The 55947-nt window shown below is 71.4% G+C and carries 53 protein-coding genes (2 of these 53 only partly in view); 18 read left to right on the top strand and 35 right to left on the bottom strand.

What is annotated here, in order from left to right; genetic code table 11:
• The 3 genes from ACFC1I_RS07665 to ACFC1I_RS07655 form a co-directional block, all read right to left on the bottom strand.
• On the bottom strand, window positions 1-938 hold the 5' portion of the coding sequence (locus tag ACFC1I_RS07665) for a Gfo/Idh/MocA family protein (RefSeq protein ID WP_376007599.1). The gene continues 61 nt to the left of window position 1, outside the view; only the first 938 of its 999 coding nucleotides appear in the window; the start codon lies at window positions 936-938; its stop codon lies beyond the left edge, outside the window.
• 41 nt (window positions 939-979) lie between these two features.
• On the bottom strand, window positions 980-1822 hold the full coding sequence (locus tag ACFC1I_RS07660) for a DMT family transporter (RefSeq protein ID WP_376008029.1): 843 nt from the start codon (window positions 1820-1822) through the stop codon (window positions 980-982).
• 68 nt (window positions 1823-1890) lie between these two features.
• Window positions 1891-3159, bottom strand: a complete 1269-nt coding sequence (locus ACFC1I_RS07655) for a serine hydrolase domain-containing protein (RefSeq protein WP_376008027.1) — start codon at window positions 3157-3159, stop codon at window positions 1891-1893.
• A gap of 80 nt (window positions 3160-3239) precedes the next feature.
• Here ACFC1I_RS07655 and ACFC1I_RS07650 point away from each other — a divergent pair, with 80 nt between their 5' ends.
• Both ACFC1I_RS07650 and ACFC1I_RS07645 read left to right on the top strand, forming a co-directional pair.
• Complete coding sequence (locus tag ACFC1I_RS07650; protein WP_376007597.1) at window positions 3240-3566, top strand: DUF2470 domain-containing protein; 327 nt, start codon at window positions 3240-3242, stop codon at window positions 3564-3566.
• 44 nt (window positions 3567-3610) lie between these two features.
• Window positions 3611-4273 carry a heme oxygenase (biliverdin-producing) gene (locus ACFC1I_RS07645; RefSeq protein WP_376007595.1) on the top strand — a complete coding sequence of 221 codons (663 nt, stop codon included), beginning with the start codon at window positions 3611-3613 and terminating at the stop codon, window positions 4271-4273.
• Window positions 4274-4519: 246 nt separating this feature from the next.
• On the opposite strand, the gene ACFC1I_RS07640 is transcribed toward ACFC1I_RS07645, so the two are convergent.
• Both ACFC1I_RS07640 and ACFC1I_RS07635 read right to left on the bottom strand, forming a co-directional pair.
• The gene (locus tag ACFC1I_RS07640) at window positions 4520-5884 is read right to left on the bottom strand and encodes an ATP-dependent RecD-like DNA helicase (RefSeq protein ID WP_376007593.1); all 1365 of its coding nucleotides are present in this window, start codon (window positions 5882-5884) and stop codon (window positions 4520-4522) included.
• Window positions 5885-5893: 9 nt separating this feature from the next.
• Window positions 5894-6376 carry a MerR family transcriptional regulator gene (locus tag ACFC1I_RS07635; protein ID WP_376007591.1) on the bottom strand — a complete coding sequence of 161 codons (483 nt, stop codon included), beginning with the start codon at window positions 6374-6376 and terminating at the stop codon, window positions 5894-5896.
• A gap of 53 nt (window positions 6377-6429) precedes the next feature.
• Here ACFC1I_RS07635 and ACFC1I_RS07630 point away from each other — a divergent pair, with 53 nt between their 5' ends.
• From ACFC1I_RS07630 to ACFC1I_RS07620, 3 genes are all read left to right on the top strand, one after another.
• Window positions 6430-7263: an NAD(P)/FAD-dependent oxidoreductase gene (locus ACFC1I_RS07630; RefSeq protein WP_376007589.1), complete on the top strand. Its 834-nt coding sequence runs from the start codon at window positions 6430-6432 to the stop codon at window positions 7261-7263.
• Between the two features lie 108 nt (window positions 7264-7371).
• Complete coding sequence (locus ACFC1I_RS07625; RefSeq protein ID WP_376008025.1) at window positions 7372-8517, top strand: hypothetical protein; 1146 nt, start codon at window positions 7372-7374, stop codon at window positions 8515-8517.
• Window positions 8518-8570: 53 nt separating this feature from the next.
• A complete protein-coding gene (locus tag ACFC1I_RS07620; RefSeq protein ID WP_376007587.1) occupies window positions 8571-10349 on the top strand; it encodes a SulP family inorganic anion transporter in 1779 nt (592 codons plus the stop codon).
• 3 nt (window positions 10350-10352) lie between these two features.
• Here the strand turns inward: ACFC1I_RS07620 and ACFC1I_RS07615 are convergent, their stop codons facing one another.
• From ACFC1I_RS07615 to ACFC1I_RS07605, 3 genes are all read right to left on the bottom strand, one after another.
• Window positions 10353-12332: a cytochrome c oxidase assembly protein gene (locus ACFC1I_RS07615; protein WP_376007585.1), complete on the bottom strand. Its 1980-nt coding sequence runs from the start codon at window positions 12330-12332 to the stop codon at window positions 10353-10355.
• Between the two features lie 104 nt (window positions 12333-12436).
• Window positions 12437-12724 carry an HU family DNA-binding protein gene (locus ACFC1I_RS07610; RefSeq protein ID WP_045301792.1) on the bottom strand — a complete coding sequence of 96 codons (288 nt, stop codon included), beginning with the start codon at window positions 12722-12724 and terminating at the stop codon, window positions 12437-12439.
• Between the two features lie 211 nt (window positions 12725-12935).
• Window positions 12936-13529 (bottom strand): TetR/AcrR family transcriptional regulator, encoded by a 594-nt coding sequence (locus tag ACFC1I_RS07605; protein ID WP_376007583.1) that lies wholly within the window; start codon window positions 13527-13529, stop codon window positions 12936-12938.
• A gap of 167 nt (window positions 13530-13696) precedes the next feature.
• Between ACFC1I_RS07605 and ACFC1I_RS07600 the strand changes: the two genes are divergently transcribed.
• Entirely contained in the window at window positions 13697-14551 is an 855-nt protein-coding gene (locus ACFC1I_RS07600) for an alpha/beta hydrolase (protein WP_376007581.1), read from the top strand.
• A gap of 153 nt (window positions 14552-14704) precedes the next feature.
• On the opposite strand, the gene ACFC1I_RS07595 is transcribed toward ACFC1I_RS07600, so the two are convergent.
• From ACFC1I_RS07595 to rpmB, 6 genes are all read right to left on the bottom strand, one after another.
• A complete protein-coding gene (locus tag ACFC1I_RS07595; protein ID WP_376007579.1) occupies window positions 14705-15808 on the bottom strand; it encodes an alpha/beta hydrolase in 1104 nt (367 codons plus the stop codon).
• 85 nt (window positions 15809-15893) lie between these two features.
• On the bottom strand, window positions 15894-16895 hold the full coding sequence (locus ACFC1I_RS07590) for a LacI family DNA-binding transcriptional regulator (protein ID WP_376007577.1): 1002 nt from the start codon (window positions 16893-16895) through the stop codon (window positions 15894-15896).
• A gap of 35 nt (window positions 16896-16930) precedes the next feature.
• The gene (locus ACFC1I_RS07585) at window positions 16931-18457 is read right to left on the bottom strand and encodes an alpha-N-arabinofuranosidase (RefSeq protein ID WP_376007575.1); all 1527 of its coding nucleotides are present in this window, start codon (window positions 18455-18457) and stop codon (window positions 16931-16933) included.
• 129 nt (window positions 18458-18586) lie between these two features.
• Window positions 18587-18892: a 30S ribosomal protein S14 gene (gene rpsN / locus ACFC1I_RS07580; protein WP_018173549.1), complete on the bottom strand. Its 306-nt coding sequence runs from the start codon at window positions 18890-18892 to the stop codon at window positions 18587-18589.
• A 3-nt stretch (window positions 18893-18895) separates the two neighbouring features.
• Entirely contained in the window at window positions 18896-19066 is a 171-nt protein-coding gene (gene rpmG, locus ACFC1I_RS07575; protein WP_018173550.1) for a 50S ribosomal protein L33, read from the bottom strand.
• On the bottom strand, window positions 19066-19302 hold the full coding sequence (gene rpmB / locus ACFC1I_RS07570; RefSeq protein WP_013584774.1) for a 50S ribosomal protein L28: 237 nt from the start codon (window positions 19300-19302) through the stop codon (window positions 19066-19068). Before rpmB ends, rpmG begins: the two co-directional genes overlap by 1 nt.
• A 376-nt stretch (window positions 19303-19678) precedes the next feature.
• Here rpmB and ACFC1I_RS07565 point away from each other — a divergent pair, with 376 nt between their 5' ends.
• Window positions 19679-24997 carry an SCO7613 C-terminal domain-containing membrane protein gene (locus ACFC1I_RS07565; protein ID WP_376007573.1) on the top strand — a complete coding sequence of 1773 codons (5319 nt, stop codon included), beginning with the start codon at window positions 19679-19681 and terminating at the stop codon, window positions 24995-24997.
• Here the strand turns inward: ACFC1I_RS07565 and ACFC1I_RS07560 are convergent.
• A complete protein-coding gene (locus tag ACFC1I_RS07560) occupies window positions 24981-25658 on the bottom strand; it encodes a DNA-3-methyladenine glycosylase (RefSeq protein WP_376007571.1) in 678 nt (225 codons plus the stop codon). The genes ACFC1I_RS07565 and ACFC1I_RS07560 overlap by 17 nt on opposite strands.
• Window positions 25659-25730: 72 nt before the next feature.
• Between ACFC1I_RS07560 and ACFC1I_RS07555 the strand changes: the two genes are divergently transcribed.
• Window positions 25731-27377 (top strand): MFS transporter, encoded by a 1647-nt coding sequence (locus ACFC1I_RS07555; protein WP_376007569.1) that lies wholly within the window; start codon window positions 25731-25733, stop codon window positions 27375-27377.
• A 17-nt stretch (window positions 27378-27394) separates the two neighbouring features.
• On the opposite strand, the gene ACFC1I_RS07550 is transcribed toward ACFC1I_RS07555, so the two are convergent.
• The 11 genes from ACFC1I_RS07550 to ACFC1I_RS07500 all read right to left on the bottom strand — a co-directional run bounded on the left by ACFC1I_RS07550 (window position 27395) and on the right by ACFC1I_RS07500 (window position 38931).
• Entirely contained in the window at window positions 27395-28816 is a 1422-nt protein-coding gene (locus ACFC1I_RS07550) for a hypothetical protein (protein ID WP_376007567.1), read from the bottom strand.
• On the bottom strand, window positions 28806-29615 hold the full coding sequence (locus ACFC1I_RS07545) for a TIGR03943 family putative permease subunit (RefSeq protein WP_376007565.1): 810 nt from the start codon (window positions 29613-29615) through the stop codon (window positions 28806-28808). Before ACFC1I_RS07545 ends, ACFC1I_RS07550 begins: the two co-directional genes overlap by 11 nt.
• The gene (locus ACFC1I_RS07540; RefSeq protein ID WP_376008023.1) at window positions 29608-30615 is read right to left on the bottom strand and encodes a permease; all 1008 of its coding nucleotides are present in this window, start codon (window positions 30613-30615) and stop codon (window positions 29608-29610) included. Before ACFC1I_RS07540 ends, ACFC1I_RS07545 begins: the two co-directional genes overlap by 8 nt.
• A gap of 43 nt (window positions 30616-30658) precedes the next feature.
• The gene (locus ACFC1I_RS07535; RefSeq protein WP_376007563.1) at window positions 30659-31072 is read right to left on the bottom strand and encodes a Fur family transcriptional regulator; all 414 of its coding nucleotides are present in this window, start codon (window positions 31070-31072) and stop codon (window positions 30659-30661) included.
• A 45-nt stretch (window positions 31073-31117) separates the two neighbouring features.
• The gene (locus ACFC1I_RS07530; RefSeq protein ID WP_376007561.1) at window positions 31118-31996 is read right to left on the bottom strand and encodes a metal ABC transporter permease; all 879 of its coding nucleotides are present in this window, start codon (window positions 31994-31996) and stop codon (window positions 31118-31120) included.
• Window positions 31993-32826, bottom strand: a complete 834-nt coding sequence (locus ACFC1I_RS07525; protein ID WP_376007559.1) for a metal ABC transporter ATP-binding protein — start codon at window positions 32824-32826, stop codon at window positions 31993-31995. Before ACFC1I_RS07525 ends, ACFC1I_RS07530 begins: the two co-directional genes overlap by 4 nt.
• Window positions 32823-33902, bottom strand: coding sequence for a metal ABC transporter solute-binding protein, Zn/Mn family (locus ACFC1I_RS07520; RefSeq protein WP_376007557.1), 1080 nt, complete (start codon window positions 33900-33902; stop codon window positions 32823-32825). The genes ACFC1I_RS07525 and ACFC1I_RS07520 overlap by 4 nt, the downstream gene beginning before the upstream one ends.
• Before the next feature lie 212 nt (window positions 33903-34114).
• Entirely contained in the window at window positions 34115-35479 is a 1365-nt protein-coding gene (locus ACFC1I_RS07515; RefSeq protein WP_376007555.1) for a dihydrolipoamide acetyltransferase family protein, read from the bottom strand.
• Window positions 35480-35594: 115 nt separating this feature from the next.
• Complete coding sequence (locus ACFC1I_RS07510) at window positions 35595-36560, bottom strand: alpha-ketoacid dehydrogenase subunit beta (RefSeq protein ID WP_376008021.1); 966 nt, start codon at window positions 36558-36560, stop codon at window positions 35595-35597.
• A 59-nt stretch (window positions 36561-36619) separates the two neighbouring features.
• Window positions 36620-37750: a thiamine pyrophosphate-dependent enzyme gene (locus ACFC1I_RS07505; RefSeq protein ID WP_376007553.1), complete on the bottom strand. Its 1131-nt coding sequence runs from the start codon at window positions 37748-37750 to the stop codon at window positions 36620-36622.
• Window positions 37751-37842: 92 nt separating this feature from the next.
• On the bottom strand, window positions 37843-38931 hold the full coding sequence (locus tag ACFC1I_RS07500; protein WP_376007551.1) for a histidinol-phosphate transaminase: 1089 nt from the start codon (window positions 38929-38931) through the stop codon (window positions 37843-37845).
• A 79-nt stretch (window positions 38932-39010) separates the two neighbouring features.
• On the opposite strand from ACFC1I_RS07500, the gene ACFC1I_RS07495 reads away from it, so the two are divergent.
• From ACFC1I_RS07495 to ACFC1I_RS07485, 3 genes are read left to right on the top strand one after another with little or no spacing between them, the layout of a single operon-like run.
• Window positions 39011-39217, top strand: coding sequence for a CopG family ribbon-helix-helix protein (locus tag ACFC1I_RS07495; protein WP_376007549.1), 207 nt, complete (start codon window positions 39011-39013; stop codon window positions 39215-39217).
• A complete protein-coding gene (locus ACFC1I_RS07490; RefSeq protein WP_376007547.1) occupies window positions 39214-39579 on the top strand; it encodes a type II toxin-antitoxin system death-on-curing family toxin in 366 nt (121 codons plus the stop codon). Before ACFC1I_RS07495 ends, ACFC1I_RS07490 begins: the two co-directional genes overlap by 4 nt.
• Window positions 39580-39626: 47 nt before the next feature.
• Window positions 39627-40016, top strand: a complete 390-nt coding sequence (locus tag ACFC1I_RS07485) for a phage holin family protein (RefSeq protein WP_376007545.1) — start codon at window positions 39627-39629, stop codon at window positions 40014-40016.
• A gap of 1 nt (window position 40017) precedes the next feature.
• On the opposite strand, the gene ACFC1I_RS07480 is transcribed toward ACFC1I_RS07485, so the two are convergent.
• The 3 genes from ACFC1I_RS07480 to ACFC1I_RS07470 all read right to left on the bottom strand — a co-directional run bounded on the left by ACFC1I_RS07480 (window position 40018) and on the right by ACFC1I_RS07470 (window position 44635).
• Complete coding sequence (locus ACFC1I_RS07480) at window positions 40018-41526, bottom strand: hypothetical protein (RefSeq protein WP_376007543.1); 1509 nt, start codon at window positions 41524-41526, stop codon at window positions 40018-40020.
• Window positions 41523-41822 (bottom strand): hypothetical protein, encoded by a 300-nt coding sequence (locus ACFC1I_RS07475; protein WP_376007541.1) that lies wholly within the window; start codon window positions 41820-41822, stop codon window positions 41523-41525. The genes ACFC1I_RS07480 and ACFC1I_RS07475 overlap by 4 nt, the downstream gene beginning before the upstream one ends.
• 158 nt (window positions 41823-41980) lie before the next feature.
• Entirely contained in the window at window positions 41981-44635 is a 2655-nt protein-coding gene (locus ACFC1I_RS07470; protein WP_376007539.1) for an ExeM/NucH family extracellular endonuclease, read from the bottom strand.
• 164 nt (window positions 44636-44799) lie between these two features.
• On the opposite strand from ACFC1I_RS07470, the gene ACFC1I_RS07465 reads away from it, so the two are divergent.
• Both ACFC1I_RS07465 and purB read left to right on the top strand, forming a co-directional pair.
• A complete protein-coding gene (locus tag ACFC1I_RS07465; protein WP_376007537.1) occupies window positions 44800-45306 on the top strand; it encodes a low molecular weight protein-tyrosine-phosphatase in 507 nt (168 codons plus the stop codon).
• Window positions 45307-45351: 45 nt separating this feature from the next.
• Window positions 45352-46734 carry an adenylosuccinate lyase gene (purB, locus tag ACFC1I_RS07460; protein ID WP_376007535.1) on the top strand — a complete coding sequence of 461 codons (1383 nt, stop codon included), beginning with the start codon at window positions 45352-45354 and terminating at the stop codon, window positions 46732-46734.
• A gap of 90 nt (window positions 46735-46824) precedes the next feature.
• On the opposite strand, the gene ACFC1I_RS07455 is transcribed toward purB, so the two are convergent.
• From ACFC1I_RS07455 to ACFC1I_RS07445, 3 genes are all read right to left on the bottom strand, one after another.
• Window positions 46825-47172, bottom strand: a complete 348-nt coding sequence (locus ACFC1I_RS07455) for an amino acid transporter (protein ID WP_376007533.1) — start codon at window positions 47170-47172, stop codon at window positions 46825-46827.
• A complete protein-coding gene (locus ACFC1I_RS07450) occupies window positions 47169-47897 on the bottom strand; it encodes an acyl-CoA synthetase (protein ID WP_376007531.1) in 729 nt (242 codons plus the stop codon). Before ACFC1I_RS07450 ends, ACFC1I_RS07455 begins: the two co-directional genes overlap by 4 nt.
• A 94-nt stretch (window positions 47898-47991) precedes the next feature.
• Window positions 47992-49377, bottom strand: a complete 1386-nt coding sequence (locus ACFC1I_RS07445; RefSeq protein ID WP_376007529.1) for a pyridoxal phosphate-dependent decarboxylase family protein — start codon at window positions 49375-49377, stop codon at window positions 47992-47994.
• Between the two features lie 186 nt (window positions 49378-49563).
• Between ACFC1I_RS07445 and ACFC1I_RS07440 the strand changes: the two genes are divergently transcribed.
• Window positions 49564-50001 (top strand): hypothetical protein, encoded by a 438-nt coding sequence (locus ACFC1I_RS07440; protein ID WP_376007527.1) that lies wholly within the window; start codon window positions 49564-49566, stop codon window positions 49999-50001.
• 78 nt (window positions 50002-50079) lie between these two features.
• Here ACFC1I_RS07440 and ACFC1I_RS07435 read toward each other — a convergent pair whose 3' ends face one another.
• Window positions 50080-50388, bottom strand: coding sequence for a SelT/SelW/SelH family protein (locus tag ACFC1I_RS07435; RefSeq protein ID WP_376007525.1), 309 nt, complete (start codon window positions 50386-50388; stop codon window positions 50080-50082).
• Window positions 50385-51197 (bottom strand): alpha/beta fold hydrolase, encoded by an 813-nt coding sequence (locus ACFC1I_RS07430; protein WP_376007523.1) that lies wholly within the window; start codon window positions 51195-51197, stop codon window positions 50385-50387. Before ACFC1I_RS07430 ends, ACFC1I_RS07435 begins: the two co-directional genes overlap by 4 nt.
• 161 nt (window positions 51198-51358) lie before the next feature.
• Here ACFC1I_RS07430 and ACFC1I_RS07425 point away from each other — a divergent pair, with 161 nt between their 5' ends.
• A complete protein-coding gene (locus ACFC1I_RS07425) occupies window positions 51359-52222 on the top strand; it encodes a hypothetical protein (RefSeq protein WP_376007521.1) in 864 nt (287 codons plus the stop codon).
• 42 nt (window positions 52223-52264) lie between these two features.
• A complete protein-coding gene (locus ACFC1I_RS07420) occupies window positions 52265-52444 on the top strand; it encodes a CsbD family protein (protein ID WP_045301863.1) in 180 nt (59 codons plus the stop codon).
• A 57-nt stretch (window positions 52445-52501) separates the two neighbouring features.
• Here ACFC1I_RS07420 and ACFC1I_RS07415 read toward each other — a convergent pair whose 3' ends face one another.
• Window positions 52502-52957 carry a GyrI-like domain-containing protein gene (locus tag ACFC1I_RS07415; protein ID WP_376007519.1) on the bottom strand — a complete coding sequence of 152 codons (456 nt, stop codon included), beginning with the start codon at window positions 52955-52957 and terminating at the stop codon, window positions 52502-52504.
• 437 nt (window positions 52958-53394) lie between these two features.
• On the opposite strand from ACFC1I_RS07415, the gene ACFC1I_RS07410 reads away from it, so the two are divergent.
• Together ACFC1I_RS07410 and ACFC1I_RS07405 are read left to right on the top strand one after the other, a co-directional pair.
• Window positions 53395-54837, top strand: coding sequence for a DUF1254 domain-containing protein (locus tag ACFC1I_RS07410; RefSeq protein ID WP_376007517.1), 1443 nt, complete (start codon window positions 53395-53397; stop codon window positions 54835-54837).
• A gap of 5 nt (window positions 54838-54842) precedes the next feature.
• Window positions 54843-55947: the 5' portion of a DUF1254 domain-containing protein gene (locus tag ACFC1I_RS07405; protein ID WP_376007515.1), read on the top strand. It continues 221 nt past the right edge of the window; the window shows 1105 of its 1326 coding nt (coding positions 1-1105); it begins with the start codon at window positions 54843-54845; its stop codon lies beyond the right edge, outside the window.

Genomic DNA, 55947 nt, shown 5'->3' with positions numbered 1-55947 from the left:
GCCCAGGGCATCTGCGGCACCTCGACGCGGCCCTCGGCCAGCGCGAACGAGACGGCGTCGGCCTCGGCGCCCATCGGCTGCACGACCGGCACCTCGATCACCCGCTCGTCGGCGCCGCGGCGCACGATGAGCTGCGACGGACTCTCGGTGCGGCTGCCCCACACGTTCGGCAGCACGACCTCGGCATCGGCGAACGTCAGCACGCCCGTGTCGGAGAGGTTCTCGATGATCGACGTCGCGATCACGGCGGTGAGGTCGCCGAACGTGAGCTCGGCCGAGGCGGTGCCGTCGACCCCCGCGACCAGCTCGGCGTCGAAGCGACGGTACTCGGGATCGATCGGCCGGCCGGCCGCGGCCGCGAGATCGATCGCGAGCGACAGCGGGTAGCAGCCGACGTCGAGGATCGCCCCGCCGCCGACCTCCGGGTCGAACAGGCGCCCCTGGTGGATGACGGCGTCGAACCCGAACGCGCCCTCGAAGCGCTGCGGCGCGCCCAGCTCGCCGCCCGCGGCGAGCTCGCGCAGGGTGTCGGCGAACGGGCCGAACCGGGTCTTGAAGGCCTCGAGGAACGGCCGCTGCACACGTTCGGCGGTCTCGAGGATCCGCTCCACCTCCGCGAGCGTCGGGCTCGCCGGCTTCTCGCACAGCACCGCCTTGCCCGCCTCGAGCGCGCGGATCGCGAGGTCGGCGTGGGTGGTGTGGACCGTGCCGACGTAGACAGCGTCGACATCGTCGCGCGCCAGGATCTCGTCGTAGGTTCCGGATGCCGCGGCCCCGTGCTCCGACGCGAACGCCGCCGCCCGCTCGGCCGACGAGCTGCCCACGGCATGCAGCATCCCGTGCTCCGAAGCGCGGAGCCCGACCACGAAGTCCCGGCTGATCTGCCCCGGCCCGAGGACCGCCCATCTCGTCTTCGGAATGCTCTGCGCCTGTGTCACGCCCCCGATGCTACCCACCCGCCTCGGGCCGCGCGCGGGAGTCAGGCGATCGGCTCGGCGGCCTCGCGCGCGGCGCGGGCCGACGAGCGGATCGCGCCGATGCTCGCGGCGATCACCAGCGCGATGCCGACGATCTCGAGCCACGTCATATGTTGCCCGAGGAATATGAAGCCGGCGAGGGCCGCCGTGGCGGGTGCGAGGCTCATCAGGATCGCGAAGACCGCGGCCGGAAGGCGCCGCAGGGCGATCAGCTCGAACGCGTAGGGGATCGTCGACGACAGCACCGCCACCGCCGCGCCCAGCGCGACGATCTCGATCCGCAGCAGGGCGGCGCCGGCATCCACGATCCCGAACGGGAGGGCGATCAGCGCGCCGACCGTCATCGCGAGCGCGAGCCCGTCGAGCTTGGGGAACGCCCGGCCGACACGCGCCGAGGCGAGGATGTAGAACGCCCAGCTGCCCGCGGCGCCGAGAGCGAACAGCACGCCGATCGGATCGAGCCGGTCCCACCCGCCGCCGCCGAGCGCGACGATGCCGGCGAGGGCGAGCAGCGCCCACAGCCACGCCGAGGCCCGGCGTGCGGCCACGATCGACAGCACGAGAGGGCCGAGCACCTCGATCGTGACGGTGACGCCGAGCGGCAGGCGCTCGAGCGCGAGGTAGAACAGGCCGTTCATGAGCGCGAGCACGAGCCCGAACTGCGCGACCGCCGTCCAGTCCGCGCGCGAGTGCCCGCGGACGCGGGGCCGCGCGATCAGCAGCAGCACGACCGCCGAGAAGACGAGCCGCAGCATGACCATGCCGAGCGGCCCCACCTGCGGGAACAGCAGCACGGCGATCGAGGCGCCCACCTCCTGGCACGCGAGTCCCGCGATCACCAGCAGGATGGCGGGTGTCGTGCCCGCGCGTCCTGAGCCCGCGACCGCAATGCCCCCGGTGCCGGCCCCGGCGTTCACTCCGCTGCCGGAGGAGCGCAGACCGCGAGCGTGTCGATCGCGGCGTGGTACTGCTCGGCGGTCCACGGCAGACCCGCCTCGGGCGCCGTCTCACCCGCCGTCGCGGGCGTCTTCGACGCGATCGCCGCGAGCTCCCACGCCAGGTACTCGCCCACCGCCGCGTCTGCGGCGGAGTTGTTGAGCACGACGGCGACGGTCAGTCCCGTCACGGGATCGGCGAAGGCTGCAGTGATGTACCCGGGCACCTTGCCGAACTGGCCGATGAGGGAGCCGGCGATCAGCGCGCCACCGTCGGCCGCGTACCAGGACGGCGCATCGGGGGCGACCGCCATCGGCGCGCTGAACCGCTCGTCGTCCTCGACGAGCGAGCCCGACGCCAGGGACTGCACGTAGCGGCCCAGATCATGGATGTCGGTGACCACGCCGGCGTCGGTGAAACCGCTGCTCGACGACGCCGTGGTCAGGTCGATCGGCTGCGCGCAGTCGAGCGCGCCCTCGGCGTTGTTGACCGACTGCCCGCCCTGGAGCACGCCCGACGCGGGGAGCTCGCCGAGCGAGGTCGCATCGAGACCGAGCGGGTCAGCGACGTAGGTGTGGATGAGGTCGGCGGCCGACGCCTCCGTCGCGCGCTGCAGCGCGAGGCCGAGGAGCACGTAACCCGCGTCGGAGTCGCGGTACGCGGCGCCCGGCTCGCTGGTGCGCGGCTGACCGAGCCCGAAGCTCGCGAGGTACCGCGGATCCCACACGCGGTCGGGGTTCGAGATCCACGACCCGTACAGCTGGCCGGCGTACGAGCCGATTCCCGACGTGCCGTCGCACAGCTCGAGGAGCGTCACATCGGCCAGGTCGGGCACGCCCGACACGTACGTCGAGATGCTGTCGTCGAGCTTCACCTTGCCCGCCGCGGCGGCCTCGAACAGCACGTCGCACGTCATGGCGCGGGTCACCTTGCCGGCGCGGAACAGCAGGTCGTCGGTGACCTCGCCACCGCCGTCCGGTCGCTGCGTGCCGAGGCCCGCGACCCAGCTGCCGCTCCAGGGCGCCCAGACTCCGACGATCGCCCCGGACGACCCGGTGACGCCCATCGCGTGGGTGACGGCATCCGTCAGCTGCTGCACGGTCTCGTCGGCGAAGGCCGCGGTCGTCTGCGGGGGCACATCGGGCTGGATGTCGTTCTCGAACGAGCAGCCGGCAAGCAGCAGAGCCGTCGTCACGGCACCGGCGAGCACCGCGATGGCGCGTCGATGTGTGGAGCGGGTCCGCATTCTCACCCCCCGATGATCGTGCAATGAATTCAAACACACCAGAGTCGCTTCGGATGAACGGCCATCCGTAGGGTGAAGCCATGACCTTCCTCTTCGACGACGCCGCACTGACCGGCGTGCTCGGCCACATGAACGGCGACCACGGCGACGACAACCTCCTGATCTCGCGCGCGTTCGCCGCAGACGCAGGACTGACGGATGCTGCGATCAGCGCCGCGACGATGACCGGGTTCGACGGGGATCAGGGTGTCTGGAAGGCGACCCTCGAAGACGGCTCGACCGCCGAGATCGCGGTCGCGTGGCCCGGTGGCCCGATCACGGAGCGGCGCGAGGTGCGGCGCGAGATCGTCGCGCTCTATGACGAGGCGTGCGCCCGCCTCGGAGTCGAGCCCCGGCCGCACGCGTAGAAATTTGTGGTTAGGTTCGCCTTATCTTCAGTTAGCATGAAGGTATGAGCGACCCGATCCCGTTCTCCACCGCCCTGCGCGAGCGGTCCAGCAGTTCGCACTCGTCGAGCGAGCACTCCGGCTTCATGGCCGACCTCATGAAGGGGGAGGGCACGCGCGAGGACTACGTGGCCCTCGTCGTGCAGCACTGGTTCATCTACGAGGCGCTCGAGCGCACCGCCGGCCAGATGCGCAACGACCCGGTCGCGGCGGTGTTCATCTCCGACAAGCTCACGCGGCTCCCCGCGCTCGAGGCCGACCTCGAGTTCCTGGTCGGCCCCGACTGGCGCGACGAGATCGAGCCGCTGCCGACGACGCGTCGCTACGTCGACCGCATCAACGAGGTCGGCGCGACGTGGGCGGGCGGCTTCGTCGCCCACCACTACACGCGCTACCTCGGCGACCTGTCGGGCGGCCAGTTCATCGGGCGCCTGATGGCACGCCGCTTCGGCTTCGACACGAACGGCATCGGCTTCTACCTCTTCGAGGACATCGCCGACCCGAAGGCCTTCAAGGACGTCTACCGTGAGCAGCTCGACGCCGCCCCCTGGGATGCCGACGAGCAGGAGCGCGTGATCGACGAGGTGCTGCTCGCCTACCGCTTCAACACCGAGCTCTTCGAGGACCTCGCCGCCGCCAAGGCCGCCGACGCCGCCCACGTCGCCTGACGCCGGCCGCCCGCCCGCGGTCGCCCGCCCGTCCGGACCGCTCTCCCAATTCCGCGAGAGTACATCTGGTGGACGAGAGGTAGGGAAGCAACCACCCTCTCGGCGACCAGCTGTACTCTCGCCGGAGGGACGGGGGGACGGAGGGGCGGGGCGGATGCCGCGGCCCGGCGTCGCGGCAGGCCACGGGCGCCCGGGGGGCTCAGGCCACGGGGGCTCTGCGGACTCAGGGCACGGACGCCCGGGGACTCAGGCCACGGGCGTGCCGCGCACGGCGGACGCCATGAAGCGCCGCACGTCGGGGTCGACCTGGATGTCGCGGGGCCGGAGCGGCCGCGAGAGGTACAGTCCGTCGAGCGACGTGAGGCGCGACAGCGCGACGTACGTCTGACCGGGCGCGAACGCGCCGGACCCGAGGTCGATGATCGCGCGGTCGTAGGTCTTGCCCTGCGACTTGTGGATCGTCACGGCCCACGCCAGGCGCAGCGGGAACTGCGTGAACTCGGCCACGATGTCGCGGGTGAGGGTCTTCGAGCCCGGGTTGTACGAGTAGCGGTACTTCTCCCACACGGACGGCTCGACGTCGAACTCCTCGCCTTCGACGTCCACGCGCACGGTCTCGCCCGCGATGCGTGTGACCGTCCCGATCGTGCCGTTGACCCATCGCGGCGGCTCGCCGAAGGCGGCGGTGTCGTTGCGCAGGAACATCACCTGGGCCCCGACCTTCAGTTTGAGTTCCAGATCGGCGGGGTACGCGGCATCCCCCCGTCCGAAATCGCCGTTGACCTCCGCCGTCGCGGTCTGCTCGCGCCCGATGAGCTCGTTGAGGTGCCGCCGGTTGATGTTGTTGACGATGTCGTTGCGGGTCGCGAGCGTGATGATCGGGTGCTCGCCGTCGAGCGGATCCGGGGGAGTGCGCGCGCCGGTGGTGTTGAGCACCTCGGCGATGTCTGCTGTCACACGGCCGTAGCGCACCGCGTTGAGCATCGCCTTGAACGCCGGATCGGACTGCCGGTGGATGTCGACGAGCTCGCGGATGTTCAGGTCGGCGCCGTACGAGCCGACGTCGAGGATGCCGTCGCTCACGGCCTCGCCCACCCAGACCTTCGCGTCGAAGAACCAGAACGAGCGGTAATGGTCCTGCACGTATCGCAGTTCGTCGCCGCGCGGCGGCACGGGTGCGAGCTGGTACGGGTCGCCGAACATGACGATCTGCGTGCCGCCGAACGGCTCGCCGCGCCGCCCGCGGGCCTTGCGCAGCGAGCGGTCGATCGCGTCCATGAGATCGGCGTTGACCATCGAGATCTCGTCGATCACGAGGGTGTCGATCGCGTTCAGAAGCTTGCGGGTCGCGTCGGACTGGTCTTCGTCGTGTGCGCCGATGATGCCGAGCGGCAGCTTGAACAGCGAGTGGATCGTCTGGCCCTCGACGTTGAGCGCCGCGACGCCCGTCGGGGCGCACACCGCGATCTGCTTGCTCGTGTTCCACGCGAGGTGCTGGAGCAGCGTCGACTTGCCCGTGCCGGCGCGTCCGGTCACGAACACGTGCTCGCGGGTGTCTTCGATGAGCCGGAACAGCGCCTCCTGCTCAGCGGACAGAGGCGGAGTGTTCACCGATTCATGTTAACGAGCGGATGCCGCAACCCGGCCCTCTGCGGCGCGATCGGTGGAGACCCGCTCGCTGTCCACAGGTTCGTCGGACTCGCGCCAGCGGCCGGTGCCCGCGACGACCTCGTCCATGATCGCCCGGAACCGCGGGCACGTCGTGATGTCGTGGGAGCGGCAGCGCAGCGCGTGCTCGGTCATGCGGCGCGAGCGCTCCATGTCGGCCATGCGGCGCTCGAGGTCGGCGAGGTGCTCCTCGAGCACGCGGTGCCGCTCAGGCGCCTGCTCGTCCAGCAGCACGCCGATCTGCTCGAGGCTCATGCCGGCGTTCTTGCTCCGCACGATGACGCCGATGCGCACCAGGTCGTCGTCGCCGAACCGGCGCCGCCCCCCGGCGTCGCGTTCGGGACGCAGCAGCCCGACCTCCTCCCAGTGCCGCAGCACGTTCGTGGGCAGCGAGAACCTGGCGGCGGCGTCGCCGATGGGCAGACTTGACTTCATGTCGACATGAAGTCACAGGATCGGTTCCGAAGCAACCCGACGAGAGGATCTCCATGTACGACGTCATCGTGATCGGCGGCGGTCCCGCCGGCCTGCAGGCCGCGCTCACCATCGGCCGCATGCACCGCACCGTGCTGCTGCTCGACTCGGGCGAGTACCGCAACGCCACCGTGGAGCACGCCCACAACCTCCTCACCAACGACGGCCGCAGCCCCGCCGACCTGCGCCGCATCGCGCGCGACGAACTCGCCGCCTACGACACCGTCGAGGTCCGCACGACGCCGGTCACCGCCGTGTCGGGCGCCCTCGGCGACTTCGAGGTGACCACCGCCGACGGCGTCGAGCGCGCAGCGCGACTCATGCTCGCCACCGGCATGCGCGACGAGCTGCCGCCTGTCCCGGGGCTCGCCGAGCAGTGGGGCCGCCTCGTCGCGCAGTGCCCGTTCTGCCACGGCCACGAGTTCGCCGGCCGGCGCGTCGGCATCCTCATCGACGGCGAGCACGCCGGGATGATCGAACGGATGCTGCGCCCCGTCGTCGCGTCCGCGTTCCTCGCGCGTCCGTCCGATGTGGCGCGCGTGACCGCGGTCGACGACGGTCTCGAGCTCGCGCTCACCGACGGCTCGACGGAACGGGTCGCCGGCGTCTTCACCGCCGCCGCCGCGACGCAGCGCGCCCCGTTCGCGGCGCAGCTCGGCTGCGGCGTCCTGGCGTCCGGGGGCGTCGAGATCGACGCGATGGGCCGCACCACGGTTCCCGGCGTCTACGCGGGCGGCGACATGGCGCACGTGGCGGCGGTGCCCGGCCCGATGGTGTCGCTCGCCGCGGCGATCGCGTCCGGCCAGCTCGCGGGCGCGAGCGCCGTGCGCGACGCGATCATGCCGTGACACGCCCCGTCGCCGGGTGAACCCGAGTGGACTGCAAGTCCAAAGTTTGCGGTCCACAGGGGCCTCCCGGCCACGCTTTCCTAGACTGGGCGCGTGGATCAGGGGGTGATGGACACACCGTCCGGTCGCGCGAGTGCGCCTCCGGGCGCTCCGGCAACCCCTGACAGCGCGGCGACGAGCCCTGCGCAGGACGTGATCCAGCCTCCCGTCAAGCGACGGACGCGCCGCCGCCTCGCCCTCGAACTCACCCTTCTGGGCGTCGTCGGCGCGCTGCTCATCGGCGCCGCGTTCGCGGCCTGGGGAGTGATCCAGCGGGAGTTCTACAGCCCCAGAGCCTTCGTCGAACGGTACGTGCAGCTGCTCGCCGAGGGCCGTGCCGCCGACGCCCTCGCCGTGCCGGGCGTCGCCGTGAGCTCCGCCGAGCTCGAGGCGGCGGGCCTGCCGCCGACGGCGTCGGAGGCGCTGCTGCGCAGCACCGCGCTCGCCCCGATCCGCGACGCCCATGTCGTGTCGGAGGTGGAGGACGGCGACATCACGCACGTCACCATCGCGTACACGGCGCGCGGGCACGACGGCCGCACGACGTTCGCGGTCGAACGCGACGGCTCGATCGGCGTCGCGCCGACGTGGCGGTTCGCCAAGAGCCCGCTCGCCGTCATGAATCTCGGTGTCACCGGGTCGATGGTCTTCGACGTCAACGGCTTCGAGATCGACAAGCGCCAGGTCTCACCCGACGGGGCGGACGCCGACCCCGCCGCCCCGGTCTCTCTGCTCGTGTTCTCGCCCGGGCTGTATTCGGTGTCGGTCGACACCGCGATCTCGAGCACTCCGGGCGTCGCCGTGCTCTCCGACAGCCCGTTCCGCGCGATCCCGGTCAACGTGGTGGCGCAGCCCACCGAGAAGTTCCTCAGTGTGGTGCAGGAGAAGGTCGAGGAGTTCCTCACCTCGTGCGCGACCCAGGAGGTGTTGCAGCCGACGGCCTGCCCGTTCGGGTACTTCGTCGAGGACCGCATCACGTCACTGCCGAAGTGGTCGATCACGCAGCAGCCGACGGTCGCGGTCGAGCCCGACGGTGCCGGCTGGTCGATCCTCGCGGCTGAGGCCGTCGCCCACATCGAGGTCGGCATCCGCTCGCTCTACGACGGCCGCGTCCGCGCCGTCAGCGAGGACGTCCCCTTCATCGTGAAGGGAGCGATCACCGTGCGCCCCGACGGCACGGCGACGATCGTCGTGACCGGCCCCGACACGAACTGACGCCCGCTCCGCGCGGGCCCCGCTTTCCGCCATGATGGGTGCCGGGGTCGATGATGAGCTCGACGAAGGGCATCGCGCGGTGGATCCCCGCCGTCGCGGCTGTGCGCGGCTATCGGCGCGCGTGGCTCTGGCCCGACGTGCGGGCGGGCATCGTCGTGACCGCGCTGCTGATCCCCGCGGGCATGGGTTACGCCGAAGTCGCCGGGCTCCCGCCCGTCACCGGCCTGTACGCCACGATCGTCCCACTGCTCGCCTACGCCGTCTTCGGGCCGTCGCGCGTGCTCGTGCTCGGCCCGGACTCGTCGCTCGCCCCGATCATCGCGGCGGCGATCCTGCCGCTCGCGCTCGGCGACCAGGCGCGTGCGGTCGCGCTGGCCGGCCTGCTCGCGATCATGGTCGGCGCGCTCCTGATCGTCGGCGGTCTCGTGCGACTGGGGTTCGTCACCGACCTGCTGTCCAAACCCATCCGCGTCGGCTATCTCAACGCGATCGCCGTCATCGTCATCGTGTCGCAGCTGCCGAAGCTCCTCGGCTTCTCGGTCGACGCACCGTCGCTGTGGCAGGGCGCCGTCGCGATCGTCGAGGGCATCGTCGGCGGCGGCATCGACCCCCTCGCGGCCGCTTTCGGCGTCGGCTCGCTCGTCGTGATCTTCGTGCTCAAGGCGGTGCGGTTCCGCGTGCCGGGCGTGCTCGTCGTCGTGGTGGTGTCGATGGTGCTCACGGGCGTCCTGGGTCTCCCCGACCGCCTCTCCGTGGTCGGCGCGCTCCCGCAGGGTCTGCCGGCGCCCGCGCTCGGCGGACTGGAGTGGACGGATGTCGCGGCCCTGGCGCTCCCCGCCGCCGGCATCGCCCTCATCGCGTTCACCGACACCGCCGTGTTGTCGCGCACTTTCGCCGCCCGCCGCGGCGACAGCGTCGACGGCAGCCAGGAGATGGCCGGACTCGGCATCGCCAACGTCGCGGGCGGCGCGCTCGGCGGCTTCCCGGTCTCGGGCTCGTCGTCGCGCACGCCGGTCGCCGAGCAGGCGGGAGCCCGAACGCAGCTCACCGGCGTCGTCGGGGCCGTACTGCTCATCGTGTTCATCCTCGCCCTGCCGGGGCTCACCGAGCTCCTCCCCTCGGCGACCCTCGCCGCGGTCGTCATGAGCGCGGCCATCGGCCTCATCGACGCGCGCGGCGTCGCCCGGCTGGTGCGCATCAACCCCGTCGACGCCGTGCTGTCGGCGGCCGCCTTCCTCGGCGTGCTCGTGTTCGGCGTGCTCGAGGGCATCGTGATCACGATCGGCCTGTCGTTCATCGCCTTCGTCAACCGCTCGTGGCGGCCGTACCGGGCCGAGCTCGGGCGCGTGAAGGGACTGCGCGGCTACCACGACCTCTCGCGCAATCCCGAGGGCTCCCGCGTCCCCGGAGTCGTCATCGTGCGGTTCGATGCGCCGCTGTTCTTCGCGAACGGCGCGATCTTCGACGACTGGGTGCGCTCGCGCGTGAGATCCGCGGGACCGGACGTGCGCACCGTGATCCTCGCGGCCGAGCCCATCACCGACATCGACACGACAGCGGCCGACGAACTCGTCGAGCTCGACGAGTATCTCGAGGCACGAGGCATCCGTCTCATCATCGCCGAGATGAAGTCCCCCGTGATCGACACGCTCGCCCGCTACGGCCTCACCGCGCGCTTCACGCCCGACCGCTTCGCGCCGACCGTCGGCGCCGCCGTCGACGAGGTCACCGGCACGCTGCGCGGCGACATCACCGGAACACGATGGGATGCTGCGCCCGGACGTCCTCCCGCAGACCCGGGCGACGACGCCCCCGGCGGCGCAAGGGGGTAGGTCTCAGCCGCCGGTGCGCGCGTCGCGCTCGGCCAGTGCCGCCAGGCGGGCGTTGTACTCCTCGAGCTCGGCGTCGCCCGTCCGGTCGGCGTGCCGGTCGCGGCGCTTCGTCTCGCGGTCGTCGCTGCGGCTCCACTGGATCGCCACCGTGATCGCGAGGATGAGCGTGGGGATCTCGCCGATCGACCAGGCGATGCCGCCGCCGGTGTACTGGTCCTCGAGGGGCGTCGCGCCCCACGTGCGACCCATCGAGCCGAACCACTCGGCGATCATGAGGCCCTCCTGCATCATGATCGCGATGCCGAAGAACGCGTGCATCGCCATCACGCCGATGAGGAGGAGGAGGCGCCCCGGGTACGGCAGGCGGTAGGGCACCGGATCGATGCCGATGAGGCTCATCACGAACAGGTAGCCCGTGATGAGGAAGTGCGCGATCATCCACTCGTGGCCGAGGTGGTCGTACAGCGACCAGCGGAACAGGTCGGTGTAGTAGAACACCCAGAGCGAGCCGATGAACAGGCCCGCCGCGACGAACGGGTTCGTGAGGATGCGCGCCACCGGCGAGTGCACGGCCCACAGCAGCCATTCGCGGCCGCCGCGGGTGCCGTCGTCGCGCTTGTGGATCGCGCGCGCAGCGAGAGTGATCGGGGCACCCGGCACGAGCAGCAGCGGGATCGCCATGGTCAGGAGCATGTGCCCGACCATGTGCATGCTGAACAGGTAGTCCTGGTAGACGTTGATGACGCCGCCGGTGACCCACACCAGCAGCAGCCAGCCGACGATCCACATGATCGTGCGGTACACCGGCCAGGCGTCGCCACGCCGGCGCAGACGCCAGACGCCGACGATGTAGAAGAAGATCGCGAACCCGGCGATGACCGCCCACAGCAGGTCGACGTTCCACGCCGTGAGCCAGCGCTCGATCGTCAGTTCGGGCGGGAGCGGCGCGCCGGTGAGGCGCTCCGCCGGCGTCGGCGTCTTCGGGATCAGCGGCGCGACGGGCGGGGGCGTGCGCGCGAGGGCCGCCGCCGCACCGCTCGCGACGCCCATCAGCACGAGCTCGAAGGCGATGAGCGTCCAGAACGACCGGGTCGCGGCATCCTTCGTCTTCATCTTTCCGATGAGGCGGGTGCGGTACCAGGCGCCGAACAGGCCGAGCGCGATGAGCGCCAGCACCTTCACGCCGAGGATCACGCCGTACGGAGAGAGGAGCGCCGACCAGTCCCGCAGGCCGATCGCCGCCCGCACCGTGCCCGACACGGCCACCACGACGAACGCGGCGAGCGCGATGCTCGAGTAGCGGGCGACCGTCGCGACGTTGTCTTCGCGGGACTGCAGCGGCCGCACGATCACGAGCAGCAGCAGTCCGCCGAGCCACACCGCGGCGGCGATGATGTGCAGGATCAGCGCCGTCATCGCCTCGTGGTGGAAGGCCTCCTCCCCGGAGTGGCCCTGCGTTCCCATCGGGACGAGGGATGCTGCGGCCAGGAGCGCGACGAAGAAGGTCGCGGTCCACGAGCGCACGGCGAAGGTCAGCACGGTGAGGGCGGCACCCGCGATCGTCGTGATGAGCCACGTGCGGCCGACTTCGGTCTCGACGATGAAGCGGCCGAGCTGAGCGCCGAACTCGGGGCCGAGGTTGATCACGGGGTTGAAGGCGTCGACGAACGTGAAGAAGCCGGTGGCGGCCGCGGCCATCGTGAACACGGCGGCCGAGATCGACGCGGTGTCGAGGGCCGTGTCGAACTCGCGGTCGCCGGCGCGGAGCGTGAACAGCGCCGTCACCAGCACGCCGACCATGCCGGCGGCGGAGAGGTTGACGAGGAGCTTCGCGGTCGGCAGCCCCCAGCGCACGAACGGTCCGGGGTCGGCGATCGCGAGCGGCGCGGCGCCGCCGCCGAACGCCAGCGCCCACGCCATCACCGCGAGCGCGGCCACGATGAGGATCGCGGGCCCGACGGCCCGCAGGGTGCGGGGGTTCACGCCTCAAGCCTACGTCGCGGCACCTGTGCGGTTTCCCGCCCGCAGACGCAGAAGAGGGGATGCCGCGGGTCGCGGCATCCCCTCTCCCGAGGTCTTCGTCGGAATTACTTGACGGCGGCCTTCAGCTTCGAGCCCGCGGTGACCTTGACGCGCTTGCCCGCGGGGATCTTGATCTCCTCGCCGGTCTGCGGGTTGCGGCCCGTGCGGGCCGACGTGGCGACCTGCTCGAAGGCGATCCAGCCCGGGATCGAGACCTTGCTGCCGGCGGCGACCGCGTCGGAGACGGTGGAGAAGAGGGAGTCGAGCACGCCAGAGACGGCGGACTGGCTCTGGCCGGTCGCGCTCGCGATGCTCGCGACGAGCTCGGTCTTGGTGATGGTCTTGTCGGCCATTTGGTATGTCCTCCAAAGACGACGAGTGCCGTCTTGTCATTGCTCGGACCGGATGGCTTCGCCCCCCGGCTGGTCCTATCGACCGGGACCGAATGTACCCGACCTCGCCGACAGAACCGCGTATTTCTGCGGATTTCTGCCGTTTCAGGCCGCGTGTCGTGTGAAAAGAGTGACAGATGCGACTCTTGAGCCTCGATTACGCCGTCAGCGTTCAGGGCTTGTGCGCGGCCAGGAGGTCGCGGGCGGTCCGCGCGAACGCCGGGCCGACCCGGTCCTGGCCGTCGAGATACCCGCCGACGAGCGCCGCATCGCGCAGCAGGACGAGGGATGCTGCGACCCCTTCCGCATCGCGGAGCCCGGCCCCCTCGGCCAGCTGTCGCAGGGTCTCGCGGAACCACTCGCGATGGTCGGCGATGAGCTCGCGCACGGGTCCCTGATCGGGATACTCCGCCGCGGCGTTGATGAAGGGGCAGCCGCGGGTGTGACGGTCGCGGATGTCCTGCTCGATGCCCGCGACCACGAGATCGAGGAGCACGTCGGGGTCATCCGACGCCTGCGCAGCCTGCGCGAACAGCGCCCGCAGCCCCTGGTCCTCACCTTCGAGGTAGGCGAGCACGAGCCCTTCCTTGCCGGCGAACTGCTTGTACATCGTCGCGCGCGTGACGCCGGCCTCCTCGATGATGCGGTCGACGCCCACCGAGTGGATGCCCTCGTTGTAGAAGAGCTGCGTCGCGGCTTCCAGCAGCCGCTGACGCGCCGGCGACGGATGGCTCGCCGCGGCAGGCGCGGCAGGTGTGGTGCTCATGGATCCCCCTCAGGTCTTTCCATCGTGCCATTTCAGAATTCTTGGGAATAGTCTTGCGTAGATAGAACGTTCGGTCTACCATCGGACACATCAGCCGAAGACACACCAGGATCCGGAACCTGAGACCACAACCGAAACCACCGCACGACACCACCGAGGAGCACGACATGAACACCACGACCAAGACCCCCATCGTCCTCATCCACGGCCTCTGGATGACCCCCAAGAGCTGGGACACGTGGGCCGAGCGCTTCCGCGCCGCCGGCCACCAGGTCATCGTGCCGGGCTGGCCCGGAATCGACGACCGCACGGTCGAAGACATCCGCAACAACCCCGAGGCGCTCAAGGGCATCGGCCTGAAGCAGATCGCCGACAACTACGAGCGCATCATCCGGGAGCTGCCCGAGAAGCCGATCATCATCGGCCACTCCTTCGGGGGAGTCCTCACGCAGATGCTCGCCGACCGCGGCCTCGGCGTCGCCTACGTGGGCGTCGCCCCCGGACAGACCGCCGGCGTCACCACGCTGCCGCTGTCGACTCTGTGGACCGGCACGCCGATCCTGTCGAACCCGTTCGGCCGCAACGGCGCCAAGCCGCTCTCGAAGCGCCACTTCCACTTCACCTTCGGCAACGACCTGCCGCGGGAGGAGTCCGACAAGCTCTGGGAGGAGTACGCGGTCAACTCGTACAACCGGGTCTTCTTCGAGGGCGTGGCATCGGTGCTCAACGAGAAGGGCGGCGTCACCCACGTCGACTACGGCCGCACCGACCGCGCGCCGCTGCTCATCATCACCGGCGAGATCGACCACGTCGTGCCGCCGGCGATCGGCAAGGCCGTCGTGAAGAAGTACGCCGCGACCGGCAGCCCCGCGATCGTCGAGTACAAGGAGTACGCGGGCCGCACCCACCGCCTGGTGAGCCAGGACGGCTGGGAGGAGATCGCCGACTACGCCCTCGCGTGGGCGACCAGCCACCAGGTGCGCGAGACGGCTGCGGCTCCCGAGACGGAGGCAGCACAGTAGACGGATGCTGCGCCCCGGCGCCGCGCCGACAGCACCCGGTCGTCGAGCTCCCAGTCCATCTGGTGGTTCGGCGGTCGGGTGGTGTCCCGGCCGGTGTCCGCGGTGGGACGCAGCGGCCCGGGGTTCGCAGGAGCCCCGGGCCTTTCCCGTGCCTCAGGCGTGGAGCCGCCGCAGCGCGGTCACGACGTCGTCATGCCAGCGACGAGCCGCCGGCAGTGCACCCGTGAAGATCGCGGTGTCGTGGGTCACACCCTGGTACCGCACGACGCTCGCGTCGACGCCGGCTCGGCGCAGCGCCGCGCCGTACGCGTCGCCATCGCCGCGCAGCGGGTCGTACTCGGCGGTGAGGATCACGGCGGGCGGCAGCCCCTCGTGCGACGCAGCGCGCAGCGGCGACGCGTACGCCTCTCGGGCGTCGGACGGGCGGGCGAGGTAGGTCCGCGCGACGGACCGCAGCTCACGCGTGGTGAGGAAGCGCGGGATGTGCAGCGCCCGCATCGCGCCGAGGTCCATGTGGGCGCCCGTGAGGTCGACGACGGGCACCTCGAGCACCTGCACGCCGAGCCGGTGTCCCGCACGGTCCTTGTTGACGAGCGTGACCGCCGCCGCGAGGCACGCACCCGCCGAGATGCCCAGCACGCCGATCCGGCCGGCGTCCACGCCGACCTCCGCGGCCGACGCGAACAGCCAGTCCAGCGCGGCGTAGCCCTGCTCGACCTGCGCCGGGTAGCGGTGCTCGGGCGCGAGGGCGTAGTCGACGGCGGCGATCGCGACGTGGGCGTCGACGCAGCGACGGCGGTACGCGGCATCCGTCGTCGGATAGTCGATGCCCCCGATGCGGAAGGCGCCGCCGAAGAACGCCAGCACGGCGGGCACCGGCGCATCCCCCACGACGGACGGGTGGTAGATCCGCACGCGCACGGTGGGATAGCCGGACACGGGCACCTGGTGCTCGGTGATGCGCACCTCGGGTCCGGGCGTGCCGACCGTGCTGAGCTCGGTGCGGTCCCACGCGAGCGCCGCACGGCGGTGCCGCGCCCGGGCGCGGGCGTGCGGGCCGAGCGCCGGCTTCGTCCTGTTCGCGGGCTTCGCGCTCGCGTCGGTGTTCGCCTCGACGGGCGCGGCCGCCGGGACGACGGACCCGCGGGCGAACGGCCAGAGCGCGGTGATGCGGGTCCTCACGGTGCTCATCGCCTGGTCGAACATGTACTTGCGGTGCACTCGCAGGCGCTCTTCGAAGAACGGGTCCAGCGGCATGGATCCATCCTCCCGCGCGTCGGCGCCGACGTGCACGGTGCTTGACAAAAGGGGCGGCTCCGAGTCCCGGGGAACCCGGAGCTGCTCAGCCGGTGGACTCCCGCTCGACCACGCGGAAGCCGGTGACGTGCTCCGTCGGCTGCCAGCCGGGCGCGTCGGCCAGGCGGGCGAGCAGCAGGTCGACGGCGAGGCGGGCCACCGCGTCCCGGTCGGGATCGATCGTGGTGAGGCTGGGCACGCTGTACCGCGCCTCGAGGATGTCGTCGAAACCCACCACCCGCACGTCGCTGGGAACCGACAGCCCACGATCGACGAGCCCGCGGATGAGCCCGAGCGCCACGGTGTCGGTGATGCAGACGACGCCGTCGAAGGCGGCCCCGCGGTCGACCAACTCGTGCGCGGCGGTGCGGCCGTCCTCGATGGAGAGATCGTGCCGCCCGATCACGAGCGCTTCGTCGAGCTCGAGCCCGCGATCGGCGAGCGCGCGCCGGAAGCCGGCGTGCCGCAGCGACGTGACGCTGAGCCGGCTCAGGTCTCCGCCCTGCACCATCGCGATCCGGCGGCATCCCCGGTCGATGAGGTGCGTCGTCGCGGCGTAGGTTCCCGCTTCGTTCGGGAGCGCGATGTGGTCGACGGGGGCATCTGCCATGCTCTCACCGAGGATCACCATCGGCACGTCGGTGGTGAGCAGATTCGCGTCGGCCGATCCCAGCCCGACCGCGGAGAGGATCAGCCCGTCGTACATGCGGGTGCGCGACGACGCGATGGCCGACAGCTCGTTCTCGCGGTCGGCGCCCGTCCGCTCGATCGCGACGCGGTATCCCGCGTCGTGCGCGTTCGCGATGATCCGGGAGGCCAGCTGCCCGAAGTAGGGCGACTCGACCTCCGGCACGGCGAACCCGATCGTGTTGGTGCGCCCCGCGCGCAGGTTACGCGCCGCGACGTTCACGCGATAGCCGAGGTCGTCGATCGCCTTGAGCACGCGCTCACGCGTCTCGGCTCGCACGTGCGGGTGCTTGTTGAGCACGTTCGACACGGTCATCGGCGAGACGCCGGCGGCCTTGGCGACGTCGTGCAGGGTGGCCATTGCTGAACTCTATCCGTGGGCCGTCGGCCCACCCGTCAGGCCAGCTCCAGCGACACCGTCGCGAACGAGTGCGCCGGCAGGGTGACCCGCAGCGTCGAGCCGTCAAGCTCGGTGTCGAGGGCGACCGGGGCGACGGCGTCGGGCGCCTCGGCCGTGTTGTGCGCGGCGGCGGAGTCGCCCGTGAGCACGCGGGCCGTCGCGGCCGACACCGCGCGGCCGCGGAGGTCGACCTCGATGGCGAGGGATGCCTCGGCGTCGAGGTTGCTCAGCGACAGGAGCGCCGTCGAGCCCGTCGTGCTGGCCGACGCCGACACGACCTGCAGCGGCCGGCCGTCCGCCTCGCGGGGCTCGGGCGCGTCGAGGACGTGGACGGCGAGCGACGCCGCGTCGTGGTGGCCGCGGCTCATCTCGAACACGTGGTACGTCGGGGTGAGCACGAGCGCCCCTGTCGCAGCATCCGTCAGCAGCATCGCCTGGAGCACGTTCACGGTCTGGGCGATGTTCGCCATCACCAGGCGATCGGCGTTGCGGTGGAACGCGTCGAAGTGGACGGCGGCCACGAGCGCGTCGCGGACGGTGTTCTGCTGGTACAGGAAGCCGGGGTTGGTGCCCTCCTCGACGTCCCACCAGGTGCCCCATTCGTCGAGCACGAGCCCGACCTTGCGGCCCGGGTCGTACGCGTCCATGATGCGGGCGTGGGCGCTGATGACGCGCTCGACGTCCTGCGCCTTCGACATCGTCGCGTAGTAGTCGTCGGTCGTGAACGAGGTGGCGCTGCCCTTGTGCTCCCACGTGCCGGCGAGCGTGTAGTAGTGGAACGAGATCGCCTGGAAGATGTTCTTCGGGTCACGCTGGCAGCCGAGGCAGCTGAGCGCCTCCATGAGCGCGGTCGTCCAGGTCACGTCGTCGTCGGATGCGCCGGCGGCGATGCGATACAGCTTGTTGCCGCCGTGGTCGCGGCAGAAGGTCGCGTAGCGACGCGCCTCGGCGGCGAACTGCGGGGCGGTGAAGTTGCCGCCGCAGCCCCAGGCCTCGTTGCCGATGCCCCAGAACGGCACCTTCCACGGCTCGTCGCGCCCGTTCTCGCGGCGCAGGCTCGCCATCGGGCTGTCGCCGTCGCGCGTGAGGTACTCGACCCAGTCGCTCATCTCCTGCACGCTGCCGCTGCCGACGTTGCCGCTCACGTACGCGTCGGCGCCGAGCATCTCGCAGAGGTCCATGAACTCGTGCGTGCCGAAGTGGTTGTTCTCGACGACGTCGCCCCAGTGGGTGTTGACCATCCGCGGGCGCGACTCCTTCGGGCCGATCCCGTCGCGCCAGTGATATTCGTCGGCGAAGCAGCCGCCCGGCCAGCGCAGGTTCGGGATGCCGATGCCCTTCAGCGCCTCGACGACGTCGAGCCGGATGCCGCGCTCGTGGGGGATCGACGAGTCCTCGCCGACGTAGAACCCCCCGTAGATGCAGCGACCGAGGTGCTCGGCGAAGTGGCCGTAGAGGTGGCGGCTGATGACCGGACCGGGGACGTCCAGGTCGACGACGGCGCGGGCGCGGAGGTCGGGCACAGGGTTTCTCCTTCGAAACGTGGGGGGACTACGCGAGTTGTAACGATACACAGCGCGGAGTGCGCTGTCGAGGAAAAAGCAGAAGGCCCGGAGTTCCGAGGAACTCCGGGCCTTCTGTGAAGCGGATGCTTACCAGCTCGACTTGGTCACGCCGGGCAGCTCGCCACGGTGCGCCATGTCACGGAAGCGGACACGCGAGATGCCGAACTTCGTGAGGACACCGCGGGGGCGGCCGTCGATGACGTCGCGCGAGCGCAGGCGGACCGGCGACGCGTTGCGGGGCAGCTTCTGCAGGCCCACGCGGGCGGCTTCGCGCTCCTCGTCGGTCGACGTCGGCGAAACGAGCGCCTTCTTCAGCTCAAGGCGCTTGGCGGCGTAGCGGTCGACGACCTCCTGGCGCTGCTTGTTGCGCGCGATCTTGCTCTTCTTAGCCATGGATCAACGCTCCTCTCGGAAATCGACGTGCTTGCGGATGACCGGGTCGTACTTCTTGAGCACGATGCGGTCGGGGTTGTTGCGGCGGTTCTTGCGCGTGACGTAGGTGTAACCCGTGCCCGCGGTCGAACGCAGCTTGATGATCGGACGGACGTCCTGTGCCTTCTTGGCCATTAGAGCTTCACACCCTTCGCCTGGAGGTCACGCACGACCGCCTCGATGCCGCGAGCGTCGATGACCTTGATGCCCTTGGCCGAAACGTTCAGCTTGATGTTGCGACCCAGCGACGGAACGAAGTAGGTCTTCTTCTGCACGTTCGGGTCGAAGCGGCGCTTCGTCCGGCGGTGCGAGTGCGAGATGTTGTGACCGAAGCCGGGAACTGCTCCAGTCACCTGGCACACTGCTGCCATAGTGATGTCTCCTTAGTACCGTGAGGCCGGACGGCCTCACCCAAGATCCCTTGTCTGCACCCCGCGCCCGACCCGGCCGGTGAAGGCCCGCGATCTGGTGTGGGATACGTACTGCGTGCTGGAGGCGCGCAGACAAAGAGTCAGTCTAGCACGGACGGCGTGTCGGACTTGACGCGGCCCGGTCCGCCCTCCACGCGTCGCGCTTGCGCGGCGAGGAGTCCAGGCACCGCTATATTCCGGGGCAGGAATCTCTCCTTGCAACTGGTCCAATGCGAACGGCTCGCAGCGGCGAGGAGCCTGTGCGTGTCTACAAATTCTCGCGCGTGCCGTGGATCCCGGTGGACCATGTTCGTCATTCCGGGGAGAGGGGATGGACATGAGCGAATCACACGATGAGGCCCGGCTGTGGCCGGCGTCGCCCTTCGATCTCGCTGACGCGCACCGGTGCCCGGCGTGCTTCACCGCTGTCACCGCGTCGGTGTGCACCTCGTGCGGCTTGACGCTGACCGACCCGCGCGCGCCGCGCCTGCTGGAGGTCGGCCGCCAGATGCTCGGTCTCGAGCTCTCGCGCCAGCAGCTCATCGACACGATCCGCCTCGCGCATCCCGTTGAGATGGAGATGGATGCTGCGCCCGCGACTGCGGCCGCAGCGCAGGCGCTCGTCGCGGCCGACGCCGCCGCGGTGCATCTGGCGCCCGCGGCCGAGACGCTGGTCGCGGCACCGCCGATAGGCTCCGTCGCGGTCGTCGCCGAGCCCGCGGACCTGACGTCCCTCGCCGCGCCCGAGATCGTGGTGCCCCCGAAGCCACCTGCGCCCGCCCCGGTCGTACCGGTCGCGCCGGTCGCGCCTCCCGCCGCGTCTGTGCCGCAGGGGCCCGGGCCTTCGGCGCCCGTCGCTGTCGCGGCATCCGCTCCCCGCCGCAGGCTGACCGTTCCGGTGCTGCTGCTGATCGTGGGCGTCTCGCTGGTCGGCGTCGCTGCCGTGTTCTTCCTGCTGCTGGCCTGGTTCTACGCCGACATCGGCGTGCGCGCGCTCATCATCGGCGGCATCACGCTCGCGACGATCGCCCTGGCGTCGTGGCTGCGCCGCCGCGATCTGGGGGCGACGGCCGAGGCGATCGGCGTGCTCGGGGTGGGACTGCTCGCGCTCGACGCGTGGGCGGTGCGGGCCAACGACCTCTTCGGCACGGGCGCGACCGATGCCGCGCTGTACGCGGGGGTGGCTGCGCTCATCGTCGCGGTGATCTGCCGCCTGTGGGCGCGGGTGTCGCACCTGCGCGGACCCGACCTCGCCGCCTCGCTGGCCCTGCCCGCAGGCCTCGGACTCCTCGTCGGCGGGCTGACGTCGCTGCCGCCCGCCGAAGCGGTGACGGCCGGCCTGCTCGGCGCCGCCGCGGGCGGTCTCGTGCACGCGCTCCCTGCCCCGTTCTCGTCGGCGCGGCGCGGCCGCGACGTCGTCGCCGAGCGCCTGGTGCTGGCCGTCAGCGGGGTGGCCGCCCTGGTCGCGGCCGGGCTCACCGCGGCGTTCCTCACGGGGGAGGCGATCCCGGTCGTCGTGTGGTCGAGCATCGGGCTCGTCGTGCTCGGCCTCGCGCACGCATGGCTCGCGCACCGTCCGGTCGACGGGATTCGGGTGCCCGCGGCTGCCCTCATCTCGGGCGTCGGCTCGGTCGTCGCGGCGGCCGCCGCGGGCCTCGCTGGCTGGCAGCTCGCGCTGCGCAGCGACCTGCCGGTATACGGCGTGCTCGTCGCGCCGGTGCTGGCGGTGCTCGTCGCAGTCGCCGTCGACGTCGCGCGCACCCGCCGCGGCACGCCCGCCTGGGTGCCCGCGGGGATCGCGTCCGCCGCCATCGCGGCGCTGTCGGTGCTCGGTGTGGTGCTCGGATGGGGCGTGGGGGCCGTCACCGCGATCAGCGCCTCGTGGACGGCGTGGCGCACCGATGCCTTCGCCCTGCCGGTCACGGCACCCGATCTGCCGCTGCTCGCGGTGATCTCGGCGGCGCTCATCGCGGGTCTGCTCTTCGCCGCGCCCACACTCGCGCGGCCGGTGCCGCGTCAGATCGTGCCGATCGTCGCGACGATCCTGCTGCTGGTCGCGGGCATGCGCACCGCCGTGCCCGCCGTGCTCGTCGGGATCGCGGTCGCGCTGGTCGTGGCCGCGGTCGTCGTGGCCGGGCTCCTGCACAGCCGCGAGCGGCGTCGCGCCGCCGGAGGCGCCGCGGGAGTCGTGCCCACGCGCCTGCCCGAGCGCGGCACTCCCGTCGGGTACCTCGTCGCGGGGGGACTCGCCGCGGCGACCGCCTACGTCGGCGGCGTCGCCACCTCGTGGCTGTGGCTCGTCGGGATCGGCGTCGCGATGGCGTACCCGATCGCCCTGCGGATCGTGCTGCGCCCGACCGGCGTCGCCGCGGTCGCTGCCGCGGTGGCGCCTGTCGCCGTCGCCGCTCTGTCGACCCTCTTCGCCCCGGGCGCCCTCGCCGCGCTGACGGGCCTGACGGGCGACGCGGCCGCCGTCACCACGACGCTGGTGGAGTGGGTGGCCCTCGCAACCCTCGTCGCGGCGATCGCGCTGCCGCTGGAGCGTGCGAGCCGCGTCGCGCTGGCCGTCGCCGCCGAGGTGCTCGCGGCACTCGGCCTCCTCGGAGCGTTCACCGCCGTGGCGGTGCCGGGCCTCGAGGCGTCGGAGAACCCGCTGCTGACCGCGATCGGCGACCCCGGACTCGGCATCGTCGGCGGCGCGCTGCTGCTCGCGGGCCTCACGATCGTGGCGTTCGGGCTCACCCGCATCGGCGGGGTGCCGGCGATCCTGGCCGCGGCCCTGTCGGCACCGGTGGCCGCCGCGACGGTCTACGACGTGCTCGGCGCCCTCACGCTGCGCGACGCGGACTGGGCGCCGCTCGCCCTCACCGCCGCCGCGGTCTTCGTGCCGCTGGTCGCGGCGACGACCGCGTTCCGCACCGGCGCTGAGGCTCCGCCTGCCGCCGTGTCGCAGTGGCCGGCTGACATGGCTCCCGCGCCGTCGCGGCCCCGACCGGGGGACCGGGCACTCCGCCGCCTCGCGGCCGACCTCGGCGCGGCCCTCACCGTGCTCGTCGTGGTGTGGCCGGTCACCCCCGAGTTCGCGTGGGCGGCACTCGGGCTCGTCGCACTCGGCTTCGCCGCAGCATCCCTCTCCCGCGGGTGGGTGGGAGTGCGCGCGGCCGACATCGCCGACGATCGCTTCGCGACGAAGCGCGACGGGATGCTGCTCCTCGACGCCCCGCGCCGCCTGCTGGCCTGGCCGGCCGTCGTCGCGGCGATCGTGGCGTGGTGGTCGTGGCTCGACGCCGGCACCCCCGACACGTCCTACACGGTGGAGTCGTACGTCGTGCCGTCGGCGGTCGTGCTGGTGGTCTTCGCGGCGCTCCTCGTCCGGCTGCGTCGTCGCGTCGAGGCGAGCGTCGCGCTGGGCGCCGGGCTCGCGCTCGGACTGTGGGTGCCCGCGGTCGAGGGATGGACGGGCGAGGCCCTCCGCGGCGTGGTCGTCGCCCTCGTCGCCGTGGCGGTGAGCCTGGCGCTGTCGTTCACGCCGGTGCGCAGCATCCGTCCCGCCGCTCCCCTCGGCGCCGCGGTCGCCGTGATCGCGGTCGGGCTCGTCGCGGTCGAGCGCGCCTTCGAAGGACCGGACTGGCAGGTGCTCTGGCTCGTGCTGCTGGTCGCCGTCGGGTACGCGTCGGGCTGGGGGACGACGCTGGCCCGGCCGAGCCGGGTGTCGTCGCGCCTCTACGCGCTGGTCGTCCCTCCGGCGACGCTCATCGCCGCCGTCGTCGCGATCGTGCCGGTGGCCGACGAGCCGCGCATCCTCGCCGGCACGATCATCATGCTCGCGGCGCTGCACCTCGCCGCCGCGGGCGTCGACCGCCTGCCGCTCACCGGCACCACGCGCTGGATCTCGCTCGCGGGCGCCTTCGCCGTCGGCGTCGCGGGGTGGTTCCTGGGTGCCGCGACCGAGGTCGAGGCGGTGTCACTCCCGGTCGCTGCGATGTGCCTCATCGGCGCGGTGCTCGGCATGCTGCGCCGCCGGCGGGCAGGCGAGGTCTGGCCCGCCGGCGAGGGCCCGGCGTGGATCGTGGGCGTCGTGCTCGCCTCGGCGCCGAGCCTGCTCGCCGCCGCAGAGCCGGCACGGGTCTGGGCGTACGTGGTGCTCGCGCTCGTGGCCGCGCTCGGCGTGGCCGCGGTGCGGGAGCCCGCGCGCGAGGTGCGGGGCGAACCAACGCGGGCACGGGTCGCGGTGGCACCGGCCGCTGCGGCGCCGGCTGCGGCTCCTGCGTCGGCCGCAGGCGTCGGCGTGCCGCCCATCCCGCCCGGGCCGTTCGCGACGGGCACTGCGGCCCCACAGTTCTCGTCCGTGCCGCCGGCGTACGGCCCGCCGGCCGGCCCCGCGGCCGCGGAGGCCGCACCGCGGACGCCGAGGTTCGTCGACGTGTGGTCGCTCCGCACGCCGACCGCGATGCTGCTCGGCGTCGCCGCCGTCGTGATGGCGCTGCGGGGACTGGTGCTGTGGGGGTTCGCGGGCGACACCGTCGTCGCGATCGTGACGGCGCTGGGCGTCGTCGCCGTCGCGGTCCTGCTGGTCGCGCGCGGGTCGACGGGCGGCACCGCCGCCGCGACCCTGGCCGGCGTGGGGACGGCGCTGCTGGTCGCGATGTCGTTCACGCGCCCCGAGGCCGGCCTCGCGCTCACGACCGTGACCGCCGTCATCGGCGGCGCGCTCGGGGTCGCCGGCGCCTCGGTGCTCGGCCTGCGGCGCTGGGTGCCGCTCGGCGGTGTGCTCGCCGTGGGCGGCCTCGTCGTGGCGGTGGTCGCGTGCGGCGCGCGCTTCCTCCAGATCGCTCCGGCCGGCGGTCTCGAGCCCGACCTGTGGGCGGTCGCCGGGGCCGGCATCGCCGCGGCCATCGCCCTCGCGGCGCTCCGCGCGACGCCGTCTCGGGCGGTCGGCCTCACCGCCGGCGCGGGCTTCGCGGTCGCCGCGGTGCTGTTCGCCCTCGCCGAGCTGCAGCTGCTGCTCGTGCAGCAGAGCGGCGATGAGCTGCGCACGGCGGCGGTGATGACGGCGCTGACCGCGGCCACCGTCGTCGGCACCACAGCACGCGCCCGGCTGGGCCTCGCCCTCGCCATCGCGGCCGCTCTCGCGGGCGCCGGCTTCGGCATCCTGGCACTCACCGCCGGTGATGTGAGCCCGGTCGAGCTGGTCACGGTGCCGCCCGCGCTCGGCGGCATCGCGTACGGCGTGCGCACCCTCCGCCTCCGACCGGCGTCGCGCACGTGGCCGACGCTCGGCCCGTGGCTGGCGCTGCTCACGGTGCCGTCGCTGCTGCACGACTTCGGCGGATCGGCGATCTCGGGCGCCCCGGACGAAGCCTGGCTCGGTGGCCCCGAGCTCTGGCGCATCGTCTCGCTCGGCGTCGTGGCGATCGCGATGGTCGTGATCGGCGCGGTCTACCGGCTGCAGGCGCCGCTGGTGCTCGGTTCGGCGGTGCTGATCGTGCACGCCGTCGCGCAGCTCTGGCCGTGGATCTCGACCGCCTACGTCGCGGTGCCGTGGTGGCTGTGGCTCGGCCTCGGCGGCGCGCTGCTCATCTTCATGGCCGCGCGCTACGAGAAGAACATGAAGGCGCTGCGCACGTCCGTCGTCGCGGTCACGTCGCTGCGCTGACCTCGCGGGCGCCGCGGCCCCAGCGGAAGGGCGACACGGTCGGGTCGCCGGGGATCCAGTAGCGCCACGGGAACACGGCGGTCCCCGCGACCCCGGCCACCCCGACGCGCGGGCCCGACGCGACCTCGGCGAGCGGGTCGGCGAGCAGCTCGAGCCGCGCCACGGCGCCGTGCAGAGGCTCCCCGGTGATCGCGTCGATGCCGTCATGGAGTCGATGCTTCAGCCCCACCGCATCGCCGAGCCGGCCGGGTCCGCGCGCCAGGTCGCGCGGTGTGCGAGCCGCCGGTCGGCGGCGGGTCGCAGCATCCACCCCCTCCAGCACCTGCCCCGCCCGCAGCAGCACACCGCCGGCGACCCCCTCGGGACCGCACACGACGTTCACGCAGGAGTGGATGCCGTGGCTGAGGTACACGTACAGGTGCCCGGGCTCGCCCCACATCGTGGCGTTGCGCGCGGTCGGGCCCATGCGGGCGTGCGAGCCCGGATCGGGCACCGGACCGGTGCCGCGGCCGTGGTACGCCTCGACCTCGGTGAGCCGCACGGCCACCGCCTCGCCCTCGACCACCGTCGTGAGCCGGGCGCCGAGCAGGCGCGGTGCGACGTCGGCCGGAAGGCCCTGCAGGTCGGCTCGCGTCGCCGCACGCCACAGGTCCCGCGCCATGGGCCGAGTCTACGTCCGCGCGTCCGCGCGACGTGCGCGTGGGCGCTCCCGGTCGAGCGCTACTGTTCCCGCATGGGGAAGTGGTTCGTGCTCATCCTGCTGAGCGTCTCGCAGTTCATCATGGTGCTCGACAGCACGGTCATGAACGTCTCGATCTCGACCGTCGCGCACGACCTCGGCACCGACATCTCGGGCATGCAGGCCGCGATCACGTTCTACGCGCTCACGATGGCGGCGTTCATGCTCACCGGCGGCAAGCTCGGCGACCGCTGGGGTCGCAGCATGGCCTTCCGCATCGGGTCGGTCGTCTACGGCATCGGCTCGCTGACCACCGCGCTCGCGCCGAACCTCACGGTCCTCATGCTCGGCTGGTCGCTCGTCGAGGGTCTCGGCGCGGTGCTCGTCATCCCGGCGATCGCCGCCCTCGCGGCGATCAACTACACCGGACGCGAGCGCGTCATCGCCTTCGCCGTGCTCGGCGCAGTCACCGGCGGCGCCGCGGCGGCCGGACCGCTCATCGGCGGTCTGGTCACGACGTACTCGTCGTGGCGGTACGTCTTCGTCGCCGAGGCGGTCGTCATGACCCTCGTGCTCATCGTGTCGGGCCGCATCAAGGACGTGCCCGGCGACCGCAAGCTCCGCATCGACCTGCTCAGCGTCGTGCTCTCGGCCCTGGGCCTCGGCCTGCTGGTCTACGGCATCCTGCAGTCCAAGACGTGGGGCTGGTTCCAGCCGCTCGACCCGCCGGTCATCAACGGTCAGCCGTTCGCCCCGCTCGGCATCTCGCCCGTCGCCTACCTGATCCTGCTGTCGCTCGTCGTGCTGTGGCTGTTCGTGAAGCGGCAGCAGCGGCTGGAGCGCAGCGGCCGCGTGCCGCTCCTCAAGGTCAGCCTGCTGCGCAACACGGCGCTGCGCAGCGGACTCACGATGTTCATGGCGCAGTACTTCGCGATCGCCGCGCTGTTCTTCGTCGTGCCGGTGTACCTGCAGACCATCCTCGGCTACGACGCCCTGCAGACGGGCCTCAAGATCCTGCCGCTGTCGCTCGGGCTCATCCTGTTCTCGATCCTCGGCTCGCGGCTGTCGACCGTCCGCTCGGCCCAGAACATCGGCCGTATCGGACAGCTCACGCTGGGCCTCGGCGTGCTCGTGGTGTTCCTGGCCGTGCAGCCCGAGCTCGCCGACTTCGCCTTCGCGGCCGGCATGTTCGTGGTCGGCGCCGGCTTCGGCCTGCTCGCCTCGCAGCTCGGCAACGTCAACATGTCGGCGGTGTCGCAGTCCGACACGTCCGAGGTCGGCGGCCTCCAGGGCACTTTCCAGAACCTCGGATCGTCGTTCGGCACGGCGATCGTCGGCTCGGTGTTCATCCTGCTGCTCACCTCGGGGTTCACCAGCGCCGTCGAGCAGAGCACGACGATCCCCGCCGACATCCAGCAGCAGGTCGTCGCCACCGCGTCGAAGGGCGCGCCGATCATCTCGCAGCAGCAGGCCGAGGATCTGCTGACGGATGCCGGCGCCGACCCCGAGTCCGCCACCGAGATCGCCCAGCTCTACGCCGACACCCAGGTCGAGTCGCTGCGCCAGTCGCTGTTCTTCGTCTTCGCCCTCACGATGCTCGGCCTCATGCTGTCGAGCGGGCTGCCGTCGAAGTTCCCGGTTCCCGCCGCCTCGGGAACGAAACCGGACGCCGGGGACGAGGCATCCACCCGTCCGTCCTGATCAGGGTCGCCGCGGGCTCAGCGGGGCGGCACCTGGCACCACGAGATCGAGGCGCCGTTGAGGGCGACGACGGGATCGCCGTCGGCCACCTCGAGGACGCGCGTCTCGGGGCGCGTCGGCAGCGGGTGCTGGTAGGTGTCGTACGAGTTCGTCACCGCGTTCGGCGCCAGCAGCACCGCGAGGTAACGGGCGCTCGGCGACACGCAGACCTGGATGACGGCGTCGGTGTCGGCGATCTCGGTGAGCATGGTCGTCGCGCCGTCCGCATCGACGTGGGCGACCGACGTGCGGCCGGTGGGCACGCCGTCGGCGCCGATCACCGCGGCCGTGCGGATCGTGGAGCCATCGGGGAGCGGCGTGACCGACGTCGTGCCGCCGAGGTCGATGTCGGGCGCGATGAGGTCGGCCTCGCTCGCGTCCGTGAGGTCGATCACGGTCGCCCGATCCGGCCGATCGACCACGGCCTCGCTCGAGCCGCGCGCGATGCCCTCGATCGTCATCGCGTCGCCGAGCGCGGTCGGCGCGCCGCCCGAACGGCTCGACCCCGTGAGCAGCAGCGACCCGTCGAACGAGAGCAGCAGGATGCTGTCGGTGTCGGGCACGAACCGCCACTCGGCGACGCGCGGGTCGGCGCCCTCGACCTCGATCGCCGTCGGCTCGGCGGTCGGGTCGCTCAGCGACGCGGTGTAGAGCCGGCTCTCGCGGCCGGAATCGGCGGTGAGGGCGGCATCCGAGAAGGTGTAGCCGATGCGCTCACCGCGGTCGGCGGTCTGCAGGTTCGACACGAACCCGTCGCCGGGGAGCGGCAGCTCGTGCGCGTTCTCGCCGTCGAGGTCGGTCACGATGAGCCCGGCCTGGTCGTCGTCGGTGCGCACCGAGACGACGAGGTGCTGCCCCGTCGCGCGGAAGTCCTCGATGTGCGCGTGCCGGAACACGGGCACCGCGTTCTGCCCGGTGAGGTCGGTGCGGTAGATGAGATCGCCCGAGTTCGTCCCGCGCTGCATCAGGTACACCTGGGCCGGCGGCGTCCGGAACGTCTGGGTGACCGTCGCGGTCGGCCCGCCGCCGAGCGATGCCACGTCGTCGATCGTGACGGTGTACTCGGTGTCGTCCCACAGCGGCAGGGTGAACCGCACGCCGACGCTGCGGCCCGACGTGTCGACGGCGAACGGCGTCGCGGGGGTGATCGTCACCTGCGACGGGTCGACTTCGGCGAGCGACTGCGTGGTCGTCACGATGAGACGAGCACCGGATGCTGCGGCCGCCGCCTCCGGATCCACGACGGCGTCGGTCACCCGCGGTCCCTGCGCGATGCTCGCGGCCGCGCCGGCGAGCCCGAACACGGCGAGGACGCCGACCACGATCGCGAAGGCCCCGACGAACGCGCGGCCCCGACGACGCCGGGACCGCGAGCGTCGACTGCGCTCGTCAGTACTCATACGGGTCCTCGGGCTCGGCGATCTTCTCGACCTCGGCCGCGTCGACGACGAGCTTGCCGTCCGACGACGAGCGCACGGTGCCCGTGATCGAGACCCACTGCCCCGTGTCGGGCGTGGACTCACCGGCGACGATCGGCAGGCTCGCCGGCTGCGCGTCGATGACGCAGTGCGTGATGACGAGGCGCGTGAGGTCGAACGCACCGTCGTCGCCCGGCGTCACGAACCCGGTGAGCTCGACCGTCTCGCCGTCGAAGGCGTCGGGGTTCGTCGCCGTGGCGAACACCGTCGCCCATTCGCCGACCCCGAACGAGGCGGTGTCGCCGGTTGAGGCGAGCTGGATCGTATCGGCCCCGCCGAACAGCGGCGTCGCGCCGACGTCGCGCGACATGGCGAGTTCGGCGCTGAGCGAGGCCGGCGGGAGGACGAGCGTGAGGACGACGACACCGGATGCTGCGACCCCGCCGACGACCGTCGCCGCGACCGCGAGCGGGTGCGGCGTGTAGTGGTCGGTGTCGTGATCGTGGCCGGGCGCCTCGTCGCGCTCGACGACGGACAGCGTGGGGACGGGGGCATCGCCGTGGTCGTGGCCGTGGTCGGCCTCGGCGCCGAGCGGGAGCGCGAACGACGCGACAGCGCCGACCAGCAGCACCACCGACATCGCGACCGCGAACCACGCGCTCTCGGGGTTCATGTACAGCCCGATGCGGCCGGTCGCCACGAGCGAGATCGTGACCACCGACAGTCCTGCGGCGAGCCCGACCCCGAGCCACCGCGTGCCGACGAACCGCGTCTTAGACAAGGAGGTTCACCGCCGTCCCGATGACGAACGCCGCCAGCACCACCACGACGCCGATGCCGCCGAGGGTGCGCCACGTGAAGGTGGTGCGCAGCAGCGCGATCATCTTGATGTCGATGATCGGGCCCACCAGCAGGAACGCCACGATCGAGCCGGGCGTGAAGGTCGAGGCGAACGACAGCGCGAAGAACGCGTCGATGTTCGAGCACAGCGACACTACGATCGCGAGCGCCATCATCGCCACGATCGACAGCGCCGGGTTCGAGCCGATCGCGAGGAGCGCGTCGCGCGGGATCAGCACCTGCACGGCGCCGGCGAGCGCCGAGCCGATGACGAGCGCCGGCATCACCGCGCGCAGCTCGATGACGAACTGCGCGAGCGTGCGCCGCCACTTGCCGCCCGGCTCGTGGATCACGAGCTCGCACGTGTCGCGGAACCGGTCGGTGAGCAGGGCGTCAGGAGACGGATGCCGCGAATACAGCCATCCGATGAGGTTGGCGATCGCGTACCCGCCGAGGAGGCGCGCGATGAGGATGCCGTCGCTGAAGCCGAACGCCTGATGCGTCGTGATGATGACGATGGGGTTCACGATCGGCGCCGCGATGAGGAACGTCATCGTCTCGGGCACCGAGAATCCGCGCATCAGGAGGCCGCGCGCGAACGGGACGTTGCCGCACTCGCACACCGGCACCAGCATGCCGAGGAGGGACAGCACCGCGCGTCGCGCCCACGCGCGCCGCGGCATCCATCGCTCGATGACACCCGGCGGCACCCACACCTGCACGACGATCGACAGCACGACGCCGAGGGCGACGAACGGCAGCGACTCGATGAGCACGCTGATCGCGAGTGTCAGGCCGTCCTGCGCGCGGGTCGGCAGCGACGCCGGGAACAGGGTCGGCGCGAGCCAGTCGATCAGGAAGAGGCCGGCGAGGAGGGCGACGCCCACACCGAGCCACAGGAACGCGCGCGCCTGCGCAGTGGGCTGGGGCGCAGCATCCACCGTTCCGTGACGGTGAGCCGAAGCGGGCGTGCGGGTGCCGGGGTCAGTTCGCGTCACGCTGGGCATCCCGGGCGGCGGCGCAGGTGGCGCAGAGCCCGAAGATGTCGACGACGTGCTCGGCGTCGCGGAATCCGTGGCGCTCGGCGGTGCGCTTGGCCCACTGCTCGACGTCCGTCGCCTCGATCTCGACGGTCAGCCCGCAGGAGCGGCAGATCAGATGGTGGTGGTGGCCGGTGCTGGAACAGGCCCGGTAGAGCGCCTCGCCCTCGGGGCTCTGCAGCGAATCGGCCTCGCCCTGGGCGGCGAGCCCGGCGAGCGCACGGTAGACCGTGGCGAGTCCGATGCCGGTGTTCTCGTCGCGGAGGGTGGCGTGCAGCGACTGTGCGCTGACGAATCCGCGGGCGTCCGACAGCGCTTCGCGCACGCGTTCGCGCTGCCACGTATTGCGCTGGGCCATGGGTGCGAGTCTACCGAGGCGTCCTGGACGTCTCCCGGGCGCGGGTCATCGGGCGGTCTCCGCGACGGCGACGCGCGTGACGCGGTCGCGGCGACCGCCGATGATGCGGCAGACGACGTAGATCAGGAACGAGATCGTCGTGATGTACGGGCTCACCGGAAGGGTGCCCATGATCGCGAGGAGGATGCCGCCGACCGCCGACACGAAGCCGAACAGCGCCGACAGCAGCGGCACCGACAGGGGTCCCGACACGATGCGCATCGCCGCGGCGGCGGGCGTGACGAGAAGGGCCATCACCAGCAGCGCGCCGATGATGTGCACGGCGACGGCGACGATGAGGCCGAGCAGCAGCATGAACCCGAGCGACACCGCCGTCGTCGGCACGCCGCGCGCGGCGGCGGACTGCGGGTCGAGCGAGTCGAACCGCAGGGGCCGCCAGATGAGCAGCAGCCCCAGCAGCACGACCGCGCCGATGCCGATGAGCCAGCCGAGCTGCCCGGTCTGCACCGACACGATCTGGCCGGTGAGCAGGCTGAACCGGTTGGCGCTGCGGCCGTCATAGAGCGAGAGGAACAGGATGCCGAGACCCAGCCCGAACGGCATCAGCACGCCGATGATCGAGTTGCGGTCGCGTGCCTTCGCCCCCAGCACGCCGATGATGGCGGCGGCGATGATCGAGCCGACGATCGAACCGGTGACGACGTCCCAGCCGATGAGGAGCGCCGCCGCCGCGCCCGCGAACGACAGCTCGCTGATGCCGTGCACCGCGAACGCCATGTCGCGCTGCATCACGAACACGCCGACGAGGCCGCCCACGAGGCCGAGCACCGCGCCCGCCCACACCGAGTTCGACACGAGCGCGAGGATCTCGCCGTAGTAGGGCAGTCCGCCGAACATCGCGTCCGCGATGTCGTTCCAGTTCATTCGTGGGCCCCGTGGTCGTGATGGTGATGGGATGCCTCGGCATCGGGCGCGCCGACGACCACGAGCCGGTCGCCGGCTCGCAGCACGAAGACGTGCGCGCCGTACAGCGCCGTGAGCACGTCCGAGCGGAGCACCTCTTGGGGCGTGCCGAGCGTGAAGCGCCCGTTCGCGATGTACAGGATGCGGTCGACCTTGCCCAAGAGCGGGTTGATGTCGTGCGTGACCAGGAGGACCGCGGCATCCTTCTCCCGGCGGTGCCGGTCGATGAGGCCGATGACGGCCTGCTGGTTCGCGAGGTCGAGGCTCGTGAGAGGTTCGTCGCAGAGGAGCAGGCGCGGGTCGTCGGCGAGCGCCTGGCCGGCGCGCAGCCGCTGCTGCTCGCCGCCGGACAGCATTCCGACGGGTCGGTCCGCGAAGTCGCGGGCGCCGACCGCGTCGATGAGGGCGTCGACGCGGGCGCGGTCGCCGCGGCGGGGGATCGGGAAGCCGAAGCGGTGCCCGTCGACGCCGAGCGTCACGAGGTCGCGGCCGCGCAGCGACGTGTCCCGCGGCAGCGGGCGGGCCTGCGGGATGTAGCCGATGCTGCGGCTGCCCTTGTGGGCGACGGGCGCGCCCTCGACGGCGATGGTGCCGCGCGAGAGCGGCTCGAGGCCGAGGATCGCGCGCAGCAGTGTCGTCTTGCCCGAGCCGCTCGGGCCGAGGACGGCCACGAGCTCGCCCGCGTGGACGTCGAGGTCGAGCCCCGCCCACAACTCGCGATCGCCGCGCTGGAGCGCGGCGTCGCGAACGCTGAGGATGACGGGGCGCGAGCCGGCTGGGGCAGGCGTCACGCCTGGAGCGCCCCGTTCAGCGCCTCGATGTTCGCCTGCATCCACGAGATGTAAGTCTGGCCCTCCGGAAGCGTTTCCGAAAACGCGATCACCGGAATGCTGAGGCCTTCCGCCTCATTGACGATCTCCTGCGTCTCGGCACCGCCGGTCTGCGTGTTCGTGATGACCACGCGCACTTCGCCGCCCTTGACGAGCGCGAGCGATTCGAGCAGGGTCGCGGGCGCGACATCCTGCCCCTCCTCGACAGCCTCGCTGAACTTCGCCGGCGTCGCGTTCTCGAGCCCCGCCGCCTCGATGAGGTAGACGGGGACCGGCTCGGTCACGAAGACCTTCTCGCCGGCGTAGGCGGCACCGATCTCGTCGAGCGACGTCTCGAGGCCCGCGACCTCTGCGGCGAACGCCTCGGCGTTGGCGGTGAAGGTCTCGGCGTTCTCGGGGCTCAGCTCGCCGAGCTCGACCGCGATGGCCTCGGCGACGTGCTCGATCGTGTGCGGGTCGTACCAGACGTGCTCGTTGAAGCCCTCGACGTGGTTGTGGCCGCTGTGGTCGTGCGCGTGGTCGTGCGCGTGGTCGTCGTCGGCGTGCGCCTCTTCGGTCGCGTGGTCGTGCGCGTCCTCGGTCTCGTCGTGCGCCTCTTCGGTGGCGTGGTCGTCGGCGTGCGCCTGGTCGTCGTGGCCGGCGTTCTCGGGCCAGTCGTGCGAGTACTCGACCGCGGTGACCACCGGGGCGTCCGTGCCGCTGGACTCGATGAGCGCATCGATGAACGCGTCGTACCCGCCGCCGTTCTCGATGATGAGGTCGGCCTTCGACACGGTGAGCTGGTCACGCGCGCTCGGCTCGAACGAGTGCGGGTCCTGCGACTCGTTGGTGACGATCGACGTGACGTCGACGAGGTCGCCGCCGATCTCCTCGGCGATCTGGCCGTACACGTTGGTCGACGCGACGACCGCGATGCGCCCGTCCGCTGCTTCGCCCGTCGGGTCTCCCGCGCCTGCGGCGCCCGCGCATCCGGAAAGGACGAGAACGGATGCCGCGGCCAGGCCGAGCACGGGAAGAGAGCGTCGTGCGGAAGTCATGTCCTCCAGCCTAACGCTAATGAGAATCATTCTCGAACTGGCGCGGGCATCCTCTCCTCACGCCGATGAACTTCCGGTTCACATGACCCCACCGACACGAGGATGGACGCCGCCCCAAGCCCACCCTCGGTGCGGGGTCCGCCGGGCGCGCCGCGGGAACGACGAAGCGCCGCCGGGCACGGAGCCGCGGCGGCGCTTCGGTCGAACGGAGCTCAGTCGAGGAGGAGTGCGGGCTCCTCGAGGATCGACGCGACGTCGGCGATGAAGCGCGACATGCCGTCGCCGTCGACCACGCGGTGGTCGAACGACCCGGCGACGGTCGTGACCCAGCGGGGGCGCACCTCGCCGTCGACGACCCAGGGCTTCTGGCGGATGGTGCCGAGCGCGACGATGCCGGCCTCGCCGGGGTTGATGATCGGGGTGCCCGCGTCCATGCCGAAGACGCCGATGTTGGTGATCGTGATGGTGCCGCCGTGCTGGTCGGCGGGTGTCGTCTTGCCCTCGCGCGCGGTGAGCGTCAGCTTCTCGAGCGCGCGGGCGAGCTCGCGCATCGACAGGTCCTGCGCGTCCTTGATGTTCGGCACCAGGAGACCGCGCGGGGTCGCGGCGGCGATGCCGAGGTTCACGTACCGACGGACGCGGATCTGGGCGCCGTCCTCGGCGTCCACCCACGCCGCGTTCACCATCGGCGTGCGCCGCGCCGCCCAGATCACGGCGCGGGCCATGATGAGCAGCGGCGACACCTTGATGTCGGCGAAGTCCGGCGAGGTCTTCAGGCGCTTGACGAGCTCCATCGTGCGGCTGGCGTCGACGTCGGTCCACACCGACACGTGAGGGGCGGAGTACGCCGACTGCACCATGGCCGACGACGTCGCCTTGCGGACACCCCGCACCGCGATGGTCTCCTCACGGCCCGCCGCGTCGGGCGCGGGCGTCGACGGCGCGACCGTCGCCGGTCCCGGTGCGGGTGTGCGCGGCGCGACCGGGATCGTCTCCTCGCGCACGTCGCCCCACTCCGGGGTCTCGATGTTGCGGAAGACGCTCGCCTGCGACGCGTGCCGCACGACGTCCTCCCGGGTCACCTCGCCCGCCGGGCCGCTGGGCGCGACGGCCGACAGGTCGACCCCGAGATCGCGCGCGAGCTTGCGGATCGGCGGCTTCGCGATGATGCCGACGGATGCTGCGACCCGCTCCTCCGCCGGGACCGCGGGCTTGCGCCGCCGCGACTGGACGTGCCCGCCCGTGCCGTAGCCGACGAGCACCGCCCCCTCGCCGGCAGCCTCGGCGGGCTCGCCGTGCTCGGACTGTCCGACGGTCGCGGGGGGCGCAGCATCCGTCTCCGAAGCAATCGTGATGATCGCGGCGCCGACGTCCACGGTCTCACCTTCGGCCGCGAGCAGTGCGCCCACGGTGCCGGCGAACGGCGAGGGCAGCTCGACGAGCGACTTGGCGGTCTCGATCTCGACGAGCACGTCGTTGACGGCGACGCTGTCGCCGGGGCCGACCCGCCACTGGACGATCTCGGCCTCGGTGAGGCCTTCGCCGACATCGGGGAGGACGAACGTCTGGGTGCTCATGCGGAGCTCCTTTCGAACCCGACCTTTTCGCGAGAGTACAGCTGGTCGCCGAGAGGTAGGGAAGCAACCCGCATCTCGTCCACCAGGTGTTCTCTCGCGGTTGAAGGGGATCGGGTCAGTAGGCGAGGGACCGGTCGACGGCCTCGAGGATGCGGTCGGCGTCGGGGAGGTAGGCCCCCTCGAGCTTGGCCGGGGGGAAGGGTGTGTCGAAGCCCGATACGCGTAGCACGGGGGCCTCGAGGGCGTAGAAGGCGCGCTCCATGACCGTCGCGGCGACCTCGGAGCCGAGCGACGTGAAGCCGGGGGCCTCCTGCGCGTAGACCATGCGGCCGGTGCGGCGCACGGAGTCGAGGAGGGGGCCGTAGTCGACCGGCGACAGCGAGCGGAGGTCGATGACCTCGATGCTGGTGCCCTCGGCCTCGGCGAGCGCCGCGGCCTGGAGCATCGTCGTCACCATGGCGCCGTGGCCGACGAGCGTGACGTCGGTGCCGCGGCGGACGACGCGGGAGGCGTGCAGCGGCAGAGCGCGCGCCGACGTGTCGACCTCGCCCTTCTGCCAGTACTTGGCCTTCGGCTCGAGGAAGATCACCGGGTCGGGCGAGGCGATGGCGTCCTGGATCATCCAGTAGCCGTCGTTCGGCGTCGACGGGCTCACCACCCGGAGGCCGGCCGTGTGCGTGAAGTACGCCTCGGGGCTCTCCTGGTGGTGCTCGACGGCGCCGATGTGCCCGCCGTACGGGATGCGGATGACGACGGGCATCTGCAGCGCGCCCTCGTGACGGTTCGTGAGCTTCGCGAGCTGCGTCGTGATCTGGTCGAACGCGGGGAAGACGAAGCCGTCGAACTGGATCTCGACGACCGGGCGGAAGCCCGCCATCGCGAGTCCGATCGCGGTGCCGACGAGGCCCGACTCGGCGAGCGGGGTGTCGAGCACGCGCTGCTCGCCGAACTCGGCCTGCAGGCCCTCGGTCACGCGGAAGACGCCGCCGAGCTTGCCGATGTCCTCGCCCATGAGGAGGACCCGGTCGCTGCCGGCGAGCGCGGCGCGCAGCCCGGCGTTGATCGCCTTGCTGAGCGGCATCGTCTGCACGGCGGGAGCGGTGGCCGCAGCCGCAGCCGCCGCCGTGGTGGTCGAGGTGCTCACGATGCGTCTCCTTCGAAGGATGCCTCGTAGTCGGCGAGCCACTGCCGCTGCTCGTCGATGAGCGGGTGCTGCTCGGAGTACACGTGGGCGAACATGTCGTCGCGCTCGAGCCCGCCGAGCGCGTTCGTGCGCGTGCGGACGTCGTCGGCGAGCGCCTGCGACTCGGCCTCGACATCGGCGAAGAACGCGTCGGATGCCCCGCGGCCGACGAGGAACGCCTTCATGCGCGCGATCGGGTCGCGGCGGCGCCACGCCACCTCCTCGTCCGAGGTGCGGTACTTCGTGGGGTCGTCGCTCGTGGTGTGGGCGCCGAGGCGGTATGTCATCGCCTCGATCGCCTGCGGCCCGCCACCGGCACGGGCCTCGTCGAGCGCGGTGCGCGTTACGGCCCAGCTCGCCAGCACGTCGTTGCCGTCGATGAGCGTGCTGGGCATGCCGTAGCCCTCGCCGCGCTTGTACAGCGGCGAGCGCGACTGCGTCGCGACGGGGACGGAGATCGCCCACTGGTTGTTCTGCAGGAAGAACACCTCGGGTGTGCGGTAGCTGTTCGCGAAGACCATGGCCTCGTGGACGTCGCCCTGGCTGGAGGCCCCGTCGCCGTAGTAGACGATGACGGCCTCGTCGCGGTCGAGGTCGCCGGTGCCGCAGCGCCCGTCGAAGACGAGTCCCATGCCGAAGCCCGTGGCGTGCAGCGTCTGCGAGCCGAGCACCAGCGTGTAGATGTGCGTGTTGCCGTTCTTCGGGTCGGTCGGGTCCCACCCGCCGTGCGTCAGGCCGCGCATCACGCGGATGATGTCGATCGGGTCGACGCCGCGGATCTTCGTGACCACGTGCTCGCGGTACGAAGGGAAGAGGTGGTCCTGTGCGCGTGCGGCCCGGGCTGAGCCGACCTGGGCGGCCTCCTGCCCGTAGCTCGGCGGCCACAGGGCCAGCTGCCCCTGGCGCTGGAGGTTCGTCGCCTGCACGTCGAACGCGCGGATGACGGCCATATCGCGGTAGAACGTCTCGAGGTCGGCGTCGCTCAGCGCGTCGACGGCCTCCCGATACGGTTCGGCGGCAGGGCTCGGCGCGAACGTTCCGTCCGCCTCCAGAAACCGCACCAGGGCGGGATCGTCGACCGGGATCATAGATTCACGCTATCTCTCCGTGCATGCGCGATTCTGCATGCGTTCGACAACGGATGCCTCGATCCGCCGCACGCGACCGACAACATCGACGCTCATCCTTCGCGTCGTGCGGCGACCGTCGCCGCGATCCGCAGCACCTGCTCGACGGACTCCTCCTCGCCGACCGAGATGCGGATGCCGTCGCCGGCGAAGGGCCGCACGATCAGGCCGGCTTCCTCGAACGTCGCCGCGAAGGCCGCCGTCTGCGCGCCGGCCGGGAGCCACACGAAGTTGCCCTGCGCCGCCGGGATGTCCCACCCGGCCTCCCGGAGCCCCGCCGCGAGGCGGTCGCGCCGATCGGCGATGACGTGCACCCGCTCGAGCAGCTCCTCCTCGGCGTCGAGGCTCGCGAGCGCCGCCTCTTCGCCGTGGGCGGTGACCGACAGCGGGATCGCGGTGCTGCGGGCAGCATCGAGCACGCGCGGGTGCCCGATGGCGTAGCCGACGCGGAGCGCGGCGAGCCCGTAGGCCTTCGAGAAGGTGCGGAGCACGACGACGTTGGGGCGGCCGGACCCGCCGAGCACCCGCAGCCCGTCGACGGACTCGGGGTCGGTGACGAACTCCGCGTACGCCTCATCGAGGATGACGAGCACGTCGGCGGGCACCTCCTCGACGAACGCGTCGAACTCGGCCTGCGTGACGATCGGGCCGGTCGGGTTGTTGGGGCTGCACACGATGATGGCGCGCGTGCGGTCGGTGATCGCGGCGGCCATCGCGTCGAGGTCGTGACGGGCGCCCTCGGCGAGCGGCACCTCGACGGCGGTGGCGCCGGCGACGACCGCGAGCCACGGGTACGCCTCGAACGAGCGCCACGCGTAGATGACCTCGTCTCCGGGGCCGGAGGTCGCGAGCACGAGCTGCGCGAGGATCGAGACGCTGCCCGCACCGACGTGGATGGAGTCGACCGCAACGCCGAAGCGCTCGGCCAGCCGCTCGCGCAGGCGGGTGGCCGCAGCATCCGGATATCTGTTCAGCGCTGTCGTGGACTGCACGCGCTCGAGCACACCGGGCAGCGGGTCGAACGGGTTCTCGTTGCTCGACAGCTTGAACGCGTCCGCGCCGGCCTGCCGGCCCTGCTTGTACGGCGGCAGGGCGGCGACCTCGGGGCGCACGCGAACGGGGATCTCGGGAGCGTCGGTCACTCCCCGAGTCTACGAGCGGGGGACGCCGGGCGCTCGGGAAACCGTTGATACCGATCCGATACCTCGATACCATTCTGGTATGGCAATGACCGTCCGCCTTCCCGAAGAACTCGACGCGCAACTCGAGGAGCTCGCCCGTGCCCGCCACACCTCCAAGCACGCCCTGATCGTCGAGGCGACCGCGCAGCTCGTCAGCACGGAGAGCGCCGTCGAGCGCGCGACCCGCGTCGCCATGGGCGTGCGGGAGCGGTACGCCGACCTGCTGAAGCGACTCGAAGACGCGTGACCGAGTACCTGCGGTTGCCGGAGGCCGCCGCGATCGCCGCGGACATGGGACTGCACGTCCGTGACCTCGGCCTGCTGTCTTCCGCTCTCGCGCGTCCCGAGAGCGCAATGTTCGGTGTCGAGGCCTACCCGGACCTGTTCGCCAAGGCGGCCGCGCTGATGTCGTCGCTGGCGCAGAATCATCCGTTCTTCGACGACAACAAGCGGTTCTCGTGGGTGGCGACCCTGACTTCTCTCGAGCTCAACGACGCGATCGTCGAGATGCCCACGGACGTAGCCTTCGAGTTCGTGCTGAATGTCGCGCAGAGCCGGCTGGATGTCGCAGAGATCGCCGAGATCCTTCGCGCAGCGACCACAGTCTGAATTCCGGCGTTGGCGGCGCTGGCCGCAGATGGAAGACTGGCCCCACTATGGGCTTCCTCATCCGCGTGGTCATCAACGCCTTCGCGATCTGGGTCGTGACCCTGATCCCGGCACTCCAGGTCTCGGTCATCGCCTTCCCTCCGGGCGAGACGCTCCAGCTCGTGCTGACGCTGCTCATCGTCGCCGCGATCTTCGCGCTCGTGAACACGATCATCGGCACCGTCATCAAGGTGCTGGCGTTCCCGCTCTACATCCTGACGCTGGGTCTCATCGGCCTCCTCATCAATGCGTTCCTGCTGTGGCTCACGGCGTGGTTCACGAGCTTCTGGAACTGGGGCCTGCGCGTCGAGGACTTCTGGTGGGGCGTCGTCGCGGCGATCATCATCACGCTGATCAACTGGATCTTCGGCATCATCCTGCGTCCGCGCAAGGACTGACTCAGCCCGCACCGCGGGTCGCGGCGTACTCGGTCACCTCGACCGATTCGGCGCCCGCGAGGCCGGCGAAGACGTCGTGCAGGGCGCTGACCCGCGGGTCGGTCGAGGTATCGACCATCGCAGCCGTCTCGGCGTACGCGATGAGGCGGTGCGCCGGCAGCCGGGGTTCGTCCGTACCGGCGTCCGGGTCGAACACCCGCTCGGCGACGAAGCTTCCCGGTGCGCCGACCGCGGCGTCATGGCCCCCGCCGGCGAGCCCCGCGACGGGGTCGTCGGTGTGCCGCAGCGTCACGGTGAGCGTGCCCGCGCCGGCGTCGGTGTCGACCGGCGACCCGATCGAGACCAGTGTCTGCGTGTCGTAGCCGCCCTCCAGCGCCAGATGCCCGGCGATCATCGCCCCCTGCGAGAAGCCGAACATGTGCACGGTGTCGCCGGGCGCGACCCCCGCCTGCGCGAGCGCGGCCTGCGTCGCCGCGTACGAGTCCGAGGTGTGCCCCGTGTACAGCTCCACGTTCGACGCGTTGTCCCACGGCTCGGCGCCGCCGAGGTCGAAGGACTGCATGCCCGCGACGTACACCGCGTACTGCGCCGAGCCGTCGGGCATCGTGTACTGCTCGACCCGCACGCGCGACTCCCCGGCCCCCGGCATCCGCTCGGTCACAGCGGCGAGGCTCCGGGGCGCCACCGCCGCGGGCGACCGCGACGGCGGCGTGCCGGCACCGACCGCAGCCCCGGCCTCGGCGACGACCACCGGCGCGGGGGCGACGGGCGTCACCGTGACGGGCCCGGCCGTGCCCGAGAGCCGGGCGTCGCGCGAGAGCTTCCCGGCGCCCGCGAGACCCACGGCGACCGCACCCCCGAGGGTGAGCAGCCCGGCCGAGGCGCCGACCACGACGGAACCGGCGTCGCTCACCTCACCGCCCATCGCCACGCCCCACCCCGTCGCCTGGCGCACGAGCTCGGACGGCCACATCACCCCGCGCCCGAACTGGGCCCCGGCCGCGGTGCGCCACGCATCGGGGTGCGCCTCGACGAGCGCCGTCATCCGGGCGTCGAGGCGCTGCGCGCGGGCGGTGTCGCCCGCGAGCACCGCGGCACGGTGCTCGACCTCGATCTCCACCATCTCGTACGCGTAGCCGGCTTCCCGGAGCGCCGCCGCGATCTCGTCGGCTTCTGCCTGCGCACCGTCGAGCTTCGCCGCGAGGACGGATGCCGAGGCCCGCGCGTCGTCGGTGTACCCCGAGACCGCCCGCAGCTCGCCCTCGAGCGCGCGCAGTCGCCCCGAGATCGCGGCGAGTTCCTCCCGGCTGGCGTCGAAGCGGACCGCGGCGGCGGAGAGCGTCGCGGTGTCGACGGCGACCGCGCCGCCCCCGGTGATCTGCAGGCCGTGGTCGACCCGTGGCCAGTTCTCGGCGAGGAGGCCGATGAGCCCCTCGTTCGGGCCGAGGCGCCCCACCTCCGGCGCCAGCTGGGGATTGAACAGGTTCGGGTTCGGCGTCGTGTCGCTCATCGCTGCCCCGGAAAAGCGCCGGGGAACGACTCCGCGAAAGCGGCGCGGTCCTGGGCCCGGGCGACGTCGTACCGTGCCGTCTCGGCGAGGCACGCGAGTCCCGAGACGTCGCCGGCCCACAGTGTCGCCCGGTCGCGGAATGCGGTCGCGGCCGTCGCCTGCCAGTCGACGGCGTCGGCGAGGCCGTGCGCCACGAGTGCGGCGTCCGCCATGCGGTCGATGAGCCGCGCGAGCTCGTGCGCGACGTGGGCGAGCTGCGCGGATGCCGGTTCTGCGGTGCGGGGAAGCAGGGTCACCCGTCGATCGTCGCGGGGCGTGAGGCGCCGCGGGGCACACCGGCCTCGATCTGTTCACAGTCGACCCTCGGCGTCCGCTGTGGAGGAGGGCCCGCACACGGCGAAGGGGCGCCGCTCCTCATCGGAACGACGCCCCTCAGGGCCTGAGGCGCAGCCGGCTACTTGCCGACCGTCACCTCGACCGTGTCGGTAGCGGTGTTGCCCGCAGCATCCGTCGCCGTCCAAGTGAAGCGGTAGACGGAGCCCTTCGAAGCGCGCACCTGGAAGGTGTCGTCATCGACCTGGGTCCACGCCGCCTTGGCGCCCGAGACGCTGACGTCGGTGAGCTCGACCGTGACGTCGCCGCGGTCGTCGGCGGCGTCGATCTCGAACTCGATCGCGCGCATCTTGTTGTTCGGCGGCCAGAGCAGCGTCGGGTCGGCCGTCACCTCGATGGTGGGATCGGTGGTGTCGGGAGGCGTCAGGTTCAGCCCGACGATCACCGGGTCGTGGTCGCTCGACCGGTAGGCGTCGGGCGCGTACAGCGCGTCCTGCGCGGGCTGCTTGAACGACATGTCGTAGTCGATCAGGCTCGGCTCGTCCGAGTTGATGTGCCACGACGAGACCCCCGACACGTCCGCGGTGAGCGCGGGCTGCGCGAGCGCGTAGTCGAGGTAGCCCAGCTGGCCGTCGAAGACGTACGAGTACGCGTGCTCGCCGTTGAACTGCTTCTCCAGGTCGGTGAAGCCGCCCGCGACGAACGCGTCGATCGAGTCCTCGTGGTCGTACGAGTTCAGGTCGCCGATGACGATCGCGCGACCGTCGGGAGCCACCGTCTCGTTGAGCCACTTCGTGAGCGCCGTGGCGGCCGCCGTGCGCGATGCGCTGCAGTTGCCCTGGCCGTCACCGAGGTCGGGGCTCTCGGAGCACGCCGAGCCCTTCGACTTCAGGTGGTTGACCGACACCACGTACTCCTCGCCCGTCTCGGTCGACGCGAACCGCTGCGTGACCGCGGGGCGGTGCCGCGTGTCCGACCACGTCGGGTCGACCGCGCTCGTCATCAGCTGGTACGCCCCGACGGGGGTCACCGTCGACGGCTTGTAGATGACCGCCGTGGTGATCGCGTCCGTGCCGATCACACCGGTGGTCACCGGCACGTAGGTGCCCGCACCCACCTTCGTGTTCAGCGCGTCGGCCAGCGCCTGGACGGCGGTGCCGTTGTTCTCGATCTCGAGCAGGCCGAACACGTCGGCGTCGATCGCGGCGAGCGCAGCGACGATCTTGTCCTGCTGGCGCTTCAGCTCCTCGGCCGTGTCCGCACCCCGGTAGTAGTCGTCGTCGTTCGAGTTGGTCGGCGTCGGATCGATCGAGGTGAAGTAGTTCAGCACGTTGAAGCTCGAGATCTTCAGGTCACCGCCCACGTCGGGCACGCCGGTCCGCGCGTTGGCGACGGTGAAGTCGGCACCCTCGGTCGGCTGAACGCCCCACGTGTCGAAGCGGTAGTCCAGGATGCCGGTGGCGTTCTGGACGATGTCGCCGCTGCGGAACGAGTGCGCGAGCGTGAACTCCGCGCCGTCCGGGTGGATCGCCGGGTCGGGGTTCTGGCTGCCGCGGCCGTCGTCGAGCGTGATGCTGTTGTCGAGGTTGGCGGCGGCGAGCGCGTTGGCGGCCGCTCCGGGCTCGGCGACGGCGGTCGGCTGGTCGAGTCGCCCGTTGGTGAGCGTGATCGTGCCGAAGCGGCCGTACTCGAACGTCTCGCCGATCGCGAGCTTCTGCGGGAGCGTCACGTACATGCCCTCGAGCGCCTCGCGCTCGGCGTTCGTCGCCGGGAGCGTGAGCGGGGCCGGCGCTGGCAGCGCCTGCCCGGTCGCGCACACCTCGACGTCGGCGGCCACGACCTGGGTCATGCCGAAGTGCTCCGCGACCTCGCCCGCGACGCTGACGCTGTCGCCGACCTCGACGGCAGCGCCGCCCGGTGCGTAGACGAACACGCCGTCGGAGGTGGCCGGGTCGCCGTCGCCGGCGTCCTGCACGTAGTACCCGTCGAACCCGCCGGTCTGGAAGTCGCCCACGACGACGCCCTTGATCAGCACGTCCTGTCCCTGGATCGGCGACGCCGCGCCGGAACCCTGCACCGACCCGATCGTCACCGGGGTCGCGGTGCAGTCCGCCTCGAGCTCGGGATCCGGGTCGGGGTCGGTCGGCGGCTCGAGGGCGCAGTCGGCGTCGTGCGACCCGAGGCCGCCGAAGGTGTCCTGCGCGAATCCCACCCAGCCGACCGTCGGATCGAACGCGTCCGCTCCGTCGGCGTCGCCGACGCAGATGTCGGCCGCGCGGCGCAGGGTGTGGTTGAGCGTCGCGTTGGGCGTGCCGGCGCCCCAGCCCGGGTCGCCCGGGTTGACGCCGATCTGGCCGAAGACGTCGACGGCGACGCCGTTCTTCACCAGCGCGACGGCGTCGTTGCCGTTGAACATGCCGGCGTTGGTGGCCGTGAGCTGGTCCGCGACGGTGCGGACCGCCTCGGCTGCGCCGCCGTGTGCGACCACGTAGACGTCGCCCGGCGCGATGGATCCGGTCAGGTTGATCGTCAGGCTGACGGTCGAGTTTCCGTTCGAGTACTGCAGCAGCTGGTAGCCCGAGGCGGCCAGGTCGACGCTCGCGGTCGACGGGTTGTAGATCTCGACGGCCTTGTTGTTCGAAGAGCCTTCGACGTACTCGCTGATCAACAGATCACCGGATGCTGCAGCCGCAGGTGCGGCGAATGCCGCGACTCCTCCGGCGGCCAGCGCCGCGGCTGCGACCGCGGCGACGATAGGGCGGGGTGCTGGGGACACGAAACCTCCACAGGATGACGGCGGTCGGTGGACCGCGCATGGGGACAGGGCAGCAGGGGTCGCCGCCCGTTCGACACAAGCTAGGGGAGCAGCATCCGTCCCCGAAAGACCCGGAGAGGAGAACTCCTTAACGTTCGGTGTCGGCTCGGTCCACAATGGAACCCATGACCGCGAGCGACGCGACGCCCTTCCGTGTCGTGTTCGTGTGCACCGGGAACATCTGCCGCTCGCCGATGGCGGAGGTGGTGTTCCGGGGATTCGCGGATGCCTCGGGCCTGGGCGGCCGGGTCGCCTCGACGAGTGCCGGCACCGGCGACTGGCATGTCGGCGAGCAGGCAGACCTCCGCACCATCGAGGCCCTCGAGCGGGCGGGCTACGACGGCTCGCATCACCGCGCGCGGCAGTTCACGCACTCGGACTTCGCGCGCAGCGACCTGGTCGTCGCGCTCGACCGCAGCCACGAGCGGATCCTCCGCGGCTGGGCGCGCAACGAGGGCGACGCCGACAAGATCGCGCTGCTGCTGTCGTTCGATCCGGCGGCCCGGACGATGGACGTGCCCGACCCGTACTATGCCGGGCCCGGAATGTTCGACGAGGTGCTCGGTATGATCGAGAGCGCGAGCCGGGCGCTCTTCCGGCAACTCGAACCCGCCATCCGCCCGGTGCCTTGAGCACCGGCATCGACGGCGTCTTCGACGGTATCGACGGGAGCCACCGTGACCTCTCTTCCCCCTCAGCCCCTCAGCCCCCTCGACGGGCGCTACCGCCCCGCCGTGGTCGAGCTCGGCGAGTTCCTCTCCGAAGCGGGCCTGAACCGTGCCCGCGTCGAGGTCGAGGTGGAGTGGCTCATCGCCCTCACCGACCGTTCGCTGTTCGGCACGTCGCCCCTCGCCGATGCCGACAAGGACCGCCTGCGCGCGCTGTACCTCGAGTTCGGCCAGGCCGAGATCGACTGGCTCGCCGAGAAGGAGTCGGTGACCCGTCACGACGTCAAGGCCGTCGAGTACCTGGTGCGCGACCGCCTCTCGACGCTCGGACTCGACGCCATCGCCGAGCTGACGCACTTCGCGTGCACCAGCGAGGACATCAACTCCACCTCCTACGCCCTCACCGTGCAGCGCGCGGTGCAGCGCGTGTGGCTGCCGAAGCTGCGCGCCGTGATCGCGGCGCTCACCGAGCTCGCCGTGAGCCACCGCGATGCCGCCATGCTGTCGCGCACGCACGGCCAGCCGGCGACGCCGTCGACCATGGGCAAGGAGCTCGGCGTGTTCGCCTGGCGCCTGGCGCGGGTCGCCGACCAGATCGAGGGCGGCGAGTACCTCGCGAAGTTCTCGGGCGCGACCGGCACATGGTCGGCGCACCTCTCGGCCGCTCCCGACGTGGACTGGCCCGAGGTCTCCCGCGCGTTCATCGAGGGTCTGGGTCTCGACTTCAACATCCTCACGACCCAGATCGAGTCGCACGACTGGCAGGTCGAGCTGTACGACCGCGCGCGTCACGCCGGCGGCATCCTGCACAACCTCGCGACCGACATCTGGACCTACATCTCGATCGGCTACTTCACGCAGATCCCGGTGGCCGGGGCCACGGGCTCTTCGACGATGCCGCACAAGATCAACCCGATCCGGTTCGAGAACGCCGAGGCCAACCTCGAGATCTCGGGGGGCCTCCTCGCGACCCTGTCGCAGACTCTCGTCACCTCGCGCCTGCAGCGCGACCTGACGGACTCGACCACGCAGCGCAACATCGGCGTCGCGTTCGGGCACTCGCTGCTCGCCCTCGACAACCTGCAGCGCGGCCTCAAGGAGATCGCGCTCGCCGAGGACGTGCTGCTCGCCGATCTCGACGGCAACTGGGAGGTGCTCGCCGAGGCCATCCAGACGGTGGTGCGCGCCGAGATCGCCGCCGGCCGCTCGCAGATCAGCGACCCCTACGCGCTCCTCAAGGACCTCACCCGCGGCCGCCGTGTCGGCGCCCCCGAGCTCGCGGAGTTCGTGCGCGGCCTCGACATCGGCGACGAGGCCAAGGAGCGCCTGCTCGCCCTGACGCCCGCGACGTACGACGGGCTCGCGTCCCAGCTGGTCGACGAGCTCGGCTGACCTGGTTCCGGATCCCGGGAACACGAAAAGGGAGATCTCCGCGTGCGGAGATCTCCCTTTTCGCGATTCTCGGCGCGGGTGCGTCCGGGCTCAGGCCTTCGGGTCACCGGAGGCCGCAGCATCCGGATCCTGATCCTGATCGGGGGTGTCGGAGTCGTCGTCGTCGAAGAGGACCGGCCTGTCGATCTGCTTGGTCACCTGGGCGGGGTCGACCGCGAGCAGGAGCAGCGACACGATGAGCAGCACCGCGATGAAGCTGACGCCCGCGATGATGAGCGCCATGACGACCGCGCGCTCGGCCTCGCCGGGGGCGCGCTGCTGGAAGAAGCCCATCGACACGAGCGTCACGATGCCCGCGAACAGGGCGGCCGCGAAGGCGAGCCCGAGCAGCTGCAGGGGCTTCATGAGGTCGCGGCGGGTGGGGCTTTCGTGGCTCACGCGGAGTCCTTCTGGGGGGTGGGATCGGCGGACGCGGACGCCTCCGCAGTCAAGTCAGGAGTGTCGGCGACCTCGACCGGGCGCGGCGAGAAGCCGGCGATGCCGAGGTACACGGCGACGATCGCGGCGTAGCCGCCGAACAGGCCGACGCCGATCGTGATGCCGGTGAGGGTGAACGTCGCGTGCGCCTCTTCGATCGTGTAGTCCAGCGCGTACGCGGGCTGCACGAAGAGCAGCGCGATGCCGAGGAGGATCGTGAGGACGCCCACCACGGCCGCGTCGCGGCTCTCGGAGCGGGGACCCACGAGGGCTGCGGGCCGCGCATCGGCGACGCCGGGCGCGATCTCGCGCCGCTCGCGGTGGCCGCGGAGGCCGCGCCAGCCCGCGATGAGCTCGATGACGCCGCTGACGAACGCCCACGCGATCACGATGACGAAGAAGCCCGTGACGGTGCGGAGCGGATACAGGCCGCTCGCCATGCCCGCGACGATGGCGACGCCGCCGAGCGTGGCCGACGGCCAGCGCAGGCCCTTCGGGTACACCAGCCACACCGCGAGGAGCAGCACGAGGCCGGTCGCGATCGTGAAGCCGCTGAACACCGAGCTGCCGACCAGGGCGGAGTGATCCGGCGAGAACGTGATCATGAGCGCGGCGAGCGCGGCGAACGCGGCGCGCGCGAGCTGCACATGGCGCACGGCGAACGTGCGGGATTCGGCTGAGGTCACGGTGATCCTGAAGCGGCGAGTTCCCGGATGCGGGAAACGGATGCCCCCAGTCTACGTGCGTCGCGGCTGGGAGCTTCCGGCACCCGCGGTCGCCTCACTCCAGGGTGTCGAGGATCGCGGTCAGCAGCTCGAAGGTCGTGAGCGGCGAGATGATCGCGAAGCGCAGCACCGGCTCGCCGGCGTGGGAGCTCGGCACGACGAACGCGTGCTGCTCCTCGAGCAGGCGACTCGACCAGGCCTCGTAGTCGGCGAGCGTCCAGCCCTCGCGGCGGAACACCACGACCGACAGCTGCGGGTCGCGCACGAGCGACAAGCCGTCGCGGGACTCGATCTCGTCGGCGATCCGCCGGGCGAGGTCGATGCCGTACGCGATCGTGGCGCGGTACTGCTCGGTGCCGTGGGTCGCGAGCGAGAACCACAGCGGCAGGCCGCGCGCCCGGCGCGTGAGCTGGATGGCGAGGTCGGACGGATTCCAGTCCGGCTTGCCGGTGAGGGTGTCGAGGTACTCGGCCTTCTGCGTGTGGGCGTCGAGCGCCAGGGCGGGCTCGCGGTAGAGGAGCGCGCACGCGTCGAACGGCGCGAACAGCCACTTGTGCGGGTCGACGATCAGCGAGTCGGCGAGCTCGACGCCCGCGAAGACGGGCCGCGTGCTCTCGACGAGCATCGCCGCGAGGCCGTACGCGCCGTCGACGTGGAACCAGATGCCCCGCTCGCGGGCAACCGCGCCGACGCCCCCGATGTCGTCGACGATGCCGAAGTTGGTCGTGCCGGCGGTGGCGACCACCGCGAACACCGCGTCGCCGTGCTCGTCGAGCACGCGCGCGACGGCGTCGCCGTGCAGCCGGCCGTTCGCGTCCACCTCGGCCGTCGCGACGTCCACGTCCATGACCGCGGCGGCCGATGCGATCGACGAGTGCGCCTCGGCACTGCACACCACGATCCACCGCGGCGGGAGCGGGCGCCCCTGTTCGGCCGCGCGGCGGCGCGCAGCATCCCGAGCCGTCACGAGCGCCGAGAGGTTGCCGATCGTGCCGCCCTGCACGAACACCCCGCCGGCGCCCGCGGGCAGGCCGAACTCCCTCGCGAGCCAGTGCAGCACCTCGTTCTCGGCGAACACCGCGCCGGCGCCTTCGACCCACGAGCCTCCGTAGATGGCGGATGCCGAGACCACGACGTCGAACGCCAGCGAGGCTTTGCTCGGGGCCGAGGGGATGAACGACAGGTACCCGGGGTGGTCGGTCGACACGCACGCCGGCGCGAGGACGTTCTCGAAGAGCGCGATCGCGCGGCGCGAACCGATGCCCTCGGCGCTGATCGAACCGGACGCCAGGCGCTCGAGATCGCGCGGGGTCATCGGCTTGTCGAGCGGCACGTCCTCGTACAGCGCCCGGCGCCGCGCGTACTCGAGCACGTCCTCGACGGTGTGACGCGTGTCGGCCGAGATGGCGTGCATCTCTTCGGGGTCGCTGGGCGAGGTCATGGATGCTCCTGCCGGTCGGGTGACACCTCACGGTAGAGGGGGCGGGCCGCGGCGTTCAAGGGTGCGCGGGTGGGATGCCGGCGGCCGCCGGCGATCAAGCAGGAATGGAGAAGCACGGCCGAGACCCCGTGAGTAGCGTGAAGATCACGGGACGCGAAGGCGCCCACCAGCGTGAAGGAGACGATCATGGCGAAGACGGCGGCAGACGGACTGTCCCAGGAGGAGCGCGAGGCGGTCAAGAACCGCGCGAAGGAGCTGCGCGACCAGGCCAAGGCGGGCAAGAGCCGCGAGGCGGGCACGAAGCAGGTGCGCGAGGCGATCGAGAAGCTCGACGGCACCGACCGCGACATCGCCGAGGGCCTGCACAAGGTGGTCGGCGAAGTCGCCCCCGACCTCGTGCCCAAGACCTATTACGGGTTCCCCGCCTACGCGAACGCGGCCGGCAAGGTCGTCGTCTTCACGCAGCCCGCCTCGAAGTTCAAGACCCGCTACGCGACCATCCAGTTCGACGAGACCGCCCACCTCGACGACGGCGACTTCTGGTCGACGGGCTTCGCGGTCCTCGCCTGGACGCCCGCCGTCGAGAAGAAGATCAGCGAGCTCGTCGCAGCCGCCGTGGCCTGAACCGAGCGCGACCGACGCACAGCGGGGCGCAGCATCCGTTTCGATGACGGATGCTGCGCCCCGCTGTCATGCGTGAGGTCAGTCGCCGGGGCCGGCCGGCGTCGCGGCGGCGCGGTCGGCGTGGCCGAGCGCCCGGCCCGGGGCGATGCGGTCGCGCACGCGGCGCTTGAGGGCGACGATGTCGGGAAAGCCGCCGTCGACTCTGCGGGACCAGACGAGCTCGTCGTCGGCGTAGACCTCGAAGATCCCGCCGGTGCCCGGTTCGAGGGTCGCGCCACCGCCCATGAGCTCGTCCTGGAAGGTGGTGAGGAGCTCCTGGGCGACCCATGCCGCGCGGAGCATCCACGCGCACTGGGTGCAATAGACGACGCGGATGCGGTGGTTCATGCGCCCGTCCCGTCCGCCGCCAGGAACTCCGCGGCCGCATCGCGGAACGCCCGGGAGCCCGGGGCGTTGAAGTGGTGCCGCCCCGGGATCTCGAGGAACCGGCCGTGCGGCGCGGTCGCCGCGAGCGTGCGCGAGCGCTGCAGGATGGCGTCCTCGGAACCTGTCGCGAACAGCACCGGCTGGCGCGGCGGGCGTTCGGGATCGGGGTCGGCGTCGCCGAACCGCATGCCCTCGGCGAGCGCGATGAGGGCCCGCAGGTCGTTGTCGGGCACGCGCTCGGCGAGCGTCACGTAGTTCTGGGTGACCGGGTCCTCGACGGGTATGCCGCTCTCGGCATACGCCCGCGCCTGTTCGATGCGCAGCCGGCCGAGGGGGCGCCCGTCGGGGATGCCGCCGAGCACCGCGCGGCTCACGTGCTCCGGCGCGTCGACGGCGAGCTGCCAGCCGACACGGGCCCCCAGCGAGTAGCCGACGTAGCGCACGTCGTCGACGAGGTAGGTGTCGAGCACGGCGATGAGGTCGGCGACGAACGCACCCATCGAGTACGCCGCCGGGTCGGCGGGCTTGTCGCTCGCGCCGTGCCCGCGCTGATCGACGCCGATGACGCGGTAGCCCGCGCTCGTGAGCATGCGCACCCACCCGGTCTCGACCCAGTTGTCGCGGCAGCTGGACGCAAATCCGTGCACGCACAGCACCGTGTCGGCCTCGGGATCGCCCCAGGCGTACGTCGCGAGCTGATAGCCCTCCGCCGACATGATGAAGCTCGGCTGCGGCATCGCGGTGCGCAGGATCGGGGCCACGGCATCCATGTCGCCATTCTGCTCCTGCACCCCCGCGCCGACGGGCACTCACGCGTCGGACAGCGGTTCCCAGTCCTTTCCGCCCGGGCGGAAAGGACTGGCGGCTACCTCGCGTCGGGCCTGATGTCAACCGGGCTGAGTGTCGCGGGTGCTCCGCTTACGTTCAGGTCATGAGCACCGACAACCGCGACTACCGCACGACGGATCCGCGGACGACCGACGCGGAGCCGGGTCGCGATCGCGACCTCACCCGCGACCCGGATGCCGACCGCACGCGCCCGCTGGCCACCGATCCCCGTACCGACACCACCCGCGACATCGACGGCACCCGCCCGCTCACGCAGGAACGCCCGGTCCACGCCGACCGCGACGGTGTGCCCGACGTGCAGGAAGCACGCCGTGCCCGCGACATCGACAGCGTCTCCGAGCACCGCGAGGCGTCGCTGCGCGACGTCGTCGCGACTCGCGAGCGCGAGCGCTTCGGCGGCATCAAGTTCGGCAGCGCCTTCTTCGGCTGGCTCACCGCACTCGGCGCGCTCGTCGCGCTGACCGCCGTGGTCGCCGCGATCGGCGCCGCCACAGGCCTCACCTCACCCCAGGCGGTCGACGACGCCGCCGAGGCCGCGACGAGCAATCTCGGCACGGCGACCATCATCGGCGCGATCGCCATCGCCGTCGTGCTGTTCGTCGCGTACTTCGCCGGCGGCTACGTCGCCGGCCGCATGGCGCGGTTCAGCGGCGCGAAGCAGGGTTTCGCGGTGTGGCTGTGGGCGATCGTCATGGCGATCGTCGTCGCCGTGATCACGCTGATCGCGGGCAGCCAGTGGGACATCCTCGCGAACGTCGACATCTTCCCGCGCATCCCGGTGACCGCCGATACGGCCACGGTCACCGGCATCCTCACCGCCGTCGGCGCCGCGGTGATCACGCTCGTCGCGGCCGTCCTCGGCGGCATGGCGGGCATGAGCTACCACCGCCGTGTCGACCGCGTCGGCCTGGACGGCGTCGACCGCGTCGACACCGTCCGCTATTGAACCTCGCCCCCACGCAAGACCACGAGAGAAGGGGATCCGCCCATGGGTCTGGATGACGACATCAAGCACAATGCCGAAGACATGAAGGGCAAGGTGAAGGAGAAGGTCGGCGACGCGACCGACAACGAGAAGCTGCAGGCCGAGGGCGTGGCCGATCAGGCCAGCGCCAAGATGAAGAAGGCCGGCGACGACATCAAGGACGCGTTCACCGGCGACCGGTGATCTGCCGACGGCGACGCCCCGGGATCCCTGCGACCCGGGGCGTCGCCGTGCGCCGGGTCAGGCGACCGGCTGCTGCAGCTCGGTCACCCACGTGGACTGCGGGCCGTCGGCCTGGAGGTACACCTCGCGGCACGGGCCGTCGAACTCGGCGCCGTCGGCGGCGACCGCCTGCATGAACGCGCCCCACGCGTCGCCGATGCCGCTCATCTCGCCGCGATACGTCGTGACGGCGGCGCGCTCGGCCGCGGGAAGCTCGACGACCTGCCAGCCGTCGCCCGGCACCGGTTCGCCGCCGACGAGCCACGACACCCACACGCGCAGGTCGCCGCCGTCGAGCGGCTCGTACCAGAACGTCCCGGGCTCGAGGTACTCGACGCCAGCAGCCTCGAGGGCGTCGTGCAGCGGCGGCAGGATCTGGTCGACCACCCCGGAGACGTCCTGACTGCCCGCCGCGACGCCTGACGCCGCATAGACGGTGACAGGTTCGAGCCGGCGGTATTCGATGGCGGTCATCGTTGCTCTCCTTCGAGTTCGGGCGGCGATCGCATCTCGCCAGGTGCATCCTGACCCTGGGGTCGGACATCGACGTCGCGACACGATGGCGCCGTGCCCATTCTGAACAAGGACGTCGTCCTCCGCATCTCCCCTCCCGCCGCCCCTCTCGGCGCTGCTCGCCATCCTGTCGTCGTCGTTCCCGGGGCTGGATTCCGCCCCCGGGCCGCAGCATCCATCTCCCTCCTTCCGTGGCTCTCCTTGCCGAAACACGGGTCGGTCACGGCGACACGCCGGTGATGGATGCTGCGCCCCGGCGTGTTGCGTCACGGACCCGTGTTTCGGCACGAAAGCGCTCAGGATCACCCACTCTGTGCGTTACGGGGCGCCGCCGGCACCTGGCACAATGCGGAGGACGGGCGCCGCCGGGGGGCGGCGTCTGCGACGAAGGGAAGCGCATGGCGATCGACGGCACCCCCGGGGCGGGACTGACGAAGGAGCAGCTTGCCGAGGAGGTGACCCACCTCGCCACGCCGGACGTGCTCTCGACGCCGTTCGGCGACCTCGAGTTCTTCGACGGCGTGCCCAAGGCCGAATCCGTGCAGTCGATCTTCGACGCGCTCGACCTGCTGCGCGGGATCGACGCGTTCCTCACCGCGGTTCCCGGCGCCTCGCTCGTGGCGATGCGGCGCGGTCTGCGCTCGGCAGGCGTCGATGCGCCCGACAAGATCGGATACACCGACCCGCGGGCGAACTCGGGCAGCCTGTTCCTCACGCCCAACACCGAGACGACGTACGGCACGACGTTCCTCGACCTCAAGGCGTGGGGGCCGACGGTCATCGAGGCGCCGCCCGAGTCGCTCTGCGTCGTCGACGACTTCTGGTTCCGCTACGTCGCCGACATGGGCATCGCCGGCCCCGACAAGGGCGCGGGCGGCAAGTACCTCTTCCTCCCGCCCGGATACGACGGCGAGCGCCCCGAGGGGTACTTCACGTACGAGTCGCCGACCTTCACCAACTGGGTGGTGCTGCGCGCGCTGGGCGGCGTTCCGGCGATGAAGCAGACGCGGATCTACCCGCTCGCCGAAGCCGCTGCGCCCCGCGAGAACACGTTCCTGAACATCGCGTCCGTGCTGCAGAACACGGTGCACGCGAACGACTTCACGTTCTACGAGGAGATCGCGCAACTCGTCGCGGAGGAGCCGACGACGGCGCTCGACCCCGAGCGCGCCGGCACGCTCGCCTCGATCGGCCTGGTGCACGGCCGGCCGTTCACCCCCGACGAGCACCGGCGCGGCATCCTCGACGACGCCGCCCGCATCGGCGCCGCGATCGCGCGGACGCTGGTGTACAAGCCCCGCGATCCCGACGCCTTCTTCTGGGAAGGCTCGTCGTGGAAGAACGCGTTCGTCGGCGGCAGCTACGAATTCCTCCGGGGCGGCGCGCGCAACCTCGACGCCCGCACCGAGTTCCACTACTTCGCGACGGTGATCACCCCGGCGATGTCCCACGCGCAGGTCGGCGCAGGCTCCGCGTACGCGTACACCGCCGAGGACGGCGACGGTCACGTGCTCGACGGCTCGGCGACGTACTCGCTGCGCATCCCCGCCGACCCGCCCGCGAAGAACTTCTGGTCGATCGACCTCTACGACACGCAGACCCGGTCGCTCCTGCAGTCCACGGAGTACCCGGCGCTCTCGAGCCTCTCGGGATCGGTGCAGGCCGAAGACGACGGCTCGTACGTGCTGTGGTTCTCGCCGACCGCGCCCGAGGGCAAGGCATCCAACTGGATCCCGACCATCCCCGGCAAGTCGTGGTTCCCGATGGTGCGGCTCTACGGCCCGCTCGAGCCGTGGTTCGACAAGACCTGGCAGCTGCCCGAAGTCACGAAGGTGAGCTGACCCGCATGACCGACCTCGACTCCCTCGCCACCGAGTCGTACCTCTACGGATTCCCGCTCGTCTTCAACCTCGAGCAGGTGATCCGGTACACGACGACCGGTGTCGGGGCCAACGCGCAGGCGCCGTTCAACGCGTTCTCACATGCGCGCACCCTCGCGTCGGCCGCCGACACGTTCGTGTCGATCAACAACGACACCCTCTACTCGATCGCCCAGCTCGACCTCGGCGTCGGGCCGGTGCGGCTCTCGGTGCCGGCCTCCGACCGGTACTACGTGCTGCAGTTCGTCGACGCCTGGACCGACAACTTCGCCTACGTCGGCACGCGCGGCACGGGCAATGACGCCGGCGACTTCCTGATCGTCCCGCCCGGATGGGAGGGGGATGCTGCGGACCTGACCGTTATCCACGCCCCGACGCGCGTCGTGTCGATAGTGGGCAGGTGGTCGTGCTCGGGCGTCGACGACCTGCCAGCGGTGCACGCGCTGCAGGACGCCACGACGCTCGCGCCGCTCGACACGGAGGCGGTGGCCACCGGCGTTCCGGGTGTCGAGGTGCACGGCGACGCGGCGCTCGACTTCTGGGAGAAGTACCGCCTGTGGTCGCAGGCGTTCGCGCCGGCACCGCGCGACGAGGCGCTGCAGGCGTCGTTCGCGGCGCTCGGCCTCACCGGCGATACACCGGTCGGCGAGCTCGGCGACGAGCAGCAGGCCGCGCTGCGCGCCGGCTTCGAGGCCGGGAACGGCGCGATCACCCAGGCGATGGCCGGTGCCGCCGCCGGCGCGAAGCCGGGCACCTGGTCGAACACGGTGCACGTCTTCGACTACAACCTCGACTTCTTCGGGGTCGGCACGAAGGACGAGCCCGCCTGGAAGATCGCCGATCCGAAGCGACGCATCGTCGAGCGCGCCGTCGCCGCCCGCGCGGGGCTCTGGGGCAACCACGGCTACGAGGCCGCCTACGTCATGACGTTCCTCGACGCCGACGGGCAGCCGCTCAGCGGTGACCACGCGTACGAGGTGCGACTCTCGCCACCGCCGCCCGTCGACGCCTTCTGGTCGGTCACGATGTACGCGCTGCCGGAGTTCTACCTCGTCGCGAACGAGATCGACC

The sequence above is a fragment of the Microbacterium sp. NPDC056044 genome (genome assembly GCF_042267145.1).
Taxonomy (GTDB): Bacteria; Actinomycetota; Actinomycetes; order Actinomycetales; family Microbacteriaceae; genus Microbacterium.
Note: the sequence above shows the minus strand (reverse complement) of the source record. Positions and strands in the feature narration are given on the sequence as shown.

Coding starts and splice junctions, on each gene's coding strand:
- ACFC1I_RS07655 (WP_376008027.1), bottom strand. CDS start 3,159: ATGCGGACCCGCTCCACACATCGACGCGCCATCGCGGTGCTCGCCGGT.
- ACFC1I_RS07650 (WP_376007597.1), top strand. CDS start 3,240: ATGACCTTCCTCTTCGACGACGCCGCACTGACCGGCGTGCTCGGCCAC.
- ACFC1I_RS07645 (WP_376007595.1), top strand. CDS start 3,611: ATGAGCGACCCGATCCCGTTCTCCACCGCCCTGCGCGAGCGGTCCAGC.
- ACFC1I_RS07635 (WP_376007591.1), bottom strand. CDS start 6,376: ATGAAGTCAAGTCTGCCCATCGGCGACGCCGCCGCCAGGTTCTCGCTG.
- ACFC1I_RS07630 (WP_376007589.1), top strand. CDS start 6,430: ATGTACGACGTCATCGTGATCGGCGGCGGTCCCGCCGGCCTGCAGGCC.
- ACFC1I_RS07625 (WP_376008025.1), top strand. CDS start 7,372: ATGGACACACCGTCCGGTCGCGCGAGTGCGCCTCCGGGCGCTCCGGCA.
- ACFC1I_RS07620 (WP_376007587.1), top strand. CDS start 8,571: ATGAGCTCGACGAAGGGCATCGCGCGGTGGATCCCCGCCGTCGCGGCT.
- ACFC1I_RS07610 (WP_045301792.1), bottom strand. CDS start 12,724: ATGGCCGACAAGACCATCACCAAGACCGAGCTCGTCGCGAGCATCGCG.
- ACFC1I_RS07605 (WP_376007583.1), bottom strand. CDS start 13,529: ATGAGCACCACACCTGCCGCGCCTGCCGCGGCGAGCCATCCGTCGCCG.
- ACFC1I_RS07600 (WP_376007581.1), top strand. CDS start 13,697: ATGAACACCACGACCAAGACCCCCATCGTCCTCATCCACGGCCTCTGG.
- ACFC1I_RS07595 (WP_376007579.1), bottom strand. CDS start 15,808: ATGCCGCTGGACCCGTTCTTCGAAGAGCGCCTGCGAGTGCACCGCAAG.
- ACFC1I_RS07590 (WP_376007577.1), bottom strand. CDS start 16,895: ATGGCCACCCTGCACGACGTCGCCAAGGCCGCCGGCGTCTCGCCGATG.
- rpsN (WP_018173549.1), bottom strand. CDS start 18,892: ATGGCTAAGAAGAGCAAGATCGCGCGCAACAAGCAGCGCCAGGAGGTC.
- rpmG (WP_018173550.1), bottom strand. CDS start 19,066: ATGGCCAAGAAGGCACAGGACGTCCGTCCGATCATCAAGCTGCGTTCG.
- rpmB (WP_013584774.1), bottom strand. CDS start 19,302: ATGGCAGCAGTGTGCCAGGTGACTGGAGCAGTTCCCGGCTTCGGTCAC.
- ACFC1I_RS07565 (WP_376007573.1), top strand. CDS start 19,679: ATGAGCGAATCACACGATGAGGCCCGGCTGTGGCCGGCGTCGCCCTTC.
- ACFC1I_RS07560 (WP_376007571.1), bottom strand. CDS start 25,658: ATGGCGCGGGACCTGTGGCGTGCGGCGACGCGAGCCGACCTGCAGGGC.
- ACFC1I_RS07555 (WP_376007569.1), top strand. CDS start 25,731: ATGGGGAAGTGGTTCGTGCTCATCCTGCTGAGCGTCTCGCAGTTCATC.
- ACFC1I_RS07550 (WP_376007567.1), bottom strand. CDS start 28,816: ATGAGTACTGACGAGCGCAGTCGACGCTCGCGGTCCCGGCGTCGTCGG.
- ACFC1I_RS07535 (WP_376007563.1), bottom strand. CDS start 31,072: ATGGCCCAGCGCAATACGTGGCAGCGCGAACGCGTGCGCGAAGCGCTG.
- ACFC1I_RS07530 (WP_376007561.1), bottom strand. CDS start 31,996: ATGAACTGGAACGACATCGCGGACGCGATGTTCGGCGGACTGCCCTAC.
- ACFC1I_RS07520 (WP_376007557.1), bottom strand. CDS start 33,902: ATGACTTCCGCACGACGCTCTCTTCCCGTGCTCGGCCTGGCCGCGGCA.
- ACFC1I_RS07515 (WP_376007555.1), bottom strand. CDS start 35,479: ATGAGCACCCAGACGTTCGTCCTCCCCGATGTCGGCGAAGGCCTCACC.
- ACFC1I_RS07510 (WP_376008021.1), bottom strand. CDS start 36,560: ATGCCGCTCAGCAAGGCGATCAACGCCGGGCTGCGCGCCGCGCTCGCC.
- ACFC1I_RS07505 (WP_376007553.1), bottom strand. CDS start 37,750: ATGATCCCGGTCGACGATCCCGCCCTGGTGCGGTTTCTGGAGGCGGAC.
- ACFC1I_RS07495 (WP_376007549.1), top strand. CDS start 39,011: ATGGCAATGACCGTCCGCCTTCCCGAAGAACTCGACGCGCAACTCGAG.
- ACFC1I_RS07485 (WP_376007545.1), top strand. CDS start 39,627: ATGGGCTTCCTCATCCGCGTGGTCATCAACGCCTTCGCGATCTGGGTC.
- ACFC1I_RS07480 (WP_376007543.1), bottom strand. CDS start 41,526: ATGAGCGACACGACGCCGAACCCGAACCTGTTCAATCCCCAGCTGGCG.
- ACFC1I_RS07465 (WP_376007537.1), top strand. CDS start 44,800: ATGACCGCGAGCGACGCGACGCCCTTCCGTGTCGTGTTCGTGTGCACC.
- ACFC1I_RS07445 (WP_376007529.1), bottom strand. CDS start 49,377: ATGACCTCGCCCAGCGACCCCGAAGAGATGCACGCCATCTCGGCCGAC.
- ACFC1I_RS07440 (WP_376007527.1), top strand. CDS start 49,564: ATGGCGAAGACGGCGGCAGACGGACTGTCCCAGGAGGAGCGCGAGGCG.
- ACFC1I_RS07435 (WP_376007525.1), bottom strand. CDS start 50,388: ATGAACCACCGCATCCGCGTCGTCTATTGCACCCAGTGCGCGTGGATG.
- ACFC1I_RS07430 (WP_376007523.1), bottom strand. CDS start 51,197: ATGGATGCCGTGGCCCCGATCCTGCGCACCGCGATGCCGCAGCCGAGC.
- ACFC1I_RS07425 (WP_376007521.1), top strand. CDS start 51,359: ATGAGCACCGACAACCGCGACTACCGCACGACGGATCCGCGGACGACC.
- ACFC1I_RS07420 (WP_045301863.1), top strand. CDS start 52,265: ATGGGTCTGGATGACGACATCAAGCACAATGCCGAAGACATGAAGGGC.
- ACFC1I_RS07415 (WP_376007519.1), bottom strand. CDS start 52,957: ATGACCGCCATCGAATACCGCCGGCTCGAACCTGTCACCGTCTATGCG.
- ACFC1I_RS07410 (WP_376007517.1), top strand. CDS start 53,395: ATGGCGATCGACGGCACCCCCGGGGCGGGACTGACGAAGGAGCAGCTT.